This is a genomic window from Dolichospermum sp. UHCC 0259 (assembly GCF_009711935.1).
Taxonomy (GTDB): Bacteria; Cyanobacteriota; Cyanobacteriia; order Cyanobacteriales; family Nostocaceae; genus Dolichospermum.
The window spans coordinates 1-45,762 of the sequence record NZ_VIKX01000037.1; the positions used below are offsets into that span (position 1 = coordinate 1).

The window sequence follows — 45,762 nt, forward strand, 5'->3', positions numbered from 1 at the left end:
CCTACTTCTACCTACCCTATAAACTCTCGAAAGTGGGGGGAGAGTGAAAAACTACAATCTGATAGCTGGCGTAAGGCGAAATACTGGGGGAATTTAAATCTTGATAGACCATTTGACCGATGGGTTTTCGGTAATAAACAAACCGGAGCCTATCTGTTGAAATTTTCCTGGTTCAAGATTGAAAGGCACATTCTTGTTAGGGGTAAATCATCACCCGATGACCCAAAATTAAGGGACTACTGGATTAAACGGCAGGCAGCTAAAACTAAATCCGAACTAATCAAAAGTAGGCAGAAGATAGCCCAAAGGCAACAATATGTCTGTCCTATATGTGGGGAATCTCTATTAAACGATGAGGAGTTACATCTTCATCATAAAAAGCCAAAATCGCAGGGTGGTGGTGACAATTACGGCAACCTACAACTCGTACATCTGTACTGTCATCAGCAAATACATTCTGGAACAATCCATAGTTTATGACTTGCTTGAGCCGGATGCGTTGTAAGGCGCAAGTCCGGTTCTGAGGGGGCGGGATTATAGCGATATAGTCCTGCTACCCGACCACAGTCTAGCCATATACCCCATCATTTTCTCAACCAAACCAGCCATAACAGTAATAGCGGTAAGGTTTTCGCTGTTGTCTGGTTGGTTGTCCAGTATGTCAATTTGGGGTAAGCAATAAATAGCCTTTTGGAACTTGTCTTGTGAGGACAAAGTATGCTGAGATTAGGTAATCTCTGCATTATGCTGGAAAAACTTTGCTGAAGTAACTATGATTACAGGAAAATTAGAAGTAACAATCAAAATTAGTGAGTTGCCAGAAGCTAAAACGATAGAAAACGGCTGGCAACAGTTCGAGGTTGATTGCGATGGTCGGATTATTAGCGTCACAGTCAAACCGAAAGTTTGGAAGAAACTGACTGATGCCCAAGCCAACTATCCTCAATGGGTGGGAGCGATTGCTGGCAAGTTGGGAGAAGCCACCGATAACGGATTTGTGCTATTAGAGCCTAATATCCAGACTTTTGAGAAAAAACCAAAAACACCAGCCGCAGATGCGGCTACTGCTACTTGAACAACAGTTATACTACAGGTGGATAATCACAGCTTGTATAAACAGATGTAGCCAAATTAAAGTTAAAAATCAAACTAATGTTAGGTTGCATCGGTGCAAAAGTTCTGTATGATCTGGCTAATACTTAAATGAAGCAAATAATGGAGGTGAAGATATAACAACCGCAAAAACGGCAAAAGGACAAAACGATACTAAATAGTACACGCTTTGTCCCATCATAGAATTGCCGATTTTAACTTTGCTCAATGTATCCGAGCGGGGTTAATTTCAAAGAAACCGAAGAAGTGGTCTTTAGTTTGGTCGCTATACCCACCAATTGGCTTTCTTGAGATTATTTCATGTTGCTTTCTATTATATAGATTGCTGCAACATTTCAACCCTTCCGACTGGAATATTTTAGAAAATAAATAATCTGACTGAAGATTTACCCACCTTTCATGACGTTTGAGACAGGGAACAAAGTGTAGAAAGTGGTGTGCAGTAAGAGTTTTATCAGTTTTGACGACCTCCTAACTCTTACTATTCACGGGATCTGGAAAAAAGATAGGGTGGGGAGTGCAGGGCGACAAAGAGGAATTATTAAATGAATCTCTTTCTTGTCTCCCCCATCTCCCCAACAAGAACTGCCCAAACCCAGATTTTTAAACAACCTGTGTAAATCCTAAGATTATTTATTTCTCGCCAAAAAATAAACAAACCCAGAAAGAAGCAGCAGCAAATCTCATAAATATGTAAGTGCAGCACGATTACCCCCTCTGATACTCCTAAAAACCAAGTATCAAGAGGAATCTACCGTGAACAACGACAACAGCCAAAGCCAAACATCTTCTACCTCCAAAATTTCTCCAGCGAGTAACAGCCAGTCTCTTACTCCACAACATCTAGAGCAGCAAGCAAATAGCCAAACATCAGCTTCTCAAAATAATCCAGAACAGCAAGCAAGTAACCAATTTCCTGTTCAACCCCCCAACAACCTCACAGAAGCCGAATACCACGAACTAGCAGTTAGCAGCGCCATCCATCCAGAACTGATAGAGCGTAACTTCATCCACATTGCCGGCGATACAGTTCTCAACTACCTGTTCATCTCCAACGCCATCCCCCGCTTAAATACAGGCAGAGTCACCAGTACCTTCCTCAAGCTGTACCAATACGCCATAATAGGGGGAATGTGGATTTCGGGACTTGACCCCTTTAACAACTGGCAACCAATGGAGTGGGGACGATTCAAACCCACCCAAGGGCGTATTGACAAAAATGGCAAAATAGTTAAATACGAATCACCACCAAAAACACCCAACCGCGTTACCTACTTTGATGTTCCCGACTGCATTTGGGATAAAGTTGCAAAACGTTACAATATCAAACGAGATTATTCTCCCCCAGCACAGCATTTACAAGACCAATTAAATCCCCTCTCGTTTTGGGAAACTCCCGTCTTGTTTTGGGCATTGGTACTGTTGCTATGGTGCAATAACAAACAACAAACAGAAATAGCAGAAACTCCATTCTCATTGTGGAAATGGTTAGTAATGCTATTAAGCAATAACAAACAACAAACAGAAATAGTCGAAACTCCCCTTTCATTTTGGGAGTGGGTAGTTATGCACCCAGAAATCCCGATTATTCTGTGTGAAGGCGAGAAAAAAGCAGCTAGTTTATTAAGTCAGGGATTTGTAGCGATCGCACTCCCAGGCATTTGGAGCGGACGCATTGGCAAAAAAGACTTTGACGAACGCTTACACCCCGATATCATGCCCCTTGCCCAACCAGGGCGTAAATTCATTATTCTCTTCGACTACGAAACCAAATCCAAAACCCGTTGGTCAATATTCCAAGCCACCTTGCGTACAGGCAAAACCATTGAAGCTGTAGGTTGTACCTGTGAAGTCGCACTGCTACCAGGTCCGGAAAAAGGCGTAGATGATTTTATTGTCGAACGCAGTAAATTAATCGAAAGTGGACAAACAGTTAAATACAGTCAATTCATTGAGCAGAATCGAACTAATACCCCCAATCAAGCAATTAATCAGACTTTACTGATTGAAGGCAATCAATTAAACAACGATGGTCAAATCATAGAGTATCATCATGTACTTAATCATTTTTCACCAGTTGAAAACAATCAGAAAAACGATAACTATCAAGCTATAGAGTGTCATCAAACAGCTAATCAAAACTCACTAGTTGACAACAATAAACTTACCAACGATGGTCAATTTACAGAACAGCATGAAGTAATTAATCAAAATTCATCAGTTCAAATTACTCAAATAAACGCCTTACTGACCATCATAATTGATGACGCAGTTAGCTTAAAACAATACCAACGCTCATTCCATACTAGGCATCGGGGACTAAGCAGTAAATACAAACCAGATATTCGTGTCAACGTCAAATACCTGTCATCATCTGAAAAACTTCCCAAATCCGGGCTGGTAGTATTGTCCAGCGACATGGGGACAAACAAAACCGGACGCATGGCTCAATGGCGGGAAGCAAATCCTGATGTCAAATTCCTCAACACCGGACATCGGGTTAACCTGCTAAAAAACTTAGCAACCCGTCTCAAAACAGATATGTACTCCGATTTAAGTTATGCAGGTTTAGCCAAAGCACAAGCTCTCAGCATCACCATTGACAGCTTACACAAGCTTAACACCCAGATGCTTAACTACGGCTGTGTGTTTATTGATGAAGCTTGCCAATACTTAACTCACCTATTGCACAGTAAAACCTGTAAAGAATATCGAGCGCAAATACTGGAAGTGTTGGAATATATCGTTTATAACGCCCCGCTAGTAATCATCGCTGATGCCCACATGGACGACATCACAGTAGAGTTCTTCCGCGCCATGCGTCCACCAGAGGAAAAACCCTTTATTCTCAAAAACGATTGGCGAAACGGCGATCGCTTAATCTATTGGTATGAAGGCAATAACTCCTCAGCCATAGTTGCCCAGATTTCCGCCGCGCTGATGAACAAACAGAAAATCATGGTAGCTTCTGACTCCAAGCGGTTTATTAAGAAATTAGAACAATCCCTCACCATGAAGGTACGGGTGGAAGAGGCAGGGAGCAGGGAGCAGGGAGCAGGGGAGCAGGGGAGCAGGGGAGCAGAGGGACTGGATACCTTTACGGTAGTTAAAGATGGCGCAACTCAAACTTTGTCACAGGTAAATTCAGCATTATCTGCAACAGATAAAAATGAAAATTCTCAAATATTACAGGTAAATTCCACATCATCAAATCATTCCCCCACACCCGATACCCAACACCATTCAGACTTAGAAGTGAACGCTCAGTCAAACACTAACGCTCACAAAAGCACCACATCCAGACTGAGATTATGGTCTATTCACTCAGACAACTCAGGTAGCGAAGAAAACGTAGCCTTCATCAAAGATATTACCAACGCCGTCAAAGATGTTGATGCCCTGTTAACCTCCCCCAGTCTCGGTACAGGAGTAGACATCAACGAATATCATTTTGACGTAGTATATGGCATCTTTCACGCCAAATCCCAAACTGCTACCGAATGCGCCCAACAACTGTACCGCTATCGTCCCCACGTCCCCATTCATGTATGGGTTGCCCCCCGTCCTCCCTTTGGTTATCAGGAAACCAACGCCCAGAAAATCAAAGAGCGAATCCTGCAAACCAACGAAGTTACGGCTTTCCTTATCCGCATTGACAGAGAAACTGGACGCAGAGGCGTAGAAAAAGATTGGGCATTAGATACTTATTGTCAAATTCTCGCTGCCCGTAACCGCTCTATCAACAATCTGCGGACTGATTTACATGACCTATTAACGGAAATGGGGAATAAAATCATCTCCATGGGTGGTGATGAAGATACATTTGCCCTAGACCAGATGAAAACAGCGGCTGCGGCTTTAGATACGGCTTATTATTCAGCAATAACTAAAGCCAAAAATATCTCCCCGACTGAATATCGTCAGCGTCAAAATAAAGATTACCTTAAACCAGAAGAAGTTTTTGAATGTGAGAAATTCCGCCTTCAAGATACTTATGGTATAGAAGTTACAGAATCACTAGTAGAAAAAGATGCTGGTGGTAAATTAAGCCGAGCCATTTCCGCATTTGAGGCCATCCTCAAAGAACCAGATGGGGCAATTTTTGACACTAATAGCAATAGACAATACCCAGCCCCACCAACAATTGTGGCAGAAAAAGACCGTCAGGAGCGAGAACATCTGCCTTTATGTATGGACTGGGGTAATTATTCAGCTAAATGGTTAGCACGGTTTAATTTGGGACTGCATCACATTTTAAAACGGTTAGTAGCCGGAGAGGAAGTTACTGCTCGTGATCCTGATTTATTGAGAATGGTAGCACTTGCTAAAGAATACGGGGTGCATATAAAAACGATTTTGGGCTTTACAGTTCCAGATAAATGTCAACCCATCTGGTTGTTGGGGACTTTATTGGACCAATTGGGATTAAAGCTGGATGACCGCAAGGAGGGTCCACGTGGGAAACAGGTAAAACTTTTCTTCCTTTCTCAGGTGGAATTGGATTTTGCCCTCCAGGTAATTGCTCACCGCGAGCATAAGCGGAACATGAAGCAGGAAAGGGCGCAGCAAGCTCAGGAATCACAACGGCGTTATCAGGCTGGAATGCAGTCTAGATATGGGGTTGCGCCTCCACCTGACCCCGTATCCACTCCCCCCCCTAATGGTATAGGGAATCCTCTAGGGGAGGGGGTGAATACTACGGTAGATCTAGTCGATTTTGCAGCTTGTTCTAGAGATGGTAATGACCCTTCTTTAGTTAATGGTGCTGATGGAGTTGATTTTAGGCAGTTTCAACCCGATGATGGCGATAACACTTCCTTGGTTAATTGTGTTGAGTTACTCAGAGCGAGTTTTAAAAAGGGGGTAGAGGCGATCAAGTCGGTTCTTCGTTCCTGGAGTGAAGATAGAAGATGGGGTACTGTGTTGTTGCTGGAGGACATTGCTGCTCAAGAATTGCGCTCGCTGGAGGAATTAATGCCACAGTTTTATGATTGGTTAAGCGAGTCGGTTTTACCAATGAATTGTTAACTTGATATTCTCCAGGAAGACAACTACGGAGATTCTTTGTTCAGTCATCTACATTAAAACAGCAAACTCAAGTAAAGCAATTGCGCGGAAGCGTAGTGCTGAAAGCAATCGCCGCAGATGATAAACCAACGATTCTCGGTTCAATTATCTACTGAGAAACAGTAAACCCAAAACGCTGGGATTTTTTGCTGGTTTGGGTAATGTCTTCTTACCAGGGAGATGCACATTGCAACATAGCTTGCTACGCGCCAAACGTTCTTTTCGACTGCTCGAATCAACAATTCAATTGGCGTTGATTTGGCATTCAATTGGCGTTGAGATGGCGTTGGATTGGCATTTTTTGACCATTATTTTGTCAATAAGCTCTTTTATTGACAGGTTAAATATATACATAATGTACTTAATAATGTAATATTGGCGTAAGTATGGCGTAGTATTGGCATTGAAGTGGCGTTGAGTTGGCACTGATTTGGCATTCAATTGGCGTTGAAATGGCACATTTTTTTGATGAAACTGTTTCATTAAAAATGTGAGTATGATTGATTCAACTTGAGATTTTTTTGTTGAACTTGTAAATGCTCGTGAGAAAAGTTGAAATTTTATGACGATGATTTTTACTGGTCAGATAATAACGTGATTAAAGAAATAAAATTATCTTCTTAGTAGTGCAGTGGTAGAAATAAGCATCTACATTAAAACAACAAACCATACTAATGTACTTACTTGCAAAATTAGAAAAGCAATTTACAGAAACTACCAAATTAGATGGGATGATTCGGGAGAATATGCGCGGGTTGGGATATAATATAAATACTTGGGATATCATATAAATATATGATGGGTTTTTCCTGAATTTACCCAACTCTTGAAATTGTGCAAGAGGTACTTGCACAAATATTAGAAAATTATTGACACTATTTTTATCACAATGACGGAAATTACAGCTAACTATGATGAAACCTGGAAAGAAGCAATAGGAGATTATTTTGATTCATTTCTCGCCTTCTTTTATCCAGAAATCTATCAACAAATAGATTGGACTAAAACCCCCATTTCTCTAGATAAAGAATTAGAACAGATTACTGCATCTGCCGACAGCAAAACCCGCCACGCTGATAAATTATTTCAAGTGTGGTTATTAGATAATCAAGAGGTTTGGATATTAATTCATGTAGAAGTACAAAGTCAATATGATAAAGAATTTTCCCAAAGAATGTTTATCTACAACTATCGTTCTTTTGATTTATATCAAAAACCAGTGATTAGTTTAGCCATACTAGGAGATGGAACTAAAAGTTGGCGACCTAGTTCTTACCAGTATGGTTTAGGAAGTAGTCAATTAATCTTTAATTTTTCTATCGTCAAGCTTCTAGATTATCAATGGGAGGAGTTAGAGCAAAGTAATAATATTTTTGCTATAGTGGTAATGGCACATTTAAAGACTAAAGCCACTAATAGCAATTTGTCAGCTAGGGAACAGTGGAAATGGAACTTAGCTAGATTACTTTATGAAAGAGGTTATAACCGTAAAGAAATTGTTGATTTGTATAAGGTCATTGATTTAATGATGGCTTTATCTGAAGACTTGCAATTAAGTTTTGAAGAAAAATTAGCTAATTATCAAGAGGAACGAAAAATGCCATTATTAACTAACATTGAAAGACGGACTATAGAAAAAACTCGGAAACAAGATATTATCAAACTTGTACAAGTGCGGTTTGGTGATATTCCCGAAAATTTGATTGCCAGCATTAATCAAATTGATAAGACATCTTTTTTAGAACAACTTCTAATATCAACAATTAGCATTAGTTCTTTAGAAGAATTTGCACAGCTTGTTAATTCTAATTTACCAGAATCAGATTAATAGATGTAAGTTGGGTTAAGCAACAGCGTAACCCAACAAAAGTATTGTTCAGGTGGAGTTCTTTCATAGAAGATCAAAATAATTCGTAATTGATAATAGTGCCTCCGCGTAGCAGTATTATGTTAGCGTAGGGTTTCCGCCTGAAATATTAGTAATTATTCAGTCATAAATAAACTTGCAGCCAAGATTGATAGAGTCTAGCAAGTTCCTGAAGGAAATTGAGTTCTTCACCCTCAAGATTATTAAATAGCTTGTGATATTGCCAACCACGCTCATAGCGACTTAACATTTCTTCTGGAGTAAACCGATAAACATCTGCCGTCTGCCAACAGATGGACTCCAGAAACGGGAGCTTTTCTGGGATAATAACAGGATTAATTGTTGGTGTTGCGGTTGTCATATATTTTCATCAACCAATGCAATACTCTCTTTAATTTTAGATTATGTTTATGTATTTTGAAATTTAATTTCATCCCAACGCTAAAACATTCCATTGAGTCAACGAGTGATATCGCACTCAATATAGTTAGATAATGAGCCATCTATTAACACGTCTTCATCAAAGGCTGTTTAGTCTTTGAGTTTTCAACTCATCTCATTAGCTAAACTTAGTTAAACGCATCAAACATCAAACAACGCATCAAACATTAAACTTTGAACACCTGGTATTCTCTATCTGCTTTAATTGTAATTGTTAAATTGTTCTCACTATCAACGATAGCAGTCCATGTATATAACGCTTCAGGCATCATGAAATGTTTCATTATCTCAACAGCTTGGCGTTTGAGGAAGTCAGCGATGATGTAGAATTCTTTTGCAGTAGTATCGTCAGTTTCACCATACCATTGGACATCAAATCGCTTGTTTTTTAAAGTGGCAGTTCCTCCGTAATCACTTTTAGTAAATTCATCTTTTACCTTGGCAAAAATTTTGTAGGCATCCGCTTCTAATTCCACACGGTAGGAATTAGGTGCAAGATTTCTAGCTTGTCCGTAATTAGTGTCTAAAAGTTTCCGTCGCTTTGCTTCTCCCATATATTCCCCCTGTATGAACCTATCTACTGCTTTTTATTTTGTTTGACCTTGCTTGTGTTCGGTTCTATCATTGGGGGTTTGAATGCTACCCAATGAGCTATTACAACATTGTAATGCCACCAAATCAGCTATCACTACAGTAGCAGTTATAGTTGCACTTTTCGTTTAGTTCTGACCACTGGTGACAGCAACGTAAAATGTTAAGCATCCCCAAACAGTCCATCCAAATCCTGAGATGAAGCCTGACCTTGGATTAAAGTAGAAGGACGCTGCTTTTCTTGTTCTTCTACCAATGTATCTGACTCTAAATCTGTCATACCATTATGGGTATTACTATTAGCTGAACTCATCACTGGAGCCACAGACGTAACATAATTTGGTAGCACAAACTGTGGCTGTTCCACACCCAAAGCCAAGCGCAGATTACTGCCATGTTTATTTAAAACATCCTGTGATTCCCAACAAGCAAACCGCAATTGTTCCGGTGTATACTCCCCACTGTGATATCGAGCCAAAGGTAACAAAGCTGCTACCAAAATATCCGATACCTTGCGATTAACCTCCTCCTTTGAGAGAGAATTCAAATAATCAACCACCTCCGCCATTGGTTCGCCTTCATAAGGCTGAAGACGCAAACTTAAACTCTTCCGTTTTTTCCTGATTTTATTCATTGACCCTTGCTTCCTCCCTGCTTTTTATCTATCTAAAAACAGACGATTAATCAAAATCAAAAACAGCTAACTATTTCCTTTGTCCAGCAAATAATCAAACATCCCAAAGCAGTCAATTAGCCTTTGAGACAGACATTGTTCACCATCTATCGCTTTATCTAAATCAAAAGTTTTTTTCACCACGTCAGCAATACCAGCCCCCCAAATCATCGGCGTGAAATTTTTGCTCTGGTTGCGCCGCTGATAACTGCTACTTCTCACCTTTTTTTGTGAACCCCAACTAGACCCAGACTCATATGCAGTCGTAACTTCACAGTTGAAATAAATTTCCAATTCCGGCTCCAAATGGTAAGCAGCACCACCGCCAATAATCACCTCATCCAATTTTGTCGGCAGCAGTCGATTTAACCACCGCTCTAACTTATCCCCATATTCAGCCGTCGCTCGCTCAATCGCCTGGACAATATCTCGAATTTCCCTAGCTCTTAAATTTGGGTCTTTAGCACTAGCTAATGCTTGAATTGCTACACATTCACCCCAATTGGGGTGACGGGTTTGGGGATAATTGGGGTTATATACCTTGTCAAGAGCCGCGTAACGGGCGGCAAATATCGCCTGTGCCAAACGCTCCCGGTCTAAACCACTAGTCATTTCCACCACCTGGTCTAGCATATCTGCGAACCCCAACAATGGACTATCTCCCAGCTTCAGTTGTCCCCGCTCAAAGTAAAGTGCCGTAGTATTTCTGTGACCAAACATCAGCACACCCAACTGTTTAGAACGCAACCACTCCAGACCCTTTTGCTTAATGCGTACAGCAGCCAGTCCTCCACCTTCAGGACGGCACAAAAACTTAACTAATTTTAGCTTCAGTACCATTTCTCGCACCTGGAAACGAGCCAACATGATCTGTAACTGTTCCTCAAAACGCAAGCGGTCTGTATACTCATTCCAAGGCAACAGCAGTGCTAATTCTAGTGTTAATAGCTTTTTAGTAGAAAACTTAGCCTTGTGGGTTTCAATAATTAGCCCAATAGCTCCCAACACCTTCCACAAAGCATTTTCATACTTGAGTTCCTTAATGCGGTCTTGGGGGTCAAAACAAGCGGCAAAATCACCCAACACCACCACACGTTCATTCCATTCCACCCATAATTGTTGTTCAGGACTAGGACTACCAATCCATCCCAAACGGGACATATAATTGTCAAGCTTGACTTTAGGAATCTCCTCAACCGCAGGAGGCAGCACTAAAAATTTGGGTTCTGGCAGGGCTGGGAGTTGATAAATAATTTTAGTTTGTGACCCACCCACGTCCACACTAATATATATGTCTGTCATAATTATTAGTCAGCTAAAATTCATTGGTCGATTGAGAGATGAATTAGCACCGGATTACATCTTTTCTAGCACATAAATTTGGCTATTTTCACAACAATTGATGTAACTTACTGTCAAGAGATAGATGTTGAGTGTCAGTTAAATTGTGCAGGATTTGCACCAAACTTGTGTTAAACCTGTGCCGAACTTGCACCAAGTTATTGTTACCAACAGGAATACAGTTGAGTGGATTAAAATAGTTGTACTTACTACGGTTTTTTAGGTTTTTGGCAATTCAAGTTTTTCTGTAGGCAATTACTGGCTGTGTTTGGCACAAAAAGCCTGTAAGTAAGTTTTGTTGATGGCTTTTTTAGGGATAGCGATCGCTATCCCTAAAAATAATCTTACCAATTGGAAGGCAAACAACCATTTACCCATACGGTTCACTCACAATCCAATGGTAATTTGTATTCTGGAAATTTCCTTAGCGATGCCCGCCGCAGGCATTGCTTTTGCTCTTGTCCTGTTATTGTCTGCGTTGTGTCTTACGGATGGCTATTGTCGCCTGCGTGGAATTGGTGAGGAACTGAGATGAAAGGAGGCTTCTGATATGGCTTATGCCATCGCCAGAGTGAAAAAATTGAAACGAGCCAACATTGCTGGGAGTGCTGCCCACACTTCCAGACAGCGAGAAACACTCAATGCTGACCCCAATCAGCAAAATATCAGGTTTATTGGCAACGTTGACAGGGAGGAAAAGTTAGAGGATTTGGTGTTAGCGAAGATTGGGCAGTATGAGCAAAAACGAAAAATTCGTACTGATGCGATCTACTGTGTGGAGATTTTGCTGACTGCTTCTCCTAGTTACTTTCGACCGCTTGATCCCACGGCTGCTGGGTATTATCAAGAGGAGAGGTTGGCTGATTGGTTGGAGGCGACGCAGCAGTGGTTAGAGAACGAATATGGTGATTGCGTTCCGCGCAGTGCCGTAGGTAATAGCACTAACTCCCGCGTTCAAGCAAGTGGAGAGCATCTGAGTGGAAAGAGCAGTGCCGTAGGCAATCGCATTGTCAGGGCTGAATTGCACTTGGATGAAGTGACACCCCACATTCATGCTTATTTTGTGCCACTAGATGAAAACGGGCAACTGCGGTGCAATCACTTTTTTGATGGTCGGCAGAAGATGCGAGATTTCCAAGAAAGCTACTTTGCATCTGTGCAGCACCTGGGGTTGGAGCGTGGTATTCAAGGTAGTGTGGCTAAACATCAGGATATTAAGGATTTTTATCGCATAGTTGAGGCAGGAAAGGATTTGAACTCTGAACTGACTATTGCCCAGATGCGGGCTAAGGCAGCAGATCGAGATAGGGCAGTGCAGAGTAAGAGTTCTATGGAGCGCACTGCTAAAAGGTTGGTGAAGGAAAATGAATCTCTGCGACAAAGGATTCAGGAACTGGAAGCTGAAAAGGAGCGGTTGCAGAAGCAGACTGAACAATTAAGTGATTTGCCCCTAGAAGATGTGGCTTGGCATTTGGGATTAGACCAAGACAATAGCAGCTATCGCTGCTGGAAAGGGGGTGAACACATTATCTATATAAATGGCTCTCACTGGAGTCACCTTGCACCCGATACTCAGAAAACAGGTGCGGCTCAAAAAACAAGTGATGTTGCACCCGATACTCAGAAGAGTTTGGATGCACCCAACACACAAACAACAGGTAATGGTACTGCTAAATCTCAGAAAACCAGTGATAGGCAAGCCAAATCTCAGAAAATAGGTAATGTTGCAGTTAACTCCCAAAAAACTAGTGCTAGTCCTAGTGCTATTACTGGAACTGGTTGTGTGGCGTTGGTAAAGCAGGTTAATGGGTGCAATTTTAAAGAAGCGATCGCTTGGTTGAATGATAGATTTGGTGAAGATGGGATGCAGAGGGCTGTCACTCACTATACTAGGCAACAAGCGCAAAATATCCTCCAAGAGGAACAAGCACCACAGTTTGTCCCACCAGTACCGGACGAATCGAACTGGCATTTAGTACACAACTATTTAACTAAAAACCGGGGATTGCCTCAAGATTTAGTGCGAAAATTATATCAGTGGGGGGTGGTTTATGCTGATGCTCAACAAAATGCTGTGTTTTTGTTGAAAAACCTCAATGGTGAAACTAAAGGTGCATTTTTGCAGGGGACAAGAGCAGAAAATAATACTTTAGAAGAAGACAATACTTTGACAGGAGATGCTACTGGTTTTACAGGATATGCCATTGGTACTAAACGCAGTGATGGTTGGTTTTATCTCCAGTGGGGAGGACAACCTACTGATGAAATCCAAAAAGTGGTGTTGTTGAAGTCACCCATTGATGTGCTGTCTTTTGCGATGTTGGAAGTTGAAAGACAGCGAGGAGTAGCAGGAGGAGTGCCACAAGAAAGAATAATGTATATGGCTGTGGATAGTCCCAGGGGTTTACCTATGGAGTTATTGCCAGATATCCCTGAAGTTGTTTGTGCTTATGATAACAATGCTGCTGGAGATGAGATGGCTGGTGCTGTAGGTGAATTATTGCCCCAAGCTACTAGAGTTAAACCACAAGCGCAGAATTGGCATGAGGAATTGTTGGCACTACTACGGTGGCAACAGAGGGAACAAGAGTATCAACAACACCAGAAGCAACAACGACAGCGTGAACGTAAGCGTGAGTCTGAACTGGAGTTATGACTAGTATTGCTGCTTGAATCACAATACTGCACTCGTTTTATACTACAAAATTAGTTTTTAATTAGCCAAAAGGATAACCTTTTAATAGCCAATTGGACGATGGTAATTACTGAAATAAGCAATTAACCTGAGTGTATGCTCAACTTACAACTTTCCAAGTGATGGCTGACCTCACAATGACCGTTCTAGTTCTCAAATTTCAGAACGTGCAACTCAAACAATCTGGCAATAAGTAATTAGCTTTTAGAAATTACTAATTAGTATTTAGCAATAAGGAATTAGAAAAATGGCAACGATTCACTTTATTGATGGTGAAAAAGGTGGAGTAGGTAAGTCATTATTTGCACGAGTCATGGTGCAATATTGCCTTGATAAACAACTGCCATACGTGCTAGTAGAAGCCGACCAAAGTAACCCAGATGTGGGTGTATTTTACCCAGAAAATATCCAAACAGCAGTTTTTAGTGAGTCAGAACGTCAAGCTTATGCTGCTGATGCAATTTTTAATTTAGCACTGACAACTCCTGTGATTGTCAATTTACCTGCTCACGTAACTAAAACAGTGAATGATTGGATTGAGCGCAATCAAATCCTAGAAATGGGAACTAAGCATAAAATTGATATCTGCAAGTGGTTTGTTGGCAACGGTGGATATGATAGCATTCAGTTATTGATTCAATCTTTAAACCACTTTGAAGGCAAAATTAAGCACGTATTTGTTCGCAATTTTGGTCTATGCGATGACTGGAAACACGTAGATGAACGAGAGGATTTACAAGAGTTAATTCAAGCTCAAAAAGTGCCTGTAATTAACTTTCCTAAGTTTAGTTATCGAGAGCGAGATTTACTTGATGCAACCCGGATCAACTTTTCTCAAGCTTTCTTAACTGCTGAGTTGGGTGTTTTGGGTCAGCAGCGTTTGCATAGTTTTCTTAAAAAAGCTCATGAAGAAATTGGCAAAGCGCAAGTATGGAATGTAGGTCAATACCCAAACACCGCCCAAAGTAGAAGTAGCTGAAGAACCTACTCACACAAGCGTAAATTCCACAGGTAATTCAATCATAGAACACTTGAAAACGATTGGTAAATGGGAAGGTGATGATTTACAAGAGTGCCTCCAGCTAGTTTATGCCACTCGCGGCAAAGTTAAATTTGATGACGATAACCCCAGTTCGAGAGAAAAATAATGAGCCTTTCAATTGAGCGTGTTTTAAGTGAAATAGATCAATTGACTCTAGTAGAACAAATGCAGGTATTAGAGCATTTAGTGAAGCAGATGAAGCAATCTGTGGAAGCTGTTGCGGTAACTCCAAAGCCTAAGTATAAGGTAACTGATTTTTATGGCATAGCTCCCAATTTACTAGAGGGAATGGATGCCCAGGAATGGGTAAATCAGTTGCGGGATGAGTGGGAAGACCGTGAAGCATGGAGGCAGCCACAATGAAGCTAAGTGATGCTTTACAGGGTGTGACTAAAGTTTTCTTAGATACATCTCAATTAAGTTTATCTTTACATAGTTTGGTTTTTTCACACCAACTTATTTAGGATAAAATGATTTTGAGGATGTTTGCTTGAGAATTAATTTTTATTTACTTTTCATTAAGTATGATGAATTTCCTGTTTTTGACGGATAAATTGAGAACGTCTCATCTTCACGATTTCGGGGATATATTCATTTTTATGGTCTTGTCCCTCAAATCCCAACCTTAAATAGACATTACCTCCTATTCCTGGGATTACTTCACCTTGTTCGGTGCGTTTATCGTCTTTAGCAAAGTAGAAAAATTTAAATTTATTATAGATATTTTCTGCAAATTCATTTTTAAGTTTTTGCTCTGCATTTTGATAAATGACAGGTGCAACTATAAATATTTTCTCTGGCTCTATTTTTTGAATCAGGTTAACCAAGTTAGTTCTGACTACACAAGCACCAGAAATAATAGATTTAATTACAATCAAATATTTAACTTTCTCATGAGCAGGTTCTTGATATTTTTTGAGAATAGGAGCTACTTTTAAATCTTCAATTTCAAAAGGAGAAAATCGCTGATTCCAGAAACAAGCAAAGCCAATATTATGTAGATGTTCTTCTAAAGTTAACATTATACCTTTAGCTAAAAAATCAGCATCTTCTACGGTACAAGCTAGGTATACATCAGAATTTTTATCATTAATTTCCGAGAGGAGAAAATTACCAAGATTCATCCCTATCTTGGTCATGGTGTCTTTGTATTGGTCTGGTTTAACATTCTGATTGGCTAATGTTTCCAGTAATTGCTGAATGTCTTGATTACAAATGTCTGAATATAGCCTAGTCATATTAAGAATACCTCCAATTCATCGAAGGAAGTGGGGTGATTTTTTTTGATAAGTTCCTGAAGTTTTTGAAACCTTGTGGTTTCGATACTGTAAGATATTGTTCCTTCATTTAGTCCGTCGAAATACTCCCATTGTAAAAAGCCTCTGGTTAAATTATAGGTGAAACCGTCTATTTTATCAAAAATATCTCTTACTTCAGGGTCTAGCTGTAGTTCTGCTTGAAAGGAACGAATATATGAAGGGATGAAATCTTGAGCTTTTTTGAGAATATCTATAATAGGTACTTTAGATTTATCACTGGCTACCCAAGCACCAAGTAAAACTGTAGCCAGACATTCAAGTTTATCTGGTTCTGGGTTCTCAAAAGCACATAAATACTCTAGTGAACATCTAAAATCAGGTTCTTGAGAAATTATTTTAGGGAGGCTATTGGCAAAATAGAAGTAAATAACTTGGCTATAATCTTTAATATCATTGGGAATATTTGCTTGTAATTTATCTCGAAGTTCTGAAGAAGAGACTACTAGCGCAAGTTCTGACACCTTGGAAATTGATTGGTTTAATTCATACTGTTTTTTAAAGTCGTCATTTATTGATTTTTCTCCTGTTCCCCAAGTGACAGCAGAACTGTTTTTAAGTTGATAGTGTTGAAGCGTGTTTTCTGGTGTGAGTTGAATAATTAAGTCATCAATAAAAGATAGACATTGGCTTAATAAATAAATTTCTCTATTATCTTCGATAACGCATTTAGATAATAAGGATATTTTATAAATAGCAAAGATGTTTTCATAAGTGTTACCTTTGCTGTTGCTAACACCACCTGTATTTTTATTTTTTATGTATTCTACCGTTGAATCTCCAAATAGATTTTTGATTTGCTCTTCTGTATACATGAGAGATTTTTATTGGTGGTCGGTGCGATTAAATAACCTGTAATTCTTGGCACTTTAAATAATCATCACTCCTGATTATTTAACATTCCTGTCAACAATTCCGACATTTCCCATAAATCTTTATTCCTATTATCATCATAAATCATCAACGTTCTCGGGTCAGCATGACGGCTCAACTTCTGCACCTTTCTAATATTCCCATCAGTCGCATCAAGCGCCGCCGTAATCGCCGAATGCCTGACCCTATGGGGTGACATAGGTTTCTTCACCCCCACCGCCTTAAAACTCGCCGACACAATTTTATAGATCCCATCCGCCGTCAATCTATGCCCAGAATTATGAAAATCCAACGCCGTAAAAATCGGTAAATTCTCCTGCACATCCCCCCGCGCTATCAACCACTGGGCAATGGCAATGCCCACATCCTTAGACATATCCAAATACTCTTCATTCGTTCCCTGACCCTTGCCTAAAATCCGCAACTTGCGACCATAAAAATCAAAATCACCCACATTTAACTGACATATTTCCTGGCGACGCAAAGCTAAACCCCAAAGCACCATAAAAATTGCATAATTGCGCTTACCAATTAACGTTTCTCTATCAAATTGCTGAATCACCTTGGCTATCGTCTTGCTATCAACACCCCGCGTATCCCGATACGCCTTCACCTTTTCCCCCTCCACATCTTCCAGGGAATAGTTGCACACCCCCAACTTCCGCCCCATCTTCGCCAAGGACTTAATCGCCGCCAACCGCCGATTAATCGTCGCCTCCCGCACCCCAGATTTAATCAACATCGCCTTATATTTCAACACCACCATCACTGCTTGCTCCCGCTGCAAGTGCAGAAACTCCAGCACACTATCAGTAGATGGCAACAACCCCGTCATCTTCGTAAAAAAATCCCGAATATCCTTCTCATACGCCCGTTTGGTATTGGGATTGCGCTTATCTGCCAACAACTGTGCCAACACATCTGGATCTTGGTCTAACTGCGCGTCAAAATACCGGGATATCTTGGCATCCAAACACGCTTCTAACTGAGGAACGATAATTTCTCCCACCTGTGGTTTATTAGCCATTTTTCCTCACTGGTTCGTTCGTGATAATGTACCTTTCCAATAACGTCTATCATAAAACAATAGGTGAAAACATTCCCGAAATAACTAAATACTCTTTGCGGAAGTTGTCAGGTGTCCTTTGACAATGCTATATCTGTATTTGCCAGGTGTGATATCGAATTTGATATCACATATAGATAGTACAAAAATACTAAGAGTTTCCCAAAGCGATCTGCCGACAGCGGGTAAGTGATCGCTACCGCTTCTCTTTGCTACGTTACTGTGAGGGATGCGCTCTATTGTGCTGTTGTAGCCATCTCCACTCGTTCAGCCAGCAAAAATCAATCAGTGCTGTGCTGTTGCGTCAAGAATTGTGCCATTAAGCAACTGCATAAACTTCATTCTCTTGATGACGCACCCACAATTTTTCTACAGTTAAATTGAGCAGTTCTGCGGCTTTGATTGCGGAAATCTTGTCCAATTTTAAGCACTGCCAAATTAGAAATTCATAACGTTCATTTTCTGGATATTCTGCTGCTGCTAGGGCTGGGGGTAATTCCATTGAATTTTGTAAAGATGCACCATCATGTTGCTTTTTATAAATTGCACAAATTTTGGCTTTCTCTTTGGCCAAGTCAATGATTCCCATTGCTGCTAAACGATTCAAGATGACTAGGTAACTCACCCGAAAATGTCGTTTGAGTTTGACAATATCTTGGGTAAGTGCATACATCCGTTCAAATTCAGCTTGGGGAACCAGTAGATGACTGGCAAAGTAATCAGCTACCTGTTCGCGGGCTTTTTCTTCAGATGAGGTTCCTTCTTCAATCAGGGTGTCTTGGTACTCTACGCGGTGAAAGATGAGGTGTCCAATTTCATGGGCGAGGGTAAACAATTGACGTTCAATGGTGATGTTATGGGTGTTGACTAAGACAAATGCACCTTCAATATCACTGCAAGCACTCAGACCAAAGAAACCTTTGATGGGAATGGGTTGACGTAGAACTTTTAAGCCGATTTCTTCTACAGATTGAAACAGGTTGGCAATGGGGGCATCTCCCAAGCCCAGGCGATGACGAAATAAAGCTGCTATTGCCTGAATGCGCTTTTCGTTGCCTTCTACTTGGTGGCAAGGTGTACTTTCTGGGGTGTAGGTCGGTAAGCCAACGGCTTGTTCTAGGGCGTTATAAGTTGGCAGCATTCTTAATACTTGGGCTGCAAACTGGGGGTTTTTGTCAAAGGAGGCATGGGCGCGGAAGCGGAAGTTGGGCAGTCCTTCGCTGGGGGGACGTAGCAGGTCATCAAGTGTCACGCCCAAAGTACGAGCTAGAGACGAGAGGATTTTGCTGTCTGGTAAGGTTTTGGCGTTTTCGTAGTTGTTGATGCTCTGGCGAGTTACAGAGGCTTGTTCTGCAAGTTGCTCTTGAGACAAGCCTAGACTTTTACGGTAGCGGAGCAGGTTGGCTGCAATAATTTCTTTCATGGCAGGTTATCAAGAGCGATTCCTACGGAGCGCTTCGCTATCTCTGTTAGGCTCAAGGGCGGTGTCTGGTCAGATGTCAAAGTTGTTGACTTTATTTTCTCTAATTATAATGGAAAATGTAAAATACCTTTTACATTAATTTAAAGTACATAATTATAGCAGTCCTACCCTAAACATGAGAAAATACGTAGATAAAAATCCTTATTTTATAAGCATTTGAGGCTTATTTAAATCTCACGGATCATTTAGGATTGCTATATCAATGCTGCTTCAATAAGTCTCCTGCTATTTTTGTTTTTTAGTCAAGTTAGTTAAACGAGTCATGCTGGAGCGAATATTACCTGCTTCTTTGCGATTTCTCAGTCTTTTTTTGGCTTCCTTTAGGACTTGTTTCATCACACTATCTTTGTCTTTGCAGGTGATATAAAAAGCCTCTAATAAGGTTTCAATGGTTATTTTCTCTTGAGCGCAAAGTTGGTCTATTTCTTCTTTGATTGGCACTTCTAATCTGACAGGGATACGTGATGAAATTTCGGGGAAGCTGGCTAGTTTCTCGGCTAGTTGTTTTAGTTCTGACCCTTGATGATTAACGGTAGAGTTCTCTGCTATTTGAGGATCTGGAGTAATTGGCTGGGTCTGTACTAGTACATCTTGCCTTGTTGGCACTGTTGGCTGAGTGGCTCTGCGGCGGATTTCTTCTAACATATTTATGTTATTAACATTCTCGTTTAAATTACTCATAAACTTCTCGGTAAGTGGTAGGGAAATTCAGCGACTAAAGCCCTGTTGATGTTCTGACGTTGTGCTTTTTAGTAAGGATAATTAAGCTGTTTCTGTGGGGATTAATTTGGCATATTTTTCTTGCAAGGCTGGTTTTAACCGTTGTGCTAAAATCTGAATCGCATACTCAAGTGATGCTTTTCCTAAGTCGGAAGGGCTAACCCGATAATTGATAGCATTTTTGTAGACATCTGACTCTAATATATGGGGCAACATTAATTCATCTTTTACTAACTGCCGCATGGTATCAATGCTGGATTGGGTGGCTTTTGTGGGATGCAGTCCAGTCCAGCGAGCGCGAAATGGGACTACGCCTAGCAGTTCGCCATAGGGGAGTGCTGGTTTAAATTCTTTGATTAGTTCTAATGTCCGCAAGAGCGATTGCACTCCCTTGACGTTAGATTCGGCGGGAATTACCCACTTATCCCCTGCCCCCAAGGATGTTTGTGCTAAGTGTGATCTCTCTGGTGGTGGGTCTACAATTGCTACGCCAAAATTATTGATGATTGGTTGCAGGCGATTTCTGAGGATAAATAAGCTCAGTCCGCTGGATGCCAGTTTGTAATTAGCACTCTCAAGTCCATCATCGGAAGGAATCAAAAATAAGTTGGCATTGCTAATGGTGCGTTCTCCTATTTGTCCGTCTGGGACTGCGGCAATGGCATCAATAATTCTCGTTTTCTCCTCTGGCTGAGTCAAAACTTCCAGTAGGGTTGGGGTATTAGGTTCTACTTTTACTCCCAAAAAGCTAGTCAGGCTTGATTGGGGATCTGCATCGACAAACAAGACGGGAATTCCTAATTTCCCTAAATATCTCCCTAGCATCAGTGCTACTGTTGATTTCCCCTGTCCTCCTGCTAGACCCAAGCTGACAACTGTTGGCGTGTTTGACATAATACGATTGTATCTAAGTACGAAAATACTTTACTATTATTAGACTACTATATTTTTATATCTTTGAACTATTCTACTTTTATACAATTGTACAAAAGTAAATGATGGTGATTGATTTGATCACAATAAAATTTCTAATTCAAAACTCTGTTAATACCGGGGGTAAATGAGCAATCGTACAGAAAGTTACGCTAAGGTTGCAACCTATACTGGATAAGCATTCTGTCAATCAATATTTTTGGTAATTCTCAACGTACCAATTAACCCCAAGTTTATTTAATACAGCATTTGACAACGTAGCCATAAGGATTTCAGGCTACAAAAACTAGAGGCGTTCAAATGGTACAGTTTTATCCATGCCAATCAGGATGTTACTAGCAGTTCATAAAGTCCTTATCGTAACTTTCTGTATGGCTGCTCATTTGAGAGAGCGAAAAATTTTGGGGGAGATGGGGTACATAACACGATAAGATGCACAAATGCCTGATTCCTCTGAACCACTCATTTACCAACTAAAGATAGTGCTACTTGGCATCAGCCCCATGATATGGCGGCGCATACTTGTCAGCAGCGACAGCACAATAGAAGACTTGCATTACACGCTTCAACTGGCAATGGGGTGGGAAAATATACACCTGCACCATTTCATCATCCACGGTAAGCAGTACGGGATTACCCAACTAGGTGGAACAATATTTGATGACCGCGCCTGCGAAGTAAAACTCTCATCCTTTGGATTTAGGGAAAAAGAAAAATTTTTATACGAATATGACTTCAGTATTTGCCCATTAATGGGTGCATGGCGTTATTGGTGGCGGCATCAAATTCGAGTAGAAGCGATACTTACACCAGACCAAAACCAAATTTACCCAATCTGCACAGACGGCAAAGGTGTTTGTCCCCCAGAAAACTGTGGTGGACCTTGGGGCTTTATGAAAGCAAGGGAAGAATTCTTTATTTGGGATGTATTAGAGCGTTTTGCTTCCATGTTAAGGGAAAAGAAATTTGACATGGATAGAGAAGAAGCCAGTGAACTATTAACGTGGTTATCAATTTATCAAAACCACTTCGACCGTCAAAAAGTTAACCAACATTTAATACAATACTCCACTGGAGATAGAAAATCAATGTTATTTGAGCAGGAGATAGTGTGAAATTTAAAATCCAAGTAGTTGTGGAATCAGATTCAGGAGAAACCCAATTAATTCAAGAAGTTTTAGAAATTGAAAAAGGTAATCTACAACCTGAAAATTTAGGACTTACCCTAGCGCAAGCCAAAGAATTATTGCTTCATACACAACGCAGCATAGTTGAGCAACAGATAGCAGAATATCAAAAACAGCAAGAGTTATGCTCACATTGTGGCAACAAATTATTGCATAAAGATAAACGGACAATCACACATAGAACACCGTTCGGTAAATTAAAACTGCAATGTCATCGCTTATTTCACTGTGCTTGTAGCGAGCAAGCAACTCGTAGCTTTAACCCAGTTGCAACCCTACTAAAAGAACGCACATCACCCGAATTACTCTATTTAGAATCAAAATTTGCCTCTCTCATGTCCTATGGAATGTCCAGCAAATTATTACAAGAATTACTACCAATAGAAGGAGAAATAAACTCTACATCTATACGAAACAATTTACACTCACTTGGTAAGCGGTTGGAATCAGAATTACCAGCAGAAGCAGGAATATTATTTGAGGGTTGTCAGAGAGATTGGGAGAAGCTACCCAAACCAGATTTACCGTTGGTAGTAGGTATGGATGGAGGATATGTTCGTTCTTACGACAGGAAATCCAAAAAAGCCGGAAATTTTGAAGTTATTGCTGGCAAGAGTATCAAAGCAGACGGCGCATCTAAATGTTTTGGCATGGTTTATTGTTACGATACCAAACCTCAACGTCGAGTATTTGAGGTGTTAAAATCTCAAGGAATGCAAATGAACCAACAGGTAACATTTTTATCAGATGGTGAAAAAATTATCCGCGACCTACAATATTATCTCAATCCTAATGCCGAACATATACTCGATTGGTTTCACATTACAATGCGAATCACTGTGATGAAACAAATTGCCAAAGGTATCAATAAAGAAGATGTTGAAACTGGTATTTCCAGCGAATCTATCCAAAAAGATTTGACTTCCTTAAAGTGGTATTTGTGGCATGGCAATGTATTGAAAGGATTATCAAAAATTGAAGATTTAATTGATAGTGCCAGTGCATTAGCTTCAGATGATTATGATCAAGAACCAAGCCTTGAGGCAGAAAAACTCTGCTCCTATTTAAAGGAATTTGAAACATACATCTCAAATAACGATCAGTATATTCCCAATTATGGGGAACGCTACCGTAATGGAGAGCGTATTTCCAGCTCGTTTGTAGAATCTACCGTCAATCAACTTATTAGCAAGCGATTCGTTAAAAAACAACAAATGCGCTGGACTCCAGAAGGGACTCATCTCCTAATTCAAGTCCGAACACAAGTTTTAAATGACGAGTGGATTAGTAAATTTCAGCAATGGTATCCCGGATTTAGAGTTGATAGCAAACAGAATCAGTTAATGCCTCATCCTGCTTAAATACCCAGTATAAATGTAGTTTAATTTACTTGCTCAACACAAATTTATGTAGAAAGTTAGTTTGATTTTTATGTCTTGGTGTCTACCAACTTTCGTGTTTAAGTTGGTAAAATCAGTTTGTACACCCCAAGCTTTTTAGGAGTTTGGGTCATGAGCAAACAACTCGTCCAAGTACCGAAAGTTGGTAAAATAGAAAAACTTGAGCGTCACTCGCCTAACTCTCGCAAATATTCCGAGGTCAGGACTAGAGAACATTTGTTACCAGAAGAAGTTGAGGCGATGCGGTCAGCTATCAAAAAATCCAAGGGTCGCCACACTCATCGAGACTCAACCCTAATTTTATTGATCTACCGTCATGGATTACGAGTGGCAGAGGTGGCATCTTTGCGGTGGGAGCAAATAGATTGGAATGGTGGCATTATTTATGTGAAGCGAGTCAAAAAGGGGACACCCTCGGTTCAACCACTTTACGCTGATGAAATTCGCTCGCTCCGCAAGTTACAACGGGATTATCCTCCTAGTCCCTATGTTTTCCAGTCTTCTCGATGTGGTCCGTTAGCACATGATACGATCGCCGGCATTATTGAGCAGGCTGGTAAGAAGGCTTGTCTACCCTTCCCTGTTCATACCCATATGCTACGGCATGGAACGGGCTATTATCTAGCTAATCGAGGTACTGACACTCGGACAATACAGAGTTATTTGGGGCATAAAAATATTCAGCACACTGTGCGTTATACCGAACTTGCATCTACCAAGTTTCAAGGGCTTTGGGATGATTAAGATTTCAAAACTCTGTTAACCCCCATCTCCCCCGAAATTTTTCGCTCTCCTATCAGAAGTGTCAGTTCCTCAATTTTCTATTCATGAGCTTAACAGTTACGAAAAGATATACCTGCTGAATCAGTTGAGTCATCAATGGGCTGATTACTTTGCTGATATCGTAATCGAGTATGAATCATTAATTCAAGACCCCGCGAGGGAATTATCTAGAATCGTGTCTGAGATTCCAAATTTTGAATTAAAATTTTCTAGTGAAATGCCAAAGCCAAGAAAAGATAGAATAAATGTTTGGCAAGAATATCATCCTGATATCTGGTTTCAAGAGTGTGAAGCCAAGTGTAATAGTCTTCTTAAAAAATGCTTTCACTAACTACGGGTTGCTTAAAAACTCCACAAAACGAAAATCGTAATCATCAGGATAATCAGGGTTTCGGCTCGTAAGAAATGGGACAGAATTAATTACACAACTGATTTTTCTGTTCCATGTTCCATGCGATGCACTGAGCTTGTCGATAGCATAGCGTGGCGTAAGCCATACTATTCCCTGTTCCCTCCCTCAACAAGCGAATTTAATTTTGTCCGACTGACTTGAAAATAGATTTTCATCCCTCCTGGTGTACGCAGTTCATGATGGCTACTTACTTATTTCTTGAAAGAGGCTTAAGATGCTGGTTTTTGTTGGTTCTCTTTTTCTCCTGAGTTAAACAAGCCATACAAAGCCCACGGATTAACTCCGACATACTTCATCGCCAGAATACTTAACCAGATTTTCCAGATTAGCATTGAAAGAACCGTTGTCATTGCAGACCCAAGTATTCCAAAGTGGATAATTGCAATTGGGTTCAGTATCACGTTAATTAAAGCACTACACCCAAATACGATTGCTGACTTATTTTGATGTCCAGTCATCCCCAGTAAAAAGCTGACGGGACCGAATAGGACATTAATCACTTCACCAATCACTAGAGTTTTTAGCACCCAGTCTGCTGTGACAAATTCTGACCCAAACATCGCCAGAATCGGCTCGGCAAAAACCATTAAGAGCAGTGCAATGAGCAAGGACGGCCAGAGAACCCACAAAGCTGTAGTCGATACGACAGCTTGTAGTCCCTGGTGATCACCGCGAGCGTGCAGAGTTGCAAATGCAGGTGCTGCCACAATATTGATAATTTGCAAAAAGAAGGCAACCCACACAGCAGTGTTGCTAGCTGCGGAGTAAACTCCTGCCGCTTCTGCACCTACTAATGAACCAATCATCAAAATGTCAGTACGAAACAAAATCACAATGAAAGCAGATTGAAGCAATAAAGGGAGAGCAACCTTTAACCACTCACGATAAGCGTAGGTAGGCGTGGCAGCTTCAACAGTTTGGTTGAGTTTTCTTCTCAACAACCATAGCTGCAACAAAACAACTCCCAGTAAGATCAGTGTTGACAGCAAAATTACTGGCACACTGCTCAAAGAATGGTTTTTGGTGAAAAGAAGAAAACCTCCCAGCAGAATTAAGGCAGGCGATAAAATACGTGAGGGTGCAAAGGCTAGTGTAATATCTTCCAAGGCTCTGAAAGTTTCTAACTGTAGCTGAGTTAAAGCCTGCAATAGCACCATCCACAGACCAATGAGCAGAGGAGTCGTATAGTCCGATTCGTAATACCGATTAATGATTAACACAATCACACTTCCTAGAAGAGAAACCACGCAGCCTGATAGAAAAACCAGTAGCCAACTTCCCCGAATTATCCCCCGCAACATCCCCCAATTTTGTTGAACCTTGTATTCTGAAACCAAGCGCAAAACCGCATGAGGCAAACCTAAACCTGCAAAAATTGCTAATAAGTAGGACCAAGAGAGTGCGTAATTATAAACACCATATTCGGTTGACCCCATCCACCAGATCAGTGCAAATTGAAGCATATAGGCAAGGGCATCACCAATCGCTTGTAAAATTAAGGCAATACCAGCATCACGAGCCAGTAAGCCAATATCGACACTATTCTCAGATTGAGAAATTGCTGTTTGAGTCATGATCAACTTATGTTTAGGAAAAGTAATATATTGCAGCACTTCAAACAAATAAGGATTGAACAGGAACGGTATCGGGAAGTAGGTGGACGTAAAATAACTAAAATGTGTAATGATATGTAAATTTACCCTAATGCGTTATTGTGGTTGAGTTTCAGCCATTTTACAAAACGGAATATATTTTGATTTTCCTCCGCCCACCTACTTATCAACCCGAATCTTACAAGCTTTCCTTCGCGTAGAACGTTAACAGGATAATTATATTCTGACATATAACATTTTATTACAACATTCAACATTTGTGAAAACAATATGGGACTATGATCATCGTATTGTTCTCTAGAGTTGCAGGCAATTAATCTAGTAGTCTGTCAAGCTTGAAATTGTGAGTTATTAAATTTTATAACCGTTTGTTAGCAATACTTTCAAACTTCGTTAACACACAAAATTAATATTGACAGACCACTAGTATCAAAATTCCGCAATCTAATAAGCTTCGTAAAATCTTAAATATTCACATTTTTTCAAATAACTGACTGCTTATGAACTCGAATGATGACTTGTTAAAATTGGGACTTAATAAAGTATATAGCGACGATACTTTTTTGTGTTCATACCCCAAGAGTGGTAATACATGGGTTAGGTTTTTGGTAGCTAACTTATTAGAACAGAAATTAGAGATAACCTTTCGTAATATTGATGATTATGTTCCTGAAATTGAACTACATAAAGAGCGATTAAATCATCTTTCAAAACGCCCATTAATGAAAACCCATTGGCCTCTATTCTATCTATTCCCAAAAACTATTTATTTAGTTCGTGACCCCAGAGATGCTTATATATCTTTGTACCACTACGCGACCAAGAATGGATGGTTTGCAGGTTCTCTCCCTGATTTCTTGAGAACACCTAAATATTATGGGAGTTGGGAAACTCATGTTGGTATGGCTTTTAATCATCAAGAAGCTTACCCAGATAAAATCAAAATCTTTAGGTATGAAGACTTGGTTCACTTTCCCACAGAGAATTTAACCCTTATTGCTGATTTCCTAGAAATAAAATATGAGAAGAATTATATAGATATTGCCATCGATAAATGCTCTTTGAACAATCTTAGAAAAGTGGAATTTGAACACGGTCCCGAAGCAAACAGAAGCAGTGGTTTTTTCCGAAAAGGCCAGATTGGGGAATGGAGACAAGTCTTATCAAAGGAAGATAGTTCATTTCTGACAGATAAATTTTACCCTTACTTATTAAAGTTTGATTATGCTATCGAATAAGTATGAGAAGAATAAAATGAGTAACTAAAAACAATAAGCAAGGGTAAAAACCGACAAAGAAATTACTGTGACTACTTAACACAAATGCGGTAAATTCTTTATCCTTCTATAGGACGGGTATGGATAGGGGAATAAAAACGAAAGGTGAGGCAACGAGTTACACATGGGTTTGTCTAGCAAAGATCGCCTCTAGAACCTTGGTTACACTCTCATTTAAGTGTTCTTGACCTGTTCTGCATTCAACTTCTGCGTGAGTTGGTGGTTGGTAGGGATCATCAATTCCAGTAAAGTTTTTGATTTGTCCTGATCTAGCTTTCTGATATAAGCCCTTAACATCTCGTTCCTCACAAACATCTAACGGAGCATTGACATAGACTTCAATGAAATTACCAATTTTCTGCCGCACTTCATTACGAACATCTCTATAAGGAGAAATGGCTGCAACCAAAACAATCACATCATTGCGAGTTAATAATTGGGCAACAAAGCCTATACGACGGATATTTTCGTCTCTATCTTCTTTACTGAAACCTAAACCCTTAGTTAAGTTCTGGCGGACAATATCGCCATCAAGAACTTCAACTTTATAACCTTGTTTGAGAAGACTTTGCTCCACAAATTTACAAATAGTAGTTTTACCAGCACCACTTAAACCAGTAAACCAAACAGTCACACCAGATTGTTGCATTTTTATGAATTGAAATTCTGATTTAATTTTAATTAGACCAATATTGATGTTAATCGTCAATATTGATAGTTTATGTGTAATACAAATTATTTGTGAGGGTGCATATTATTTCTACCCCACCCCTAGCCCCTCCCCGCAAGCGAGGAGGGGAAATGGATTTCTAGTTAAATTGTATTTATGTATCTTTATCTTCAATTGGTCTGAGGTTGATACAAAGCTAAACGCATGACATCAACTAATCTAATTGACCAGTAAATAGCCGCCACCAAGAATATGCTATGTTCTAGAGCTATTCCTGTGGATACAACTCGCACAATTCCCATGATTAATAGAATTAAGAGAGCAATATGTAATCGACAATAGTGAAGATAGGATTGATGTTTAGCCGTCTTTCTTGTCACAACGTACTTGGGTTTTTTGTTTCTGCCATTGACAATAGCAACCCAAACCATTTTGAGATTAGCAAATAAAAGGGCTAATTCTAGGGTTTTGTGTTTCCAACCAAAAAGAATGTTACCTTTAAAGACCAATAACTCGAAAAGAGTCATAAATGCGATCGCCACAAAGACAATTGGCGGTACACTCAGAAACATTGGGTTACCAATTATTAAAGAAATAGCGATTGTCACATTCGAGAGAAATACTGATGTGGGATAGAGTAGTTCACTTATTGCTTTTGTACAAAAAGCTAACCGTTGCTTGAGACTTAGCCCTGACAAATCGACAAAAAACACTAATCGAAAGGCATCTAGAGACCAAACAGAACGTTGCTTCAAGAAGTTTTCCAAATCAGTTACAGGTGCTTGAGTCGAGACACCCACCACATCAAGTGCTTGAGAAGCCCAACCTTTTTGGAGAATACGGACTGTAGTGGTTACATCTTCGACCATATTCCAAGCATCAAAACCGCCTACATCCACAAGTGCTTGCTGACGATAGACAGTCCCTGAGCCTAGTGAAAACACGCCTCCTAACCATATTTTCCCCGGTAGAACATAGGATTGTAAAAATACCTCTCGCGTATCAAAGGGATCTGACTCATCTAGAAGCTGCGTTTCTTTATAAGTTTGCACTAAACCTACAGTGGGGTGATTAATCAGATAGGTTGTACATTTTCTCAGAAACTGTGGATCACCTACACAATCATCACAGTCTCGTGTTTCTATGTAATTTATACCGGGAAAAAGATTACGAAGTTCCTTCCAAGCTGCATTGAGTGCGCCAGCTTTTGCCTCACCTTCCCGATCTGAAGAATCTTTAGAAGGTGGTAGAACATGATAGCAGGAGAGTTTTGGGTAAGCAGACTGCAAAATGGTTGTAAACGTTGCAATCTCATCTCTGCGAGCATCATTAGCAATGAACAGCTTAATTTTATCTATGGGATAATCCTGCTTAACAATGCTGTCAACTGTTGCCTTTAAAAAATGAATATCTTCGTTATAAATAGGAACGATAACGGCAACTTCTGGCGTTTCTGAACTTAATTGCTCTACCTTAACCGGACTGACAGTATGAATATTTACAATGATGAAGTAAATAAAAAACACTGCACTCATTACCACACCTAATCCGCACAGGTAGGCTAATACGAAATAGTCGAGATTGAGATGGGAAAGGAGGGATAGGGTAGCTGTAAAGATGGACGCGATCGCCACAATGCCAGTAATTTTGAGTAGAACATTATAAGCTATCTGCTGCATTAAATCTCCCTATTCTCTAAAATAAACGTAAATTAGCTTGCCATTTTCCATAAACAGCCCATAGCCACCAAATCGTCCACCATGAGTCATGAGACTTCCCTCAGCCCCATCAGGGGGGATCTTGATCTGTTCGACTGATTTTGCCGCCAAAAGGACGGTCTGGTTGAGGCAGAATCGTCAGTGGTGAAGCTAAGGTAGGAAACCCTAAAGAACTCAACCCTAGCCACAAAAGGACGATCAGCACAACTAATATCAGAGATGACTTTAGTCCTTGCATATGGAATAATCCTACCGAGTTGCCGGCAACTCCTGAATCTGATAACTGGAACTGTTTTTATTTCCTAACTTATGGGACTCATGACCTTGAAGTGGAGGATTAAAGACGCAAATCAGCCGCATCCGAGTCTTTGCCCGCAGATAATGCTTTTCCCGTTGGTTGAGCGCATACATAGTACCCGGCTCCATCGAGTAGACAATCCCATCAACTTCGACTTCCCCTTCCCCTTCAATGCAGTAGCAAGCTTCTAGATGATTTGTGTATTCCAAAAGAGATTCTGTACCTGCATCTATGATCGTATCTGTGAGAGAATAACCCATACCATCTCTAGCAAGCAGAAACCTGCGACTTTGCCCATTGCCCCAAGCAACATCGCGTTCAGAGTTGATAATTTCGCTTAATTTTCTGATAATCATGGCACTTGATTTCTTGAAAAATGGGATTTTAGTTGAAGGAGGCAGGAAACAGAGCGCAGTTTTCTTCCTGCTTCCTGCCTTCCTGGATAAACTTCTAGCTTGTGCTTTGTAGTTTGTTATCTTTGAATATTTGCTGACAAATAACTAGTTTCAAGACCGAATTAGTCAGATATATTCCGAGAGAACGTTGTGAAAATGATCAACTCCCAGTTCATGCTCCTCGGCAAGTTGTGTTACCTGATAGGCGCGTGAATGGAGTCCGGCTTGAATTTGCCGACAAATGGAAAAATCCTCTTCCATGAGGACATCAAATCCCTGACGAAACTCTTGGGAGCGATAGGGAATACCTGCAAATTGAGAAGGAGCTTGGTAAATAATGATCTCCACCCTAGTGTTACCCGCATCCAAGGGAATCAGATGAAAGACAGAGAGAAATTTTTTGTGTGGGTTCAGCATCATATTTGGGAAAATATAGCCCTGATGTGAAACCTTCCCTGCTTCTGAAAAACTGGTAAAGAATTCTCCTCCCTGATTATTCGTATAGGGAACCTCAATTCGGAGGTGGCGACCTGTGGGGAGGCTGCGGATGTTATCACTATCGTAAACTGTCCCAAACCCCTGATTGTGGACTACTTCAAAATGGTAATCCTCAACGTAATTTTCCACGATCAATTTCCAGTTAATCGGTTGATCATAGAACCAACGGTCAACTTCTCGGAGGGAATTCCAATCCTGATCATAATGTTCCAAGAAAGCAGGCATACCCGCCAAGTAATCATCGAGGGATTCTCCGTTGGCATCGGGATTGACAAAAATAAACCCACCCCAGGTTTCTACTCTTGCTCGAACTAGGTGAATTTGGGATTTGTCTAGGTTCGGAAAAAGCTTAGGCTTGGTAATGCCTATAAGCTGACCGTCTAAGCTGTATGTCCAGGCGTGATAAGGACAGGTAATTTTGTGATGAGCACAGTTACCTTCTCCCTCTAATAACTTTGCTCCACGATGGGGACAGACATTGTGCATGGCTTGAAGAGACCCATCAGTTGCCCGGATCACAAAAATTGGCTCTTCTCCCAAGGTATAAGTCAGGTAATCACCTGGTTCGGGAATAGTTTCTTGCCGACCAATCAATTGCCAGGTACTACGCCAAACGGTTTTTAGCTCATGAGCAAAGATTTCTGAATCTGTATAATATTTTGCCGGAAGTCCCAATTGCTTGGTTTGTAGCAGCATCTTTTGTCCCTTTATAAATATCTTTCTCAGAAAGAGAGCGAACTAAAATTAAACACTCTCCTCAATTTCCTTAACCCCAGACGAGCTAGAAATACTCAGAGATAGCCCCAGTACAACTACGCAAAAAGCAAGTAAATTAGACAAGCTTAAAGTTTCTGAGAACATTATCCCAGCGATTATGGCAGTCGTAAATGGTGTTAGTAAAAAAACCAGGGCGACAAATCCTGATGAAAGCCGCTTGAGGCTATATAACAGTAGTCCTTGAGCAAGCAAACCGGAAACTGACATACTCACAATAGCTATCCAGCCTGGTAACGAAGTCGGCAGTAGATTTTCGTGGGTTATTACCAGAACCATTAACGTCAATGGTGTTCCACAAGCAAAGCATCCTAGCAGTACAGTATCTGTCTGTAACTGAGTTCGGAGTTGTTCTGCTCCTAGTAAATATGCTGCTAGGAAAAGTGCCGAGGCAAGTGCTAGAAAATCACCTTGTAACTTATCAATACCGATTTGAAAGTCATTAAATCCGACTATCAACAATCCTGAAACGGCGATCGCACACCCTATAAGAAAACGCCTGTCAAAGCACTGTTTGAATAGTAACCATCCCCCCAGAACTGTGAAAACAGGCGTGAGATTATTTATTAGTTCACAATTGGCTACAGTGGTTTGACCTAAAGACCAAGCCAAGGTGATCAACATTCCCGCCAAAAAATTCCCCGTTACCAGAAATAATCCCAGTAATTGAACACGGTGATAAAGCGGCGGAGATAGGGGGGGAGATTGATTTGGACAATTAGCCAATTGACGATATATAGCCAGTAATCCCCAAATCAAACCTAAGATGATCGTTGTTAGAAAAAAGCGGTCAAAGATTGCGGTTCCTGAACTCGTTTCCATTGCACCCCATTTGGTAAAAACAGGAACGAAGGAAAACGCGATCAGTGATCCTAGCAATGAGATAAAAGACCACAAATCTTCCGACTTGATAGGTAACTTTTCTGGTGAAGCATCGGATAAAACAGACATTTTCGAGAAAGAACTCACGATCAGATTTATGGAGTCATTGAGGATTACAGTGCGTAAAGAGTTAATACGTGGTTATCTTTACACAACATATTCTAATCCTATGAAAGTGAATCAACAAGACAAAAATCAACCAGAAACAGAAACTTCTAGATTGGCAAAGGGGCTTTCTTTGCCGCTGTAGTCTTCTTCCGAGCTAACATACCAATCCTGTTTCTTGAAGATACCGAGTCCACCATCTCCTGTTTCTCCCTCTTCACTTGGATGGAAGTTGTGTTGTTCAAATACGGATGTGTAGCTACCATCTTTAATCACAGAATCAGGTAGTTTTTGAATGGGCTTGTACTGATGATGCTCCTGTCCTTCAACCCAAAATGGTGCATTAGAAACAGCATTGTAATGACAATGAACCACTGTCCGAGTTTGATCTGTGAGGTTGGGTCCAGAACAGTGCAAAGTATTACCGTGGAAAAACATCACATCGCCTGGTTCCATCTCGCAATACACGAGTTCTAGGCGCTTGAGAATTTCTTTGACACGTTTTGGATCAGCAAATACCGCTTGATCTCCTCTAGCCATATCAAAGCGACTAGCGAGATGAGACCCCTTGACCATTTGGATACAGCCGTTTTCCTTGGTATTTGCAGTAATGGCGATCGTGCAAGTTGCAAAATGGGGAAATAGACAACCATTTTGGTACCAAAAGGCGCAATCCTGATGCCAATCTACAGTCCCTTCACTGTAGGGGTCTTTTTTGAGAATCTTGGAATGCCAATGGTAGCTCTCCTCTCCCAAGAGAGCTTCTGTTCCATCTACTATGCGGGCAATTCTCGGCAAAACTCCTAGATAGGTTTGTTCTAAATCAGTCCAAGTTGTCACCTTATAAATTTTGCCAAAGCTATCAAGGATGTTGGTTTGATAGCCCATGACATTTGGGTCTTGTTCGCAAGCTTTACGCAGTGGCTCAATTTCATCTATGTCGAAAAACCCTCGCACGATCAGAAAACCATCTTTGTGATATTGAGCAATTTGCTCTTGGGAAAGAGGTCGTACTGTACGAACTTTCGCGTCAAATGTCAACATGATTTTTTCTAAACTTTAGTCCACTTTTATTCACTCACAATTTTGACATTATTTCCAGGTAAATTATCAATACAGCGAATAAAATATCAATAATAATCGACCGCAGATGAACACAGATAAACACAGATAAAGAGGGATCAATCTATTTGGCTAGACTGTGCAGCCTCACATAAAATTGGTATTAGACTTTTGCAAATAGTGTGACTTGAATCATAAAATGCTTCAAGTCACAAATAGGTCTATTAACTTGAATCTAAACCTTACCGTCAGCAATCTTTAATGCCAGAATAGTCTTGAGTTTTTGAGCCAGAACTTGCACATCTGGTTCTTTTACCATTGTGAAATGATTGCCAGGGACAAGATGAAGCTGGATGGGTTGAGTAGAAACCTGATGCCAACCCCAAGTGGGATCTGTTTGGGTTGTAGCAGCATCGGGGAGAAAATCGAGCTGCCCCATTTCCTTGCCTCTGAAGAGGGTAATAGGAATGTCCGTAGGCTGCGGGACATAGGCTGTATCTGCAATCATGTTGGCGCGATAAACGGAGAAAATCTGTTGCAATTCAGGTAGAGTTAGTTTCTGACCAGTTGTTTGTACTTGTTTTAATAACAGCTTTAGTTGAGCCTCTGCATCTAACTTGGACAAAATCTCTGGGGAAGTCTCTAATTGCTTGCCACTAGCACCTCCATAAATTTCTGCCAATTTCGTGATGTACTGTACATCATCCCAAGTTGCGATCACGCGATCGCTTCCTGCAAGTACCGCAGGAATATCCATGATCGCCAGTAAAGATACTTCCTGTCCTTGATGGCTAAGTTGTTGAGCAATCTCAAAAGCGACTTTTCCTCCAAACGAATGCCCAGCCAATTGGTAGGGGCCTTGCGGTTGAATTTCTTGGATCGCCTTAATATGGTAAGCCGCAATATCAGCCATGGGAGTTAAGGCTTGCTCCCCAACCATTAGCCCCAGCGATCGCAATCCGTAGAAGGGTTGATCTGCACCAATGTGGCGTGCCAAGCCATAGAAATCAAACACACTTCCCAAAATGCCAGCTACACAGAACAAAGGTATTTTTGTCCCCTGGGGCTGAATAGCAATGATCGTAGAGTGATGTTGAGTGTTAACCCTATTATTTGTCACCTGCAAAGCCCCATGACTGCCCTTCCCATTAGCCTGGGGAAGGCTATCAGCATCTTCAGGAGCAACAAATTGTTGGCACAAATAATCAACCAGTGCATCTACAGTGGGATAATTAAACAACAACACAGAACTTAACGAAGTTCCCATACTCGATTGCACCAAACTCAAAAATTCAATTGCCATCAGGGAGTCCAGTCCTAAATCCACCAGCCGTTGGTCCGTAGGCACTTGCTGTGGAGTCCCGATACCGAGAATTTTTGCCGCTTGGGTACACACATGAGTTTTCAAAGCTGCTTTGCATTCTTCAAGAGGTAGGGTTTCTAAGTGTTTACGAAACTCAATGGCAGATAACTGCCCAACCCTCTGTGCTAAGGGATCGTACAACTCGCTGAAAAAGGGAGTGAGCCTCTGTTGTCTTTCTAGAAAACGTTCCCAGTTCATCGGCATAACTCCTACCTGCACGGGTGACTGCTGTAGGAGCTTCCCCAGGATTTGCAAACCTTGTTGGGGGGGAATGCTATCTTCGCCTTTTTGGCGGAGGCGATCGCCCAGTTGCAGTTTTGCGGTCATTCCCACTTCTGCCCACGGACCCCAATTAATACTTAAGCCAGATAGCCCTTGTCTGCGTCTGTAGGATGCTAGGGCATCGAGAAAAGCATTTGCCGCCCCATAGTTGGCTTGTCCTGCTGTGCCTAGCAAGGATGCACTGGAAGAAAACAGCACGAAGAAATCTAACGGTTGGTTCTTAGTTAAGGTGTGGAGATTCCAAGCCCCTTGCACCTTAGGAGCCATAACCTGTATAAAGCGTTGCCAGGTTTGTTGTTGCAGAACCCCATCATCCAATATACCTGCCGCATGAATAATGCCTCGCAACGGCGGAGCAGTTTTAGTCAAATGGGAAAATACTGCTGTAGCTTCTAATAAATTAGACACATCAGCCTGAATAGTGATCACAGTAGCTCCCGCTTGCTCCATCTCACTGATTTGAGGAGCGATTGCTGCTGGAATATCACTACGTCCCATCAAAATAAGATAACGTGCGCCCTGTTCTACCAACCAACGAGCAACCAGCAATCCTAATCCTCCGAAGCCACCCGTGATCAGATAGCTGCCATCGCCTTGCACCAAAGCTGATGCTGGCAAAGTTAAAACAATCTTACCGATGTGTTTTGCTTGTTGCATATAGCGAAACGCAGTTACCGCAGACTGGATGGGGAAGACGGTTTTCGCCAGCGGTTTTAAGTCATGGTTCTCAAACTGCTGCACAAGATGGCGCAGCATCAACTGGATTGCTGGTGCTTCCTCTTGGCAAGCTTTGGTAGTATCTATCTTGAAGTAGGACACATCTGGTCGTAAATGCGTCATTTGCTCAGGACTCCAGATATCGCGCTTGGCGAGTTCCAGAAAGCGCCCATTTTCGGCAAGTACACTCAAACTACTGGCAATGAAACCCTCTCCTGTGAGTGAATTGAGGATAATATCAACTCCCTGCCCTTGAGTGAGTGCTATGATCTCCTGGGCAAAATCCAGGGTGCGAGAGTTCATCACCACCTTGACCCCCATCGCTTCCAGGACAGCCCATTTGCTGGGACTAGCAGTAGCAAATACCTCTGCACCTGCTAGAAGTGCCAACTGCACAGCAGCTTGACCTACCCCGCCAGCAGCAGCATGAATTAGCACCCGATCACCAGGAGCAATCTTGGCTAAGTGATGCAGACTCCAGTATGCTGTTAAAAAAGACTCTGGGATTGTGGCAGCTTCCTCAAAGGTGAGGGTAGTTGGCTTTAGCACGACTAAGTTAGCATCCACTGTCACATATTGACTGAAGCCGCCGCTGGCTATCGCTATCACTGCATCCCCAATCTCTAACCCAATCACTCCTGCACCAATGGCAACGATCTCACCTGCACATTCAATCCCCAGGGGCGGTTCACCGGGATAGAGTCCCAAGACATTCAAGACATCAATAAAGTTAAGTCCTGCGGAGTAAACTCTTATTTCCACTTCCCCGTCTGCAATTTGTTGGCGGTTAGTGGCTTGTAGTTGCAGGTTATCTGGTGTTCCTCGATTGGCGATCGCCAACCGAAAGGGCTGATTTTCAGGAATTGCCAATGCCGTTTGCCCGCCTAACGCATTGGAGCTTTGGCGGCGAACCAATCTAGCTACATAGCGGACCTGGTTACGGAAGGCAATTTGGTCTTCCATAGTATCTGCTGACAGAGGAGGGAATACTTCCGCGAACACAGCAAGAGCTGACTCAGTAGTTGTTACCCCCGGATCTAAATCGATCCGAATTACTCGCATAGCTGGATGCTCTAAGGCAATTGTTTTACCCATCCCCCACACTAGGGAAGGTATTAACGCCTGCACCGAATGTTCTTGGATCGCCTGTCCACCTTTAGTGATTATCCACAGCGGCGGTACAGATATATTGCTTTTTGCCAAGGTTTGCACCAAGTGCAACACGCTGCCACAACTTAGCAAAGCCCTTTGCTCAAGGATCTCTGGTGTTAGGGTTTCTGGCTGTTCCCAGCCCCAAGCGTGAACGATTCCCTCAATCAACGGTAGAGATACCAACAGTTGCTGAAAATGTTCAGGGGCCGCAGGATTGAGGTGGTACTCGTGGGCGGAGATTGCTTCATAGTCCTGACCAGGCAGGACAAGAATGCAAATTTCACCCTGATCACGCAGCAGAGCAGCCAACTCCTGACCAATATGAGAACTATCTGCAAAGATGAGCCAATGGCGAGGTTGGGAGTGATAGTTATCAATCGTTATGGACTTGTGGTTTTGCTCACGCCACTCCACTTCGTAGAGCCAATCCTGCTCAGTATTCTGGTTCTTGCCGAACATCGTTTGACGGCGAACCCGTTTCAGTTGCAGCCCATTCATCTCTGCAATGAGTTGTCCTTGAGGACTGAACAACTTAATATCTGCATTAAGGGTTTCTGGGCGATCAGATTCACGCTTATGCAAGTTGGCATCACACCACATCTGGTTACTGGGCTGACCAAAAAACCGTAACTCCTGGAAAAGGACAGGGACATAAGTTTCTTCCTGTTCTTCTAAAAGCGTTGCATCTAAAACTTGTAAACAGATATCTAATAATACTGGATGTAGCTGATAATTGTCTAGGTCTAGTGCCACAGACTCCGGGAGGACGATGTGACCCAGCGCTCTGTCTTGATTCCGCCATACTTGCTTCACTGCCCGGAAACTTAAACCGTAGTCAATTTGCTGTTGTTGAAACTTGTGGTAAAGGTCAGCAACGGAAATTTCTTCTGTTATTTGCTGTTGTAGTTCCTTTAAATTCACCGTCGCTGGCGTTTCTGTCTTGGACAAATAGAGTTTGCCTGCTGCATGGAGGTTCCAAGCAGGTTGTCCTTTGTCCTCTGGTGGTGACGGATCTGGGCTGAAAATTTGGAAGGCGTAAGTTGTCGAGTCTTCTGGTTGCAACACCATCTGTAGGGGCTTGGTTTCGCCTTCCTCCGGAATAACCAGCGCCTTCTGGATGGTTACTCCTTCAAGCCGACAACTTTGACCAGATTGGGCAATCGTGGCTCCTGCCGCCAATGCCATATCCAAATAAGCAGTTCCCGGCAAAATCGTGGTTTCAAAAACACGATGATCGCTTAACCATACCGGAAAATATTTGCTAATTTGTCCCTGGAAACGTAACTCGCGAGTTCCAGCCAAGGATAAAGGCTCACCTAGTAAAGGATGGTGCGAACCATCGAGTGTACTAGAATTGTTCAAAGGTAACGCAACAGGCGTTTGATGTGTAGCTGGAGCGTCTACCCAATACTGACGGCGTTGGAAGGGATAGGTGGGCAAGACTACCCTTTGCCGTAGGCAGTCTCGGTCAAAGCCCTCCCAATTGATTGTCACACCATGTAGGTAAAGTTCAGCTAAACTTGTGAGTAATGTTTGCCAATCTCCTTGCTCTGGATGTAAGCTAGGTAGCCACAATCTATAATCGTCAGCAGGGAGACACTGACGACCCATACCCAGCAAAGTGGATTGAGGACCAATTTCTATAAATACTTCAACCCCCAGTTGTCCCAGCCTTTCCATGCTTTGAGCAAATCTAACAGGCTGAAGAATATGCTGACACCAATACTCTGGGGTGGTAATTGCATCTGTGATTATTTCTCCTGTAACATTGCTAATCAGGGGAATCTGCGGTGGTGAAAAGTGGACTTGTCGAGCCACCTGCTCAAATTCAGCCAGCATTGGCTCCATTAGGGGTGAGTGAAACCCATGGGAAACTCTGAGTTTCTTGGTTTTCACCCCTTGGGTTTCAAAAATAGCACAGGTGGCTTGAATTGCTTCCTGATGCCCAGAAATAACAATACTTTGTGTTCCATTGATTGCTGCCAAAGACACCTGTTGAGCATAGGGACGAATTGCTGATAGCACTTCTTGTTCAGGAGCTAATACTGCAACCATCTCACCATTTTGGGGTAATGCTTGCATCAATCTACTTCGATGGGCAATGAGCTTTAATCCGTCCTCTAAGCTAAAAATTCCCGCAATGCAAGCTGCCACATACTCACCAACACTGTGACCTATAACCACATCGGGTTGAATACCCCAGGATTTCCATAACTGAGCTAAAGAATATTCTAGTGCAAAGAGAGCAGGTTGTGTGTAAGCTGTACTATCTAGTTCTGAAGGACTGTCTGAATTGTCTGGATATAGTATTTCTAGTAAAGAAACCTCTAGATATTCATTTAAAATCTGATTGCAGCGATCCAGATTTTCTCGAAAAGTCGGCTCACTCTCGTAGAGTTGACGACCCATACTAATGTACTGTGAGCCTTGCCCAGTGAAGAGAAAGCCAATTTTCTTGGTAGTCACAGCTTTGAGTACATGAGCTTTGGGGCGCGTTAATTTCTGCTTTTTATACTCGTTTTGAATAAATACCTGCAATTGCGATCGCACATTCGCTTTAGAGTCAGCAACTATAGCCAATCGGTGATGAAAGTGTTTACGTCCTGTATTAGCAGTGAAGCAAATATTCCCTATATCCACATCGAGATTGGTATCTAGATAATCCACATACCTTTGGACTAACTCTTTTAGTGCTGTCTCTGTTTTGGCGGATAATGTTAATAAATGTAATTTTCGTTCTAGTGAGTGCGAACTGCTTGCAGTAGTGCTAGTTCCCTCCGGGACGCTCCGCGAACGTAATCGCGCTCTTGTCTGAGGAGATTCTTCTAAAACTATGTGGCAATTCGTACCACCCATGCCAAAGGAACTGACCCCTGCACGACGAGGCATTTCGCCGCGCTTCCATTCTGCTAAATCGGTATTTACATAAAAGGGTGTATTCGCAAAGTCAATATTGGGATTCGGTCGGCTAAAGTTTAAGCTAGGGGGAATAGCATGATGTTTGAGCGATAACACCGTCTTAATCAGTCCTGCAATCCCTGATGCGTCATCTAAATGTCCAATATTGGTTTTAACTGAACCGATGGCACAGAATCCATTTTTGTCTGTGTTCTCCTCTGTACTTTGGCGAAATGCTTGGGTAAGAGCGGTTATTTCAATGGGATCGCCCAGAGCAGTTCCGGTTCCGTGGGCTTCTACATAGCTGACTGTACTGGCATCAACTCCCGATACCGCCAAGGCTTCCGAAATTGCCGCAACCTGTCCGTGAATGCTCGGAGATGTGTAGCTCATTTTGTGCGCCCCATCGTTATTCACTGCTGATCCTTTGATGACAGCATGGATGGTATCGCCTTCTGCAAGAGCTTTACTCAGTAATTTGAGAACAACAACACCGGCACCATTCCCAAAAACAGTTCCTTGAGCATCAGCATCAAACGCTCGACAATGTCCATCTGGCGACAAAATCATGCCTTCTCGATAAAGATAGCCAATGCGATGGGGAACAAATATGGAAATACCTCCAGCTAATGCCACATCACATTCACCGAAATGCAAACTTTGACAGGCTAAATGCACCGCAACCAAGGAAGTAGAACAGGTGGTTTGCACATTTACACTCGGACCTGTTAAACCCAATTTATAGGAAACCCTCATGGGTAAATGATCTGAGCCATTACCCTGTTCTATATGTAAATCGCTGGCGGCTCTAAACAGGCGATGGCTGAGAAATGGTCGCTGGGGTGAAAACCCCCGACTTGGACAAACATTATTGATTAAATAGGTACTCAGACTTGACCCTGCATAAACCCCTACTGACTCTTTGCGAATTTCTGGGTTATAGCCAGCACTCTCCAGAGCTTCCCAGGCACATTCCAAGAAAATTCGCTGCTGGGGGTCCATAATCTCGGCTTCTTTGGCACTGTAGCTGAAGAAGTCGGCATCAAACAGGTCAATATTGGCTAGTACAGCCCCCGCTTTGACGTAATTTGGATGACTCAGCAGGCTGGGATCAAAGAAGTCAAGCTCTTGATCAGAAAAAAAGGAAATTGATTCTACCCCATTAGACAGATTTTTCCAAAACTCATCAATATTCTCTGCGCCTGGAAAGCGGCATGACATTCCCACAATGGCAATATCTGATTCGTTAAACTGCTGTTGTGAATCGTTATTTGGTAGAAGACTCATCGATCTTTAATTCCTAGAAAACTTGGTAAGTAGTCGTGCAAAATAAATTTTATATTTGGGAGAGGGAACAGGGAACAGATAAGAAATACAGAGATTTTTGTTTGTTCTAAAAATGTTAAATTAATTTTGCTCAGGTACTTAACTAGGACTTACGCATTGACAACATTTACTAAATATGGATTGCGGTTTTTCGTCTTTTGTAGGGTGCGTCAGACCCGATAATTTAACCACATTCGCCATATTTTTCCATCTGACGCACCCTACTAATAAAGCTGGAAATGATTATTTCCGTTGACGCATATCATGTCTAATTTGTATAGTGCGTAAGTCCTATTAACTCTGGTGCAGAGAAAATTTAAATTGAGTTGTTTGGGGCAATAGTGTTACTGGTCTGAAAGGGAGAAACAATTTGCCCGACAACTGATTGGGGAATTTGTTCAGACTTATTCAAGCCAAACTGCCAATCACAAGAACTCCCACGGGGCATTTCAAAGGTTCCAAACAGGACATCCCAGATGGGAAAAACATCTGCGAGGTTGGCATCATAGCGGCAATGAACTGTGTGGTGCCAAGCGTGAAAGTTGGGAGTAGCAATCAGGTAAGCCCACCAAGGAAAGGTCTTTTTCGTATTGGGAAAGTCCACATTTAAATGCGGGAGAATACCTCCAAAAACCATACGAATGCTCAGACCAATCACTAACGCCTCATTGGTAACACCCAGAAGATAGGCCAGCCCAATATCTGAGGTGAGGTGACCTAGATTAAAAACAGGATGGTCACGGCTGCCAGTAATACAGTTGAGTTCAGTCACGCCATGATGTATTTTGTGAAACCGCCAAAAAAACGCGGAAGAATGATCTAATCTGTGAAAACAATACCGTTTGAAATCTTCTAATATTAAGTAAATAACAATTTGTAACGTCAAAGGTGTAGATAAGGCAACTAATCCCCAATGACCTGTTCCTGACGGAAACTCTTTGAGCAATACACCAAACAGAAATGCCTGAAGGGAGATCGTGATCATCCCGGAAAACGCATTAATACCCAAAGTTATGAGTGTCTCCTTCGATGTCCAATGATTCGATTGTCGGAACCATAGAGATTCTAAAAAAATGCCAATCACCAAAATTCCTACACGCGTCCAGTCATGTAAAATTATTGCTGTAACCAATAAAATCAGTAATCCTGCGGTACTTAGCCAAAGAATAGCTTCCTGCCATTTGTGGGAAGTCCATTCAGCTACAAGACATATCCCCAAAAGAATACACAGCAATAGTAGATTAATCAGTGTTTCACCCATTAAAGTAGTCACCATAGATCGCGTTTCCTATCTTTGACGAGCACGATGTGCTTGTCGGAGTTTCTTTTGTTGTTGAGCTACCGTAAAGCAGCGGTTACCAGAAAGTAAGTTCTGATTTGTAGCTTTAGGTTTTGATGTGTTCTGACTTAACTGTTGGGCTAGTGTTTGGATTGTTGGATATTCAAATAAAGTTGTAATTGTTGTCAGGCGATCGCCAAAAATATTTGTAAGTTTTTCATAGACTTGCAGCAGTAACAAAGAAGTGCCGCCCACCTCAAAAAAATTGTGATTGACGCTCACCTCATCTAACTGTAGGATATACTGCCAAACCTCAGTAATCTTTTTTTCTGTTTCAGTTTGAGGGAGAACTAGTTCAGTTGTCAATACCGACAGCGATCGTTTAGGAACAGGTAAACTTCGTCGATCTAACTTACCACTGGGTGTCAGGGGCATTTGATCAAGTAACACTAGAGCCGCAGGTATCATGTAGTCAGGCAGACAATCGCGTAAATAACTGTGGACAATCACTTCCAAATCATGAGTAATCGTATCCTGGGATGATACTATATAGGCTACTAACCGCTTGTTACCCAGAACATCCTCTCGCAAAATGACAGCACTCTCTTGCACCATTGAATGCTTGGCTAACAGCCCTTCAATCTCACCTAGTTCAATTCGGAATCCTCGCACTTTCACCTGACTATCACTACGTCCTAAGTGCTGAAGGTTACCATCTGGCAAACAGCGAGCTAAATCTCCTGTTTTATAAAGAAGACCAGAACCGAAAGGATTGGTAATAAATCGCTCTTTGGTGAGTTCTGGACGATTAAGATAGCCTCTAGAAATTCCCTTTCCACCGATGTACAACTCGCCTGCAACCCCAGGAGAAAGAAGTTGGTGCAACTCATCTAAGATATAAATCTCAGTGTTATGGATAGGACGACCAATAGGGGGAAGGAGATCCCAATCGTTCACGTCTGATGACAATGTAAAGCTTGTGACATCTTGACATTCAGTAGCTCCATAATGGTTGTGCAGTCTACAACCAGTTTGCTGGAAGAATTGAGCAATATTTGGCAGAATTTGCAATTGTTCTCCTGCTGTCATAATTTCTCGCAGCTTTGTTTGCAACGGTCTACGGATAGCCACTTGAGCTAACTGCTGAAGTGCTGCAAAGGGCAAATATAGCTTTTCAATCCCTTGTTCCCAAATGATATTTAAGAGAGCTTCAGGATTACGTCGTTGTTCGTCAGATATCAAGACTAACGTGCCACCTGAACACCAAGTGGAAAAAATCTCATGAAAGGAGATGTCAAAACTAAGAGGAGCAAATTGCAGGGTCTTTGCACCAGTGATGCGATGATGGATATGCCAGTCAATGAGATTAAGAAGTGCCAAATGCTCCATCATCACCCCTTTGGGCTTTCCGGTGGAACCGGAGGTGTAAAGAACATAGGCTAAGTTGTGGTGCTTAACCAAACTGACTGGATTATGATTCGATACTTGTGAGATGGTCTCCCATTCTCTATCCAGATCAACAATGGAATATCCCTCCGCAATATGGGAAATTACTGAGGAAGTTTCTAACAACCTTGTCGTAGTCAGTAGCAAGTAAACTTGGGCATCTGCCAGCATATAGGCAAGACGTTCACTCGGATAAGACGGATCGAGAGGCACATAAGCTCCCCCGGCTTTGAGAACAGCCAACAGTGCTACAAGCATTACTAAGGATCGCTCAATACAAATCCCCACTAATGTCTCTGGTTCAACTCCTAATGCTTGTAGGTGATGAGCTAGTTGATTCGCTCGTTGATTCAATTGCTGATAAGTCAGTTGTTCATTACCAAACACGACCGCGATATGATCTGGCGTTTGTTGAGTTTGTTCCTCAAACCATTCATGAATACATTGATAGTCTGTTACAGTATTATTCCAGCCTACCAAAATCTGTAGCTGCTCTTTGGTTGTAGCAGTTATCACATGACGCAATGGATATTGTGATTCATCCTGGCTCTCACATAGTTCAACTCGAAAGCTATTTTCCATACTCTTCATAAGGTTTTTTTGTATCCCCTCAATATATCGGGGAAAGAGTTATTCAGATTAAAGTGTAAGCAGAAATGTTGAATGGCGTAACAAAACTTTACATATTAAGATAAACCTAGCCTATAAGTACCATTTTTATCTGATCCAAATAAGTTTTTTAAACCAGTGAACATAACTCATTTCTTGACACATATATGCCTGAAGATAACGAAGTTGATCTAATAATATTTTGCCAAATTCTCTAGGGATTTCTATTAGCTGCAATATCAAATAAGCGATTAAACAGCACATTATTTGAATTCTAATTCCATTCTCATTCTTTGTCATAAGTCTGTCTAACTTTAGGTGCATTTTTAAGAACTTCCATGTAACTGTTCACACTCCCCCACTAAAAAGGAATTAGGAAGTAACAGGGATAGGAG

34 protein-coding genes and 1 pseudogene are annotated in these 45,762 nt (G+C 41.5%); 12 read left to right on the forward strand and 23 right to left on the reverse strand.

Annotated features, from left to right (window positions below; genetic code table 11):
* The 4 genes from FJR05_RS03445 to FJR05_RS03470 all read left to right on the forward strand — a co-directional run.
* Window positions 1–480: HNH endonuclease (locus FJR05_RS03445; RefSeq protein WP_174783565.1), on the forward strand; the 480-nt coding region annotated here is incomplete at its 5' end.
* A gap of 292 nt (window positions 481–772) precedes the next feature.
* A complete protein-coding gene (locus FJR05_RS03450; RefSeq protein ID WP_168507585.1) occupies window positions 773–1,075 on the forward strand; it encodes a fertility inhibition FinO-like protein in 303 nt (100 codons plus the stop codon).
* A gap of 794 nt (window positions 1,076–1,869) precedes the next feature.
* Window positions 1,870–6,141 carry a DUF3854 domain-containing protein gene (locus FJR05_RS27125; RefSeq protein ID WP_371416783.1) on the forward strand — a complete coding sequence of 1,424 codons (4,272 nt, stop codon included), beginning with the start codon at window positions 1,870–1,872 and terminating at the stop codon, window positions 6,139–6,141.
* A gap of 928 nt (window positions 6,142–7,069) precedes the next feature.
* Window positions 7,070–8,008: a hypothetical protein gene (locus FJR05_RS03470; RefSeq protein ID WP_168507587.1), complete on the forward strand. Its 939-nt coding sequence runs from the start codon at window positions 7,070–7,072 to the stop codon at window positions 8,006–8,008.
* Between the two features lie 163 nt (window positions 8,009–8,171).
* Here the strand turns inward: FJR05_RS03470 and FJR05_RS03475 are convergent, their stop codons facing one another.
* The 5 genes from FJR05_RS03475 to FJR05_RS27540 all read right to left on the reverse strand — a co-directional run bounded on the left by FJR05_RS03475 (window position 8,172) and on the right by FJR05_RS27540 (window position 11,471).
* On the reverse strand, window positions 8,172–8,408 hold the full coding sequence (locus FJR05_RS03475) for a hypothetical protein (RefSeq protein WP_168507589.1): 237 nt from the start codon (window positions 8,406–8,408) through the stop codon (window positions 8,172–8,174).
* A gap of 247 nt (window positions 8,409–8,655) precedes the next feature.
* Window positions 8,656–9,042, reverse strand: coding sequence for a hypothetical protein (locus tag FJR05_RS03480; RefSeq protein WP_168507591.1), 387 nt, complete (start codon window positions 9,040–9,042; stop codon window positions 8,656–8,658).
* Window positions 9,043–9,242: 200 nt separating this feature from the next.
* Window positions 9,243–9,713, reverse strand: coding sequence for a hypothetical protein (locus FJR05_RS03485; RefSeq protein WP_168507593.1), 471 nt, complete (start codon window positions 9,711–9,713; stop codon window positions 9,243–9,245).
* A gap of 66 nt (window positions 9,714–9,779) precedes the next feature.
* On the reverse strand, window positions 9,780–11,054 hold the full coding sequence (locus tag FJR05_RS03490) for a ParM/StbA family protein (protein ID WP_168642828.1): 1,275 nt from the start codon (window positions 11,052–11,054) through the stop codon (window positions 9,780–9,782).
* A 294-nt stretch (window positions 11,055–11,348) separates the two neighbouring features.
* The gene (locus FJR05_RS27540) at window positions 11,349–11,471 is read right to left on the reverse strand and encodes a hypothetical protein (protein WP_256366782.1); all 123 of its coding nucleotides are present in this window, start codon (window positions 11,469–11,471) and stop codon (window positions 11,349–11,351) included.
* Between the two features lie 172 nt (window positions 11,472–11,643).
* Here FJR05_RS27540 and FJR05_RS03495 point away from each other — a divergent pair, with 172 nt between their 5' ends.
* The 3 genes from FJR05_RS03495 (at window position 11,644) to FJR05_RS03510 (ending at window position 15,193) form a co-directional block, all read left to right on the forward strand.
* Complete coding sequence (locus FJR05_RS03495; protein WP_168642829.1) at window positions 11,644–13,749, forward strand: plasmid recombination protein; 2,106 nt, start codon at window positions 11,644–11,646, stop codon at window positions 13,747–13,749.
* 286 nt (window positions 13,750–14,035) lie between these two features.
* Window positions 14,036–14,767: a mobilization protein gene (locus FJR05_RS03500; protein ID WP_168642830.1), complete on the forward strand. Its 732-nt coding sequence runs from the start codon at window positions 14,036–14,038 to the stop codon at window positions 14,765–14,767.
* A gap of 168 nt (window positions 14,768–14,935) precedes the next feature.
* Window positions 14,936–15,193, forward strand: coding sequence for a hypothetical protein (locus FJR05_RS03510; protein ID WP_168642831.1), 258 nt, complete (start codon window positions 14,936–14,938; stop codon window positions 15,191–15,193).
* Between the two features lie 155 nt (window positions 15,194–15,348).
* On the opposite strand, the gene FJR05_RS03515 is transcribed toward FJR05_RS03510, so the two are convergent.
* The 6 genes from FJR05_RS03515 to FJR05_RS03540 form a co-directional block, all read right to left on the reverse strand.
* Window positions 15,349–16,068: a hypothetical protein gene (locus FJR05_RS03515; RefSeq protein ID WP_168642832.1), complete on the reverse strand. Its 720-nt coding sequence runs from the start codon at window positions 16,066–16,068 to the stop codon at window positions 15,349–15,351.
* On the reverse strand, window positions 16,065–16,961 hold the full coding sequence (locus tag FJR05_RS03520) for a hypothetical protein (protein ID WP_168642833.1): 897 nt from the start codon (window positions 16,959–16,961) through the stop codon (window positions 16,065–16,067). The genes FJR05_RS03515 and FJR05_RS03520 overlap by 4 nt, the downstream gene beginning before the upstream one ends.
* A gap of 65 nt (window positions 16,962–17,026) precedes the next feature.
* Window positions 17,027–18,046 (reverse strand): tyrosine-type recombinase/integrase, encoded by a 1,020-nt coding sequence (locus tag FJR05_RS03525; RefSeq protein WP_168642834.1) that lies wholly within the window; start codon window positions 18,044–18,046, stop codon window positions 17,027–17,029.
* A gap of 358 nt (window positions 18,047–18,404) precedes the next feature.
* On the reverse strand, window positions 18,405–19,508 hold the full coding sequence (locus tag FJR05_RS03530) for an XRE family transcriptional regulator (RefSeq protein ID WP_168642835.1): 1,104 nt from the start codon (window positions 19,506–19,508) through the stop codon (window positions 18,405–18,407).
* A gap of 285 nt (window positions 19,509–19,793) precedes the next feature.
* Window positions 19,794–20,249 carry a hypothetical protein gene (locus FJR05_RS03535; RefSeq protein WP_168642836.1) on the reverse strand — a complete coding sequence of 152 codons (456 nt, stop codon included), beginning with the start codon at window positions 20,247–20,249 and terminating at the stop codon, window positions 19,794–19,796.
* 81 nt (window positions 20,250–20,330) lie between these two features.
* Complete coding sequence (locus FJR05_RS03540; protein WP_168642837.1) at window positions 20,331–21,182, reverse strand: ParA family protein; 852 nt, start codon at window positions 21,180–21,182, stop codon at window positions 20,331–20,333.
* Between the two features lie 479 nt (window positions 21,183–21,661).
* Between FJR05_RS03540 and FJR05_RS03545 the strand changes: the two genes are divergently transcribed.
* From FJR05_RS03545 to FJR05_RS03560, 4 genes are all read left to right on the forward strand, one after another.
* A complete protein-coding gene (locus FJR05_RS03545; protein ID WP_168642838.1) occupies window positions 21,662–22,336 on the forward strand; it encodes a plasmid pRiA4b ORF-3 family protein in 675 nt (224 codons plus the stop codon).
* Window positions 22,333–23,769: an ISKra4 family transposase gene (locus tag FJR05_RS03550; protein WP_168642839.1), complete on the forward strand. Its 1,437-nt coding sequence runs from the start codon at window positions 22,333–22,335 to the stop codon at window positions 23,767–23,769. Before FJR05_RS03545 ends, FJR05_RS03550 begins: the two co-directional genes overlap by 4 nt.
* Before the next feature lie 150 nt (window positions 23,770–23,919).
* On the forward strand, window positions 23,920–24,552 hold the full coding sequence (locus tag FJR05_RS03555) for a tyrosine-type recombinase/integrase (protein ID WP_168642840.1): 633 nt from the start codon (window positions 23,920–23,922) through the stop codon (window positions 24,550–24,552).
* 58 nt (window positions 24,553–24,610) lie between these two features.
* Window positions 24,611–24,922, forward strand: coding sequence for a hypothetical protein (locus FJR05_RS03560; protein ID WP_168642841.1), 312 nt, complete (start codon window positions 24,611–24,613; stop codon window positions 24,920–24,922).
* Window positions 24,923–25,212: 290 nt separating this feature from the next.
* Here FJR05_RS03560 and FJR05_RS03565 read toward each other — a convergent pair whose 3' ends face one another.
* The gene (locus FJR05_RS03565) at window positions 25,213–26,577 is read right to left on the reverse strand and encodes a flippase (RefSeq protein ID WP_168642842.1); all 1,365 of its coding nucleotides are present in this window, start codon (window positions 26,575–26,577) and stop codon (window positions 25,213–25,215) included.
* Between the two features lie 539 nt (window positions 26,578–27,116).
* Between FJR05_RS03565 and FJR05_RS03570 the strand changes: the two genes are divergently transcribed.
* On the forward strand, window positions 27,117–27,854 hold the full coding sequence (locus tag FJR05_RS03570) for a sulfotransferase domain-containing protein (protein WP_168642843.1): 738 nt from the start codon (window positions 27,117–27,119) through the stop codon (window positions 27,852–27,854).
* 157 nt (window positions 27,855–28,011) lie between these two features.
* On the opposite strand, the gene cysC is transcribed toward FJR05_RS03570, so the two are convergent.
* The 11 genes and pseudogenes from cysC to FJR05_RS27130 form a co-directional block, all read right to left on the reverse strand.
* A complete protein-coding gene (cysC, locus tag FJR05_RS03575) occupies window positions 28,012–28,542 on the reverse strand; it encodes an adenylyl-sulfate kinase (protein ID WP_168642844.1) in 531 nt (176 codons plus the stop codon).
* 191 nt (window positions 28,543–28,733) lie between these two features.
* Window positions 28,734–30,242: a glycosyltransferase gene (locus tag FJR05_RS03580; protein WP_168642845.1), complete on the reverse strand. Its 1,509-nt coding sequence runs from the start codon at window positions 30,240–30,242 to the stop codon at window positions 28,734–28,736.
* A 109-nt stretch (window positions 30,243–30,351) separates the two neighbouring features.
* Entirely contained in the window at window positions 30,352–30,486 is a 135-nt protein-coding gene (locus FJR05_RS27545) for a hypothetical protein (protein ID WP_256376168.1), read from the reverse strand.
* A gap of 44 nt (window positions 30,487–30,530) precedes the next feature.
* On the reverse strand, window positions 30,531–30,935 hold the full coding sequence (locus FJR05_RS03585) for an ectoine synthase (protein WP_168642846.1): 405 nt from the start codon (window positions 30,933–30,935) through the stop codon (window positions 30,531–30,533).
* Window positions 30,936–31,100: 165 nt separating this feature from the next.
* On the reverse strand, window positions 31,101–32,168 hold the full coding sequence (locus FJR05_RS03590; RefSeq protein WP_168507629.1) for an aromatic ring-hydroxylating dioxygenase subunit alpha: 1,068 nt from the start codon (window positions 32,166–32,168) through the stop codon (window positions 31,101–31,103).
* 48 nt (window positions 32,169–32,216) lie between these two features.
* Window positions 32,217–33,197: a DMT family transporter gene (locus tag FJR05_RS03595; protein ID WP_168642847.1), complete on the reverse strand. Its 981-nt coding sequence runs from the start codon at window positions 33,195–33,197 to the stop codon at window positions 32,217–32,219.
* A 126-nt stretch (window positions 33,198–33,323) separates the two neighbouring features.
* Window positions 33,324–34,277, reverse strand: a complete 954-nt coding sequence (locus FJR05_RS03600; RefSeq protein ID WP_168642848.1) for a phytanoyl-CoA dioxygenase family protein — start codon at window positions 34,275–34,277, stop codon at window positions 33,324–33,326.
* A gap of 253 nt (window positions 34,278–34,530) precedes the next feature.
* Complete coding sequence (locus FJR05_RS03605) at window positions 34,531–41,994, reverse strand: type I polyketide synthase (RefSeq protein ID WP_168642849.1); 7,464 nt, start codon at window positions 41,992–41,994, stop codon at window positions 34,531–34,533.
* Window positions 41,995–42,349: 355 nt separating this feature from the next.
* On the reverse strand, window positions 42,350–43,309 hold the full coding sequence (locus tag FJR05_RS03610) for a sterol desaturase family protein (RefSeq protein WP_168507639.1): 960 nt from the start codon (window positions 43,307–43,309) through the stop codon (window positions 42,350–42,352).
* A gap of 12 nt (window positions 43,310–43,321) precedes the next feature.
* A complete protein-coding gene (locus FJR05_RS03615; protein WP_168642850.1) occupies window positions 43,322–45,349 on the reverse strand; it encodes an amino acid adenylation domain-containing protein in 2,028 nt (675 codons plus the stop codon).
* Between the two features lie 126 nt (window positions 45,350–45,475).
* Window positions 45,476–45,706, reverse strand: a pseudogene (locus tag FJR05_RS27130) (IS4 family transposase); the annotation flags it as partial.
* Between the last annotated feature and the right edge of the window lie 56 nt (window positions 45,707–45,762).

Excerpts from the sequence above, each read along its gene's own strand:
- FJR05_RS03510 (WP_168642831.1), top strand. The coding sequence starts at position 14,936 with ATGAGCCTTTCAATTGAGCGTGTTTTAAGTGAAATAGATCAATTGACT.
- FJR05_RS03570 (WP_168642843.1), top strand. The coding sequence starts at position 27,117 with ATGAACTCGAATGATGACTTGTTAAAATTGGGACTTAATAAAGTATAT.
- FJR05_RS03470 (WP_168507587.1), top strand. The coding sequence starts at position 7,070 with ATGACGGAAATTACAGCTAACTATGATGAAACCTGGAAAGAAGCAATA.
- FJR05_RS03600 (WP_168642848.1), bottom strand. The coding sequence starts at position 34,277 with ATGTTGACATTTGACGCGAAAGTTCGTACAGTACGACCTCTTTCCCAA.
- FJR05_RS03540 (WP_168642837.1), bottom strand. The coding sequence starts at position 21,182 with ATGTCAAACACGCCAACAGTTGTCAGCTTGGGTCTAGCAGGAGGACAG.
- FJR05_RS03615 (WP_168642850.1), bottom strand. The coding sequence starts at position 45,349 with ATGAAGAGTATGGAAAATAGCTTTCGAGTTGAACTATGTGAGAGCCAG.
- FJR05_RS03475 (WP_168507589.1), bottom strand. The coding sequence starts at position 8,408 with ATGACAACCGCAACACCAACAATTAATCCTGTTATTATCCCAGAAAAG.
- FJR05_RS03590 (WP_168507629.1), bottom strand. The coding sequence starts at position 32,168 with ATGCTGCTACAAACCAAGCAATTGGGACTTCCGGCAAAATATTATACA.
- FJR05_RS03500 (WP_168642830.1), top strand. The coding sequence starts at position 14,036 with ATGGCAACGATTCACTTTATTGATGGTGAAAAAGGTGGAGTAGGTAAG.
- FJR05_RS27540 (WP_256366782.1), bottom strand. The coding sequence starts at position 11,471 with ATGGGTAAATGGTTGTTTGCCTTCCAATTGGTAAGATTATTTTTAGGG.
- FJR05_RS03580 (WP_168642845.1), bottom strand. The coding sequence starts at position 30,242 with ATGCAGCAGATAGCTTATAATGTTCTACTCAAAATTACTGGCATTGTG.
- FJR05_RS03565 (WP_168642842.1), bottom strand. The coding sequence starts at position 26,577 with ATGACTCAAACAGCAATTTCTCAATCTGAGAATAGTGTCGATATTGGC.
- FJR05_RS03520 (WP_168642833.1), bottom strand. The coding sequence starts at position 16,961 with ATGTATACAGAAGAGCAAATCAAAAATCTATTTGGAGATTCAACGGTA.
- FJR05_RS03585 (WP_168642846.1), bottom strand. The coding sequence starts at position 30,935 with ATGATTATCAGAAAATTAAGCGAAATTATCAACTCTGAACGCGATGTT.
- FJR05_RS03490 (WP_168642828.1), bottom strand. The coding sequence starts at position 11,054 with ATGACAGACATATATATTAGTGTGGACGTGGGTGGGTCACAAACTAAA.
- FJR05_RS03595 (WP_168642847.1), bottom strand. The coding sequence starts at position 33,197 with ATGTCTGTTTTATCCGATGCTTCACCAGAAAAGTTACCTATCAAGTCG.
- FJR05_RS03610 (WP_168507639.1), bottom strand. The coding sequence starts at position 43,309 with ATGGTGACTACTTTAATGGGTGAAACACTGATTAATCTACTATTGCTG.
- FJR05_RS03480 (WP_168507591.1), bottom strand. The coding sequence starts at position 9,042 with ATGGGAGAAGCAAAGCGACGGAAACTTTTAGACACTAATTACGGACAA.
- FJR05_RS03545 (WP_168642838.1), top strand. The coding sequence starts at position 21,662 with ATGCCTGATTCCTCTGAACCACTCATTTACCAACTAAAGATAGTGCTA.
- FJR05_RS03450 (WP_168507585.1), top strand. The coding sequence starts at position 773 with ATGATTACAGGAAAATTAGAAGTAACAATCAAAATTAGTGAGTTGCCA.
- FJR05_RS03555 (WP_168642840.1), top strand. The coding sequence starts at position 23,920 with ATGAGCAAACAACTCGTCCAAGTACCGAAAGTTGGTAAAATAGAAAAA.
- FJR05_RS03515 (WP_168642832.1), bottom strand. The coding sequence starts at position 16,068 with ATGACTAGGCTATATTCAGACATTTGTAATCAAGACATTCAGCAATTA.
- FJR05_RS03530 (WP_168642835.1), bottom strand. The coding sequence starts at position 19,508 with ATGAAAGAAATTATTGCAGCCAACCTGCTCCGCTACCGTAAAAGTCTA.
- FJR05_RS03605 (WP_168642849.1), bottom strand. The coding sequence starts at position 41,994 with ATGAGTCTTCTACCAAATAACGATTCACAACAGCAGTTTAACGAATCA.
- FJR05_RS03525 (WP_168642834.1), bottom strand. The coding sequence starts at position 18,046 with ATGGCTAATAAACCACAGGTGGGAGAAATTATCGTTCCTCAGTTAGAA.
- FJR05_RS03495 (WP_168642829.1), top strand. The coding sequence starts at position 11,644 with ATGGCTTATGCCATCGCCAGAGTGAAAAAATTGAAACGAGCCAACATT.
- FJR05_RS03535 (WP_168642836.1), bottom strand. The coding sequence starts at position 20,249 with ATGAGTAATTTAAACGAGAATGTTAATAACATAAATATGTTAGAAGAA.
- cysC (WP_168642844.1), bottom strand. The coding sequence starts at position 28,542 with ATGCAACAATCTGGTGTGACTGTTTGGTTTACTGGTTTAAGTGGTGCT.
- FJR05_RS03485 (WP_168507593.1), bottom strand. The coding sequence starts at position 9,713 with ATGAATAAAATCAGGAAAAAACGGAAGAGTTTAAGTTTGCGTCTTCAG.